Genomic DNA, 56501 nt, shown 5'->3' on the forward strand with positions numbered 1-56501 from the left:
CTGTGGGCGGTGCGTATGACGTCCGGTGCAGTCCTCGGCGGCAGGCTCTGGCTCGGCTGCCCGAGCTTGGACCGTGCCGGCTTCATATGCAGCGGGTCGTGCCCAGGGTCTCCAGCAATGCCAGCAGTGCCAGCACCTTGGGCGGCTGCGTTCGCGCCGAGGGCATCACCACGCTGACGGGCATGGGCGGCAGTACAGGTGCTCGCCGTCTGGCGTCAGGCTGACCTGTCTTGTGGTGCGGTGGAACAGCTTGACGCCCAGCGCAGACTCCAGACGGGCCACGCTCTTGGCCAGCGTGGATGGCGCACATCCCAGCTCACGGGCCGCCGCAGCAAAGCTGCCCAAGCGCGCGGTATGCGAGAACGCCATCAGTTGCTGCAGGCTGTTCATGTCTGGGATTAAGGAATTTCTTTCGGCAATGTTACGGTGCTTGCGGTGGTTCCGGAATCCCTGCGTTGGTGCCAGACTGGCGCCGTCCCTGGCCTTGGCCAACAACCGGAGACCGCCATGAGAATCCTGAGCGCTGCTTTTCCCGCCGCCCTGGTAATGGTTGCCGTGGGTGTCCCCATGGGCGTACAGGCAGGAGGGCCGACGGGCGATGCCTCCTCTTCCCAGACTTCGGTGGCGCGTGGCGCCTACCTGGTCAACACCATAGGCTGTGCGGACTGCCACACGCCGTTCAAGGCCGGCCCGAATGGCCCCGAGCCGGATTTCTCCCGCGGGCTTTCGGGCCATCCCCAGGGGCAGGTGCTTCGGGCGCCCGCAGCATCCAAAGGGCCGTGGATTTGGGGCGGCTCGGGTACGAATACGGCGTTCTGGGGGCCTTGGGGCGTGAGCTATGCAGCCAATCTCACGCCCGATGCCACGGGCCTGGGCCACTGGACCCCAGAGCAGTTTGTGCAGGCCATGCGCAACGGCAAGCATGCAGGCACGGGTCGGCCCATTGCACCGCCCATGCCCTGGCAGCATTTCGCTCAGCTGACGGATGCGGATCTGCAGGCCATGTTCGCCTATCTCAAATCCCAGCCACCGGTGCGCAATGCCGTGCCCGACTATCAGCCTCCGGCCGCTGCCGCCGGCAAGCCGTGATCCTGACCTGATCGCCGGCGCCGTTGATTGGCGCTGCTGGTGCCATGCCAAACGGCGGGTGAAGAATTTCTGCGTCATGCTTGACATTGACATGATGTTAATCTTTAAAGTGGCTTTAACCTGATGGAGAAAGCCATGAATGCATTGACGAAAAGCGCCATGTCCACTGCCCTGGTCGAACTGCCGGTGGAAGGCATGACCTGTGCCTCCTGCGTGGGCCGCGTGGAGCGTGCGCTCAAGAAAGTGCCAGGCGTGCGCAGTGCCGTGGTCAATCTGGCCACCGAGAAAGCCAGCCTGAGCCTGGACGACCCCTCGCAGGCGCAGACCGTGGTGCCCGCCGCCATTGCGGCAGTGGAGAAGGCCGGCTATGCCGTGCCGCAGCGCCAGTTCGATCTGCAGGTCGATGGCATGACCTGCGCTTCCTGCGTGGGCCGCGTGGAGCGGGCGCTCAAGAAAGTACCTGGCGTGCAATCCGCCAGCGTGAACCTGGCCACAGAGCGCGCCAGCGTACAGGTCAGCGACGGCACCGATGTGGGGACGCTGATCGCCGCCATTGCCAAGGCGGGCTACGAAGCCGCAGCTGTGCCTCAGGCCGGTGAAGGCGCTGCCGTGGAAGATGCCGCGGCCCAGCGCCAGGCTGCGGAGCGTGCGGCGCTGAAGAAATCGCTGCTCTTTGCCACCTTGTTCGCGCTGCCGGTGTTCCTGCTGGAAATGGGCGGCCATATGGTGCCAGCCTTCCACCACTGGATTGCGGGCAACATCGGCACGCAGAACAGCTGGTATCTCCAGTTCGCGCTGACGGCCATCGTGCTGTTTGGCCCGGGGCGCCGCTTCTTCGAGAAAGGCATCCCTGCGCTGCTGCGCGGCGCGCCCGACATGAACTCGCTGGTGGCAGTGGGCACCTCGGCCGCCTTTGCCTATTCGGTGGTGGCCACCTTTGTGCCTACGCTGCTGCCGGCAGGCACGGTGAATGTGTATTACGAGGCGGCCGCCGTCATCGTGGCGCTGATCCTGCTGGGCCGCTTCATGGAGGCGCGCGCCAAGGGCAATACCTCCGAGGCGATTCGCCGTCTGGTACAGCTGCAGGCCAAGACGGCACGCGTGCGAAAGGGCGGCGTGGTGCAGGAAATCGACATTGCCCAGGTACGCTCCGGCGATGTGATCGAGGTGCGCCCCGGCGAGCGCATTCCCGTCGATGGCGAAGTGCTGGAAGGCCAGAGCTTTGTCGATGAATCCATGATTAGCGGCGAGCCCGTACCGGTGGAAAAAACCGTGGGCGCAGAAGTCGTGGGCGGCACCGTCAACCAGAATGGCGCGCTGGCCTTCAAGGCCACCAAGGTGGGGGCGGACACGCTGCTGGCACAGATCATCCGCATGGTGGAGCAGGCCCAGGGCAGCAAGCTGCCGATACAGGCACTGGTGGACAAGATCACCATGTGGTTTGTGCCGGCGGTCATGGCCGCAGCGCTGATCACCTTTGCGGTCTGGCTGATCTGGGGCCCCGATCCTGCGCTGAGCTTTGCGCTGGTCAATGCCGTGGCCGTGCTCATCATTGCCTGCCCCTGCGCCATGGGCCTGGCCACGCCGACCTCCATCATGGTGGGCACGGGCCGCGCCGCGCAAATGGGCGTGCTGCTGCGCAAGGGTGAGGCTCTGCAGCAGCTCAAAGATGCCAAGGTGGTGGCCGTGGACAAGACCGGCACCTTGACCAAGGGCCGCCCCGAGCTGACGGACCTGGTGCTGGCCGAAGGTTTGCAGCGCAATGTGGTGCTGGCCCAGGTGGCTGCCGTGGAATACCGCAGCGAGCACCCGATTGCCCGCGCCATTGTCGATGCAGCCAAGGCCGAAGGCCTGCAGATTCCCGCCATCAGCGACTTTGAATCGGTCACCGGCTTTGGCGTGCGCGCCTTGGTCGATGGCAGCAGGGTCGAGATCGGTGCCGACCGTTTCATGCGCGAGCTGGGCCTGAGCGTGGAGGGCTTTGCCTCCGAGGTCCGGCGTTTGGGCAGCGAAGGCAAGACGCCGCTGTACGCTGCCATCGACGGCCGGCTGGCAGCCATGATTGCCGTGGCAGACCCGATCAAGCCCACGACCAAGCCTGCCATCGACGCGCTGCATGCACTGGGCCTGAAGGTGGCCATGATCACCGGCGACAACCGCCACACGGCCGAGGCCATTGCCAGGCAGCTGGGCATTGACGAGGTGGTGGCCGAGGTACTGCCCGGAGGCAAGGTGGAGACCGTGCAGCGCCTGAAAGCCGAGCATGGCACGCTGGCCTATGTGGGCGACGGTATCAACGATGCGCCGGCGCTGGCCGAGGCCGATGTGGGTATTGCGATTGGCACCGGCACCGATATTGCGATTGAGGCTGCGGACGTGGTGCTGATGTCGGGCGATCTTTCGGGCGTGCCCAATGCGATTGCGTTGTCCAAGGCCACGATGAAGAACATTGGCGAAAACCTGTTCTGGGCCTTTGCCTATAACGTGGCCTTGATTCCGGTGGCGGCGGGCCTGCTCTACCCGTTCAACGGCACGCTGCTTTCGCCGGTATTTGCGGCCGGGGCCATGGCGCTGTCCAGCGTGTTTGTGCTGTCCAACGCCTTGCGACTCAAGCGGTTCAAGGTCTGAGGGCTATTCAAAAAGAAGCTGCTCCCGCAATATCAGACTGAGTTTCAGAGAGGTTCTTCTCTGAAACTCAGGTAGACAGAGCGGGAGCAGCTCTTTTATTGGGAGTGCTTACTTGAGCTTGGGCACATCCACAAAATCATCCAGGCTCAGACCTTTTTCGGCCAGCAGCGCTTCAAGCACGGGCTTGAGACGGCCCAGGCTGGCTTCCACGGTTTCGCGCACGGTGTCCACCACTACCTGGGTGCTGCGCTCGATCTCGATATTGACCAGATCGCCGACCTGCTTGTTGCCGAACACCGTCATGCGCAGGGTTTCGGGAATCAGCCAGACCTCAAACCAGCCCTCTTTGCGATTCACCTCGGCCACCGTCAGGCTGGCGCCATTGACGGCGATATAGCCCTTGGCAAACACATAGGGGCGAAAGGCCTCGGGAATGCCGAAGCGGATCTTGTGATTGGTGTCGGTCTTGACGATTTCCAGCAGCGGCGCCGTGAAGTCCACATGGCCGGACAGCGGATGGCCGCCGATTTCGGCACCGTCCTTGGCGGCGCGTTCCACGTTCAGCGCATCGCCCACCTGGTATTGGCCCAGCGTGGTGATGTTGAGGCTTTGCTGCATCACATCGAAGCTGGCGCTGGTGGGCGAGAGGTTTTCGGTCACCGTCAGGCACACGCCGTCATGCGAGACGCTGGCGCCTATGGCCAGGTCCTGGCAAAAGCCTTCGGGAAACTCCATGGTGAAGGTGCGCAGACCGTCCTGGTCGCGCAGCGCGGCAATCTTTGCCACGGCCTGAATGATGCCGGTAAACACGGGGCAGACTCTCTTATCAGCAGGCGGGCGCAGGGCGCAGGCCTTGGGTCAAAACAGCTATTTTGCCTGCTTGCCCGGTAACCTGATCAACGTCTAGGCGAAGGCCGGCTGGCCTTCCCAGAACCCGCTGATCAGCGCCTCGGGCTTTTTCAGCGCACGCACCCAGGCGCAGTCGGGCCAGGCGTCCATTTGCACATTCATGCCGGCAAACACGCCATAGCCGGGGCCGGCGGTGATCTCCCCGTCGGCCTGCAGGGTTTCACCCGTGCGTATGCTGCAGGCAGCGCGGATATCGCCCAGCGCCTTGATGCCCCAGCCGGCCTCGATATGGTTGCCGCATTCGATGTGGCTGTTGCTGACAATGCCGTGGCCCACTTCCAGCAGGCCCTGCACCTCGATGGCGCCGCCTGCCTTCAGGCCCTTGCCGCAGTGCATATCGCCTTGTACCTGCACTTCCTGGCCGATATGGGCATTGCCTTTGAGCCTCACATGGCCGCCGCCGCGCAGCTCCCAGCTGCAGCGCAGGTCTTCGGCGCGCACCTCGCCCTCGACTTCCACACTCCAGGCCGCCCTGATGCTGCCGCCGGCCTGGAGCAGTTCACCGGCAAAGATGGCGCCGCCGCATTGAATCTCTTCGCCTGCTTCGAGCTTGCCCGCGCGTATGCCGCCGCCCGCCTCCAGGCTGCGACCCACCAGCAGCTGGCCGGGGACGCGCACATCGCCGTGCACGATCAGCGTGCCGGCATAGACGAAGTTGTCGGCCTCCAGGTGATCGAGCTCCAGCACGCTGTTGGTGGAGCCGAAGTTCTCCAGCAGCCAGCGTGCGTCTTCCACGCGGCCGGCGGCCACCTGGGTGTCCATGGCGGCCTGATAGTCGCCGCCGGCCAGGTTGTTGCGCACAAACCAGCGGTAGCCCATGGCGCAAGGGTTTTTGCCGCGCAAGAAATTTTGAGTGAGTTCCATGTCCATGGCTGACCTCCGGATCGTCCTTTGAGCAAGATGCGGTGCGCGTGGCGATACGGACGCCGAAGGCGTGGATGTACCTCTCCCATGCACCAGGGAAATGCTGTTTGGGAAGGCCGTGCGGAGGATGTGAGCTGTGTGCTTCAAGCCATCCGCACGGCGGCGGAAAGCATGGCCGTGACACCGCTCAGGCTCACGAATGCGGTGGGAATGCCATGGCGGAGGGTGTGCAGCGCACGCAGCACGCAGGCACGCGCGGGCAGCTCTGCGGCAAGGGCAGAGCGGCGCAAGCGGGCGGCGGTGGACAGGTGCAGGCAGGCCATGGTGTGGAGCATGAAGCAAGCGGCAATTATGCCGCGCAGCCCGGGCCGGTGCAGATGACCCCCTGCTTGTCCGTTATTTCATGGCGCTGTGCATGGCCTGGCACAGACGCTCCACGGCCTGCGCGATCTGCGGCACCTCGGGCGCGGCAAACGACATGCGCAGCGTGTGCAGGTCGGGGTCGGCCGGATAGAAGGCCTTGCCTGGCACATAGACCACGCCCTGGGCCACGGCGGCGTCGAAGAGCTTTTGCGGGTCGATGCGGCGGTCCAGCTCGGCCCAGACGAACATGCCGCCCGCAGGACGCGAGCAGCGTATGCGGCTGTCCGGTGCCGCGTTCAAGCCCTGGACCAGAGCCTGCATGCGGCGCTGGTACTCCTGGCGCGCGCGCTGCACGGTGGCCGGGTAGCGGCCGCTGTGCAGATAGCAGGCCGCGATCGACTGGGTCAGCGGCGAGGTGCACAGATCGGCCGTCTGCTTGGCCACCGTGCAGCGGCGCAGCAGGGCCGCGTCGGCCAGCATCCAGCCCACGCGCAGCGCGGGCGCCACGGTCTTGGACAGACTGGACAGATAGACGACCGGATTGCTGCCCGCCGCGGCCAGCCGCTCGCCCGTGGCGCGCACGGTGGCCGGCATGGCCTGGGGGGCGCCGCCGGGATCGTCGAAGCGCAGCTCGCCATAAGGGTCGTCCTCCACCACGCGAAAGCCGTACTCCAGGGCCAGGCTCACCAGGGCCTCGCGGCGCTCGGCCGCCAGCAGGGTGCCGCGCGGGTTGGAGAAGTTGGGCACGGTGTAGAGCAGCTTGGGGCGCTGCTGCGCGGGCAGGGCGGCCAGCAACTGGGCCAGGGCATCGGTCTGCAGGCCGTGCTCGTCCATGGGGATGGGCAGGATGCGCGCCTGTGCCAGGCGCAGGGCCTGCAGCGTGGCCGGGTAGGCCGGCACCTCGACCAGCACCGTGTTGCCGGGCTCGATCAGCACGCGCACCAGCAGATCGAAGGCCTGCTGCGAGCCTGTGGTTACCAGAATATCGGCGGCCGCGGCCTGCATGCCGCGCTCGCGCGCCTGCAGCGCCAGGGCCTCGCGCAGCTCGGCCAGGCCTTCGGTGGCGCCATACTGCAGCGCGGACTGGCCCTGGGCCATGGCCTGCTGGGCGGCCAGAGCCAGGCCCTCGGCATCGAACAGGCTGGGCGAGGGATAGCCGCCGGCCAGCGAGATCATGCCGGGGCGGGACAGATAGGGAAACAGCTCGCGTATGGGCGAGCCCGCGGGCTCGGCAAACGGCGCGGCAAACGGGGCCAGCGCCGGGCTCATGCGAGGGCTCCGGCCAGGGCCGTGCGCACCCGGGCCATGGACTGCTGCTGGGCCGCCTCGTAGAGAGCGATCTCGTCATGGACGCGTGCGCCCAGAGCGCTCTCGAAGACCTGCTGCGCCGCATGGGCCTGGTATTGCTTCTGTTCCTCACCACCCAGATTGGACTGGAAGATGCCGGCCGCGCTCACGGGCAGAAAGTCTTCATAGGTGATGGGCTCGGCCAGCACCAGGCCCTGGGCGATCAGTTCTTCCAGGCCCGCATCGGCGGCGCTCTGAGGCGAGCGGGCCTGGCCCTGCTCGGTCAGGCTGTAGCGGTAGAAGGCCAGGCCCTGATTGCGCAATTCCTCGTGCGTGTCGGGGAACTGCGCAAAGACCTGCTGCAGACGGTAATCATAGTCGGGCGCGGCGCTGCCCGCGTTGTCTATGCAGCGCACCAGGCCCAGCAGCTCGTCGTAGAGCGCGCGGCCCTTGCGCGTCAGCGCCACGCCGCGCTGCTCGATCTCGCCGAAGCGCGCGGTATGGGCGCCGGAACTGTCCGCGTTGGCGTCGGCATTGGTAAAGCGCACGGCCTCCTTGAGTGCCTTGAAGCTGGTCTGGCGCAGCAGGATGGGGCAGGCGCGCTGTGGCGGGCCTTCGACCACGTCCTTGGCATCCATGCCGCGCGTGGGCATATCGGCCTGGGCCATGTCTATGTCCAGCGTGCGTGGCGTCAGATGGTTGATGTGCGGGCCCTTGAAGCACACCACATCGGCCACCAGTCGGTGTGATTTTTGCAGGGCGTTGTAGGTGGCGGCATCCACGGTGGCGTCGCTGTGCCAGCGGAAGGTTTCCAGGGCCTGCTGCACAAAGGCGTCTGCATCGTTGCTGTCAAGGCCCCCGTCTTGCTCGGCCTGGGCAATGAGTTCCAGGGCGCGAGGCGTGAAGATGCGGCGGCGCTGGAGGATCTCGGCGGCCTGCGCACGCAGCGCCGTATCGGCGATCAGCTCCAGGCGCAGCAGCGAGGTGAAGACGCGAAACGGGTTGGCCAGCAGCGCCTCGTCGTGCACGGGGCGAAAGGCCGTGGAGTGCACGGGAACGCCGGCCACCGAAAGGTCGTAATAGCCCACGGGCTCCATGCCCATCACGGCAAACAGGCGGCGCAGCGTGGCCAGTTCCTCGGCCGTGCCCACGCGGATGGCGCCGTGGCGCTCCACATCCAGGCGCTCAAGCTCGCCGCTTTTGCTCATGCGCTGGCGCAGATCCGGGTCGGCCTGCAGCGCCAGTGCGTTGACATCGGCCACCAGGTCGATCAGCGTTCCGTACTGCGGCACCTCCTTGCGGTACATCTCGGACATGGCACGCGAGAAGCGCGTGCGGATCTCGTTGGAGGAGACAAATCGGGCAACGGAGGAAGAGGCGTGGGGCGTGGCACTCATGACGGAACAGAAGGGTCTTGGGTTCGTGGGATGGTCACGCCGCTGGCGTGGCCGCAGGAATATGCAGGATGTTGTGCGCCGTCATGACTTTGGTCAAACGATAATCCTGCCTTCAGGTCATACCCAAATGGAATGAACCTGCTGACAGCCCCATATTCACCGGTTCCCTCCATGCAGCTATCCCGTCGCTTTCTGCCCCCCATGTCCCTGCTGTGCGCGTTCGAGGCCTCGGCGCGGCATCAGAGCTTTACCGCAGCGGCCGCCGAGCTGCATCTGACGCAAAGCGCCGTCAGCCGCCAGATTCGCGCGCTGGAGGAGCGCCTGGGCACCGAGCTGTTCGTGCGCGAGCGCCAGACCGTGCGCCTGAGCGCTGCGGGCCAGGCCTATGCGCAGGAGATACGCGCTGCCCTGGCGCGCATCTCCAATGCCACGCTGGGCTTTCGCACCAATCCGCAGGGCGGCAGCCTGAACCTGGCCATCCTGCCGACCTTCGGCACGCGCTGGCTGGCGCCGCGGCTGCCGCAGTTCTTCAGCGCCCATCCGGGCATCACCATCAATCTGACAACGCGGCTGTCGCAGTTCGATTTCCAGCTTGAGGCCGTGGATGCGGCCATTCATTTCGGCTTGCCGAACTGGCCGGGCGCGGAGCTGGAGTTCCTCATGAGCGAGACCGTGGTGCCGGCCTGCAGCCCCGATGTGGCGGCCCGCCATGGGTTTGCCCGGCCCCAGGATCTGCTGCGCGCGCCCCTGCTGCATCTGGCTTCGCGCCCCGACGCCTGGCAGCGCTGGTTCGGCAGTCAGGGCTGCCAGGGCGGCGATATGCAGGGCATGCTGTTCGATCAGTTCGCCACGGCGGCGCAGGCGGCGATTGCCGGCGTGGGCGTGGCGCTGCTGCCCAAGTTTCTGATCCAGCGCGAGCTGCAGGCCGGCGATCTGGTCCAGGCCCTGCCGCAGCTGCCGGAGGTGGAAAGTGCCGAGCGCTACTACCTGGCCTGGCCTACCAGTCGCTCGACCTATCCGCCGCTGCAGGCCTTCCAGGGCTGGCTCAAGCAGGTAGCGCAGGAGTTTGCCTGCTCTGCGTCGATGTAATGAAAAAAGGAGCTGCAAGCGCAGCTCCTTCAATGAATTCAGCTATGAATATGTCTGAAGTGCTTGTTTAACAAGCGCAACAAGCTATCAATAAAGCATGACTCCAGGCGCGGTCTAGCGGTCGTCTCAGCTGTTGTAGGCTTCCAGCGGCTTGTCGTTGGGCTCCTGCAGCAGCTGCTTGAGCGTCTCGCTCATGGGCAGGTTCAGCGGCATCTCCTTGGGCGGGATGGGTTGCATAAACCATTTGTCGTAGATCTTGGCCACTTCGCCGGACTTCATCATGCGCACCAGCGCGTCGTCCACGGCCTTCTTGAACATGGGGTCGTCCCGGCGCATCAGCAGCGCGATGGGCTCGGAGCCCAGAGCCTCGCCCACGATCTTGTAGCCCTTGGGGTCCTTGGAGTTGGCGATCACGCCGGCCAGCAGATTGTCGTCGAGCACAAAGGCGTCGGCGCGGCCGGACTCCAGCATCAGAAAGCTCTCGAAGTGGTCCTTGCCCAGCTGGGTCGGCAGCTTCACATTGTTCTCGTGGCTGTATTTGCGCAGCAGCTGTACGGCGGTGGTGCCGGCCGAGGCTGCCACGGTCTTGCCGTCGAGCTGTTTGAACGAGGTCACTGGCGAGTCGGCGCGCACGGCCATGCGCACCTGGCTGACATAGGTGGTGACGGCAAAGGCGACCTGCTTCTGGCGGCTGAGGTTATTGGTCGTGGGGCCGCAGCCCAGATCCACCGTGCCGTTTTGCACCAGGGGCATGGTGTTCTGGGCGGTGATGGCCATGTATTCGATCTTGGCGCCGGGCGCGATCTGCGCCAGAACCTTCTCGCACAGCTCCACGTGGTAGCCGGTGAAGCGGTGGTTGGCACCTATGGCATAGGCCATGGGAGCGGAGCTTTCGCGCACGCCGATGACGACCTTGCCGGTCTTCTGGAGCTTGTCCAGCGTGCCGTTCTGAGCGGTTTGTGCCTGGGCGCCGAAGGCGGCCAGAAGGACGGTGCATGCCAGCGTTATGTTCGCGGTCATCAAGCGCATGGGGAAGTCTCCTCGGAAAGTGGGGTGGCAGAAGCTGGCGGAATGCACCTGCCGTCAAGTGCCTGCATCAACTATCGGGCAAATAGCAGCGGCCTCATAACGATGAAACGGAAGAAGGTCATGCGCTGCGCGTATGACCTGCGGCCCCATGCCCAGGGGGCGCAAAGCCGTAGCGGGACGGCAGCTTGTGCTTTTGGGTAACATCTGCGCCTATTGCACAGGCCCGCGCGCATATGTTCCCCTGCGTCCCGGCTTTGCTGCCAGGGCCGGGCCATGCCGCCGGGTCCGGCTCTTTTTCGGTTTGCGCAGCGCCGGCCCGCGAGGGCAGATGATCCTGGCATGCGCGAACCTGTTATGAGACAGATTCCATGACCGCCAATACTCCCCCCTCATTCCTCAGCCGCATCGCCATCGCGATCGGCAGCTTTTTCGCCATCCTCGGCAATGGCCGTCTGGCCGCCGACGTGAGCCGTGTGCGCGCCGGCGAGGCCTTTGCCGCCGATGTCGCCCCCAAGGAGGTGCGCGTCGAGGTTCCCGTCGAGAAGATCGTCGAAGTCCGCGTGGAAGTGCCCGTGGAAAAAATCGTCGAAAAGACCGTGGAGAAACGCGTCGAGGTACCGGTTGAAAAGCTGGTCGAGAAGACGGTTGAAGTGCAAAAGCTGGTGGCCACCGATACCGCCGCCCTGCAGCTGCTGGGCCTGATGCAGCGCGAGGCACGCTTTGTCGACTTCATCCAGGAGGATGTGGCGCCTTATACCGACGCCGAGATCGGCGCGGCCGCCCGTGTGGTGCACGAGGGCTGCCGCAAGGTGCTGCGCGAGCATTTCACCTTGGCTCCCGTGAGCGAGGAAGCCGAAGGCGCGCGTGTCACGCTGCAAGCCGGCTTCGATGCCACGGCCGTGCGCCTGAGTGGCAATGTGGTGGGCCAGGCACCGTTCACCGGAACGCTGTCCCACCGTGGCTGGTATGTCAGCGAGGTGAAGCTGCCTCAGCTGACGGATACCGAAGCCGCCAAGATCATCGCCCAGGCCGAGGTGGAGCTGTGAACATGAACAACTCCAACGCACAATTCAGCATCGGCATCGACCTGGGCACCACGCATTGCGCATTGTCCTATGTCGACAAGGCAGCCAGCGATGGCGACAAGGTCGTCCAAGGCGTGCTCAGCGTGCCCCAGCTCACGGCACCTGCCAGCGTCGAGGCCAAGCCCCTGCTGCCATCGTTTCTGTACCTGCCCCATGAAAGCGAGCTGAGCGAGGCCGAGCGCAGCCTGCCCGGCGCAGAGTCTGCTGACTTCATCGTCGGCGAGTTCGCCCGCACGCGCGGCGCGGCCACGCCCATCCGTCTGGTCAGCAGCGCCAAGAGCTGGCTTTGCCACCCCGGCGTGGACCGCCGCGCTGGCATTCTGCCTGCCGACGCACCGGCCGAAGTGGCGCGCATCTCGCCGCTGGCGGCATCCGTGCGCTACCTGTCGCACCTGCGCTGGGCCTGGGAGCAAGCCCACCCCGAGGCACCGTTTGCCCAGCAGGACATCACTGTCACCATCCCCGCATCGTTCGACCCCGCCGCGCGCGAGCTGACGGCCGAGGCCTGCCGCGCCGCCGGGTTTGCCAATCTCACCCTGCTGGAAGAGCCGCAAGCCGCGCTGTACAGCTGGATCCAGGCCAGCGGCGGCAGTTGGCGCAAGCAGGTCAAGCATGGCGACATCATCCTGGTGGTGGACGTAGGCGGCGGCACGACCGATCTGTCGCTGATCGCCGTGCGTGAGCGCGATGGCAATCTGGAGCTGCAGCGCATTGCCGTGGGCGAGCATATTTTGCTGGGCGGCGACAACATGGACCTGGCCCTGGCCTATGGCGTGGCCCGCAAGCTGGCCCAGGAAGGCAAGCAGCTTGACGCCTGGCAGACCCGCGCCCTGGCCCATGGTTGCCGCGCGGCCAAGGAGCAGTTGCTGGCCGACGAAAACCTGCAGGCCGTGCCCGTGGTCGTGCCCAGCCGTGGCAGCAAGCTCATCGGCGGCAGCATCCGCACCGAAGTCACGCGTGCCGAAGTGCTGGCCATGCTGGTCGAAGGCTTCTTCCCCAAGGTCGCCGTCAGCGACAAACCCCAGACCCGCGCCCGCGCTGCGCTGACCCAGCTGGGCCTGCCCTATGCGCAGGACGCTGCCGTCACCCGCCATCTGGCCGCCTTCCTGAGCCGCCAGGTGAATGCGCTGGAGCAGATCGAAGGCCTGGAAGGCAATCAGGAAGAAGGCTCCACCTTTTTGCACCTCACGGCCGTGCTGTTCAACGGCGGCGTGCTCAAGGCCACGCAGATCGAGCAGCGCATTCTGCAGGTCATCAACGGCTGGCTGGACGACGAGGCCTGCGAACCCGCCCGCCTGCTCGACGGCGCCAACCTCGATCTGGCGGTGGCGCGCGGCGCCGCCTACTTCGGCCATATCGCGGCATCGGGCCGCGGCATGCGCATCCGCGGCGGCACGGCCCAGTCGTACTACATCGGCGTGGAATCGAATATGCCGGCCATTCCCGGCATGGAGCCGCCGATCTCGGCCCTGTGCCTGGCGCCTTTCGGCATGGAAGAGGGCACGGAAGTGGCGCTGGATGCGCAGGAGTTCGGCCTGGTCGTGGGTGAGCCCGTGCGCCTGCGCTTCTTCGGCTCATCGGTGCGCCGCAGCGACGCCGTAGGCACCATGCTGGACTTCTGGGGCCCCGAAGAACTGCTGGAGCTGCAGGAAATCGAAGCCCATCTGCCCGCGGAGGGCCGCCAGCCCGGCGAGGTTGTCCCCGTCACCCTGCATGCGCGCGTGACCGATATCGGCACGCTGGAACTCAATGCCGTGCCCGTGGGCGGCAGCGAGCGCTGGAAGGTGGAGTTTGATGTGCGTGCACAGACGCAGGACATCGCTGCATAAGCCTGGTTGAGCCATGTTGCAAAAGCCCGCTGAACTCGAAACTCGGCGGGCTTTTTTGTTGAATATGGCTTTTGCCCTTGTGTGACATGCGCAGGCAGCTCATGTTTTGCATTGATGCATGACATGAAAGCATGCACGGGGCGATGCCAATGTCTGGCCCCGCCCGCAAAAGCAAAGCCCGAGTCGTCGTGATGCCCAGCAATGCTGGTGCCTGATTGTGATGTTCATGCCTAGTCGGCCCCGCCCCGCCGCCAGGTTCGGGCATCCGGGTCTTGTTACGATTGGCGACACCGTTTTTCGCGTCCTCGTCTCAGTCCATGCATCCATCCCGTCCCATCCTCGCCGTTGGCATTGACCTGGGCACCAGCCACACGGTGGTCGCAAGTGTTCCGCTGGACGGAGCTGCGGACGATATTGCGTTGCTCGACATTCCCCAGCGCAGCACGGCGGGCGAGGTGCTCTCCCAGCCCCTGTTGCCCTCGGTGCGCTATCAGGCCGCGCCCGGTGAGCTGGGCGAAGCCTGGCAGCAGCCCTGGCCGCCGCAAGAGGCGAGTACCGATGCCCCGGCCGTTATAGGCCGCTGGGCGCGTGACCTGGGTGCTGCCGTGCCCCACCGCTTGGTAGCCAGTGCCAAAAGCTGGTTGTCGCATAACGGCGTGGACCGCACGGCGCCCATACTGCCCTGGGGCGCAGGTGACGATGTGGCCAAGATCTCGCCACTGGCGGCCTCGGCCTCCTATCTGGCCCATGTCAGAGCGGCCTGGGACCGGGCTCATCCTGCAGCCCCGCTGCATCAGCAAACCGTGGTGCTGACGGTGCCAGCCTCGTTTGACGAAGGCGCACGCGCGCTGACGCTGGAGGCTGCGCAGCTGGCCGGGCTGTCCGGCGTGCAGTTGCTGGAAGAGCCCAAGGCGGCTTTTCACGACTGGCTGCTGCTACAGGGCGATGCGCTGGCCAAGCAGCTGGAAGACAGCCGGCTGGTGCTGGTCGTCGATGTGGGCGGCGGTACGACCGATTTGACGCTGATACGCGTTGAGGCAGCGCCCGGTGGCGGCCTGCCCGCGCTGACCCGTACGGCCGTGGGCGATCATCTGATGCTGGGCGGCGACAACATGGACCTGGCGCTGGCCCATCAGCTGGAGGGGGCGTTTGCCGGCGAGGGTCAGAAGCTGCCCACCGCGCGTTTTGCCCAACTGGTGCAGCGCTGCCGTATCGCCAAGGAGCAACTGCTGGCGCAGAACGCGCCCGATCAGCTAAGCATTACCTTGCTGGGCGGCGGCAGCAAGCTGCTGGCCAGGACGCAATCGGCCATCTTGACCCGGGCGCAGGTGCAGCAATCGGTGGTTGAAGGCTTTTTGCCGCAGGTGCAACTCAGCGATACGCCGGGCAAGCGCCAGGGCGCGCTGCGCGGCTTTGGCCTGCCGTATCCGGCCGATGCGGCCATTAGCCGCCATCTGGCGCAGTTTCTAGCCCGGCATGCCGGGGGCGAATTGCCCGATACGGTGCTGCTCAATGGCGGTGTCTTTCATGCCCATGCCATCGTCCAGCGGCTGACGGACTTGCTCACGCAGTGGCGCGGCAGTGCTGTGCGTGTGCTGCACAACCCGCACCCCGACTGGGCCGTAGCGCGCGGCGCGGCCGCCTATGGGCTGGCTCAGTACCAACATCAGCAGCAGGCAGCGCAGGCGCAGCAGGAATCACAGTCAAATCCGTCTCAAACGCAGTCTCAGATTGCGCAAGCAGCTATCAAAAGCGAGGTTTCACGTATTGTGCCCCGCATCGGCGGTGGCTCGGCCCGCAGCTACTGGCTGCTTTTGCCCGGCAAGAAAGAGGAGGCGCCTCAGGGCATCTGCCTGCTGCCGCATGGCACCGAAGAGGGCGTGCGCATCGTGCTCTCGGGCCGGCGCTTTGCGCTCAAGCTGGGCCAGGCCGTGCGCTTCAACCTGCTGGCCAGCAGTCAGAGCCAGGCCCAGGGGCAGGCCGGGCAGATCGCCGCATTGAGTGGTGAAGGCTGGGTGGAGTTGCCCCCCCTGTCTGCCGTGCTGCCCGCACCTGAAGGCAGGGCCCAGCCGCAGGTCGAGGTGCAGTTGCAAGCCTGCATGACCGAGGTCGGGACGCTGGAAGTGCGCTGCGTGGCGGTGCAGGACGCCAGCCAGTCCTGGTTGCTGCCTTTTGCCGTGCGCGGCGCAGTGGCTGCAGAAGCCATGGCCGGCAGCACAGATGTACCAGGCGCCGAAAGCCCGAATCAGCTGAAAGTCAGCGTTCCCAGGCTGACCGAGGCCGTGGCCCAGATCGACCGCATTTTTGGCACGCAGGCGCAGGAAGTGACGGCCAAAGAGGTGCGTCAGCTGCGCCAGTCGCTGGAAAAGCTGCTGGGCCCGCGCGAGACCTGGGATGCGGGCCTGCTGCGAGCCCTGTTTGACGCCCTGCTGACCCGCGCCAAGCGCCGCCGCCGCACGGCCGACCATGAGCGTGTCTGGCTCAATCTTGCGGGCTGGTGCTTGCGTCCCGGTGCGGGTGCGGAGCTGGACGGCTGGCGCATTGCCCAGGTCTGGGCCTTGTATGCGCAGGGTCTGGGCTATCCCAAAGAGGCGTCCAACTGGACCGAATGGTGGGTGTTCTGGCGCCGCGTGGCGGCCGGCCTCAATGAAGCGCAGCAGATGGAGTTGCTAGAAGACGTGGCTGGCCATATGCAAAAAGCCGTGCAGAAAAACAGCAAGAGCAGCCACGGAAGCTACGACGATATGTTGCGCCTGTTTGCCGCCATGGAGGCCGTGCCCTGGCAGTACCGCCAGGAAATGGGCCGGTGGATGCTGCAGCGCCTCAAGCGCGAGGGCGAAACCGTGCAGACCTGGTGGGCCATAGGGCGTCTGGCCGCGCGCCAGTCGCTGGCGGCCAATGCGCATCTGGTCATGCCGCCCGAGGCTGCGCAGGAGTTCTTGAACGCCACGCTAGACCAGGATTGGCGCAAGAACGAAACCGCCATGTTTGCGGCCGTGCAGATGGCCTGCATGACGGGTGATCGTGCGCGTGACCTGCCCGATGAGGCGCGAGCACAGGTGCTGGAGAAGATGCGCAGCAGCGGTGCGCCTGAACGCTGGATAGCCATGGTCGAGCAGGTGGTGCAGATGCAGGCCGAGGACCAGAAGCGCAGCCTGGGCGACAGCCTGCCGCCGGGGTTGGTGTTGCTGTGAGCCTGATGCCGCGTTGCAAGCTGATTATTAAAATAAATAATTAAAAAATTATCGCAAAACGATAATTTTGATAAAGTCACGCCATCTTGAATATGAAAAAGGATGGGTCGTGAAAACAAGAGACTCGCTGGCGCGCGGCAGTCAGTACATTGCGGCGGCGGCTTTGGTGTTGGTGGTGGCCATGCTGGCGCTGAATACCGCCAGCTGGTTTTTCCCCGCACTGGGCCGGGTGGACGGCGGTGCGGGGCTGAGCTTCTCGCTGACCCAGCGCATGACCGGTATGGCGGGCGTCGACGTGGCGGCCATGCCCTGGTGGCAATTGCTGGGGGCGGCGCTGATTTCCAGCATTCCGCTGCTGGCCATGGCCTATGGCTTGCTGCAGCTGCGTGCGCTGTTTCAGCAGTACGCAAGCGGCAACTACTTTGCGCATTCGGCCTATGGGCATATGGAGCGCATGGGCCGTGCCATCGTGCTTTGGGTGGTGCTGGACTTTGCCTGTGAGCCGGTGCTGAGCGCATGGGTCACCATGCTGGCACCCGCGGGCCAGCGCATGCTCACGTTGAGCCTGGAGCCGCAGGTGTTCATCGCCCTGTTTCTGGCGGCCTGCGTGATCGCGATTGCCCGCATTCTGCAGCGCGCCTGTGACCTGCATGCCGAAAACCAGCAGTTTGTGTGACGGCAGGCCATGGCGATTGAAATTGCACTCGATGTGATGCTGGCCAAGCGCAAGGTCAAGTCCAAGGACCTTGCTGCGGCCATAGGCATCACGGAACAGAACCTCTCCTTGCTCAAACAAGGCAAGGTCAAAGGCATGCGGCTGGCTACGCTGGATGCGATCTGCCGCCATCTGGATTGCACGCCCGGCGATCTGCTGATCTATGTGCCTGGTAGCGCAGGGGCCGAAGTCGGGGAAGAGGATGCGCTGTAATTGGCCATATGCGCCGTGATGCCATGGCATCGGCCCGGGGGCCGCGTGGATAGACTGCTTCACCCATCTCTTTGTTAAGGAGTGCGTGCATGATCAGTCTGGAGTTTTTGCTGACCTCGCTGGTGGTGGTGCTGATTCCCGGCACCGGTGTGGTCTATACCGTGTCCACGGGACTGGTGCAGGGCCGTAAGGCCAGCCTCTATGCGGCTCTGGGTTGCACCCTGGGCATTGTTCCGCACCTGCTGGCCACAGTGCTGGGGTTGGCGGCGTTGATGCACACCAGCGCCCTGGCATTCCAGTTGCTCAAGTACGCGGGCGTGGCCTATCTGTTTTATGTGGCCTGGGCCACCTGGCGTGACAAGTCCGCATTCGCCGTGGACGGCAGTGTGGCCAGAACCCCGGCACGCAGCCTGGTCATCAAGGCGGTGCTGATGAATGTGCTCAACCCCAAGCTGACCATTTTCTTTCTGGCGTTCTTGCCGCAGTTTGTGCCCCATGAGGCCAGCCGGCCGCTGCTGCAATTGTTGCTGCTCAGCGCCGTGTTCATGGCCATGACGTTTGCGGTGTTCGTGATTTATGGCTGGCTTGCCCACGCGTTTCGCCGCCTGGTCATCGAGTCGGCGGCCGTGCAGCAGTGGCTGCGCTATGGCTTTGCCTCGGCCTTTACCGGTCTGGGCATCAAGTTGGCGTTGACCGAAAAATAGCGCACGGCAGCAGTCCGGGTGGAGGCGGAAGCGGGGCGCAGGCATTCGTAGAATGCCCTGCAACTATTGCGTGGAGATTCACCGGTGAAGTCTGTTTCCAGAAGAAATATGGTGTCGTTTGCTGCCCTGGCCTTGATGGGCGGCATGGTATGTGCACAAAGCTCCTGGCCTACCAAGCCCATCACTTTTGTGGTGCCTCAAGCACCTGGCGGGGCCAATGATGTGATCGCACGTGCCGTGGCGCAAGGCCTGGAAAACTCCCTGGGCCAGCCCGTGGTGGTGGAAAACCGGCCCGGTGCCAACGGCAACCTGGGCACGGGCCAGGTGGCGCACGCGGCGGCCGACGGCCATACCTTTCTGGTGACGGCGCAAAGCGCCTACACCATCAATCCGGCGCTGTACTCCAGGGTTCCGTTCGACCCCATCAAGGATTTCACGCCCGTGATGCAGCTGGCGGTGGCGCCGTATCTGCTGGTGGTGAACCCGAACTTCCCGGCCAAGAATCTGAACGAGCTGGTGGCCTATGCCAAGGCCAATCCGGGCAAGGTGGAATATGCCTCGGCCGGCAATGGAACGCTCAACCATCTGCTGGGAGAGATGCTGAAAAAGCAAAAAGGTGTGGAGCTGCTGCATGTGCCGTACAAGGGAGCTTCGGCGGCCGCCACCGATGTGGTGGCTGGCCAGTTGCCCATGACCTTCGGCAGCTTTCCGGGCGTGATGCCCTTTGTCGCCAGCGGCAAGTTGCGCGTGCTGGGTGTGGCTTCCGACAGGCCCACGACGCTGGCCCCCGAGATTGCACCGCTGGGCAAGGATCTGGCCGTGACCAGCTGGTACGGCCTGTTCGCTCCGGCAGGCACGCCAAAGCCCATTGTGGACAGGCTGTACCAGTCCATTCGTGCCGTGCTGGCCAGGCCCGAGATGGGCGAGCGCTTCAAGACTCTGGGTGCCGAGCGTGTGGAGTCCGACCCGCAAAGCTTCAAGGCCATGCTGCCGGGCGAGCTGGCCCGCTGGAAGCAGGTGGTCAAGGATTCGGGCGCCCACATCGATTGATGCCTGGTATCCGGCTACCATCGCGGCTTTGATGGGCCGGAAGGTTTTTGGCCCCTTGTCCTGATGCTGCCTGTTTCCTCATTCCATCGTTCCCGCTGGCTGCTGACAATGCTGGCCTTGCTGGTCATTGCCCTGGGCCTGGCCTCGCGCCGCAGTTTTTCGCCGTTTCCGACCATGCTGGGCAACTACCCCGGCGATGCGCTCTGGGCCTGGGTGGTATTGCTGTGCGTGGTCTGGCTGCGACCGGCCATTGCACGGGTGCGGCTGGTGACGTGGTCGTTGGTGATCGCCTTTGCCATCGAATTCCTGCAGCTGTATCAGGCGCCGTGGATGCAGGCGCTGCGCGCCAACAAGCTGGCCTATCTGGTGCTGGGCAATGGCTTTGATCCGCTGGATTTGCTGGCCTATGTCCTGGGCATAGGCGTGGGGGCGGTGGCGGACTGGAGCTGGCAGCGGTGGCTTCAGAGGTAGGCAGCATGTTTCCCATGCGTTTTTGACTGCGGAGCTTTGCATGATGTTTGATCTGGCCAGCGTGCCTGCGTTTCCCGCATGGCAGACGGGTGAGCCGCGTGATGACGGGCTGATGATCTATGCGCCCGAGGATCTGGCAGAACGCAACCAAACCTATGAGGTGGCGCAGTACCTGCCAGGTCATCTGATGATTGGCGATGACAGCGGCGGCCGGGGCATTCTGGTGGACGGTAACGGTGCGCTCTGGATCTGCGGCCTGGGTGCGCTGTTCGTCGATTGCCGTGAGCCGTTGTCACCGCATCTTGCGCAATGGGTAATGCAGGGCTGCGCTTTGCCTGAGTGGGAGGACGAGAGCGATGAATAGCACGGTGTACTTTGAGCCCGAGTTTGTACAGTCCCTGCATGCCATGGCCTGGTTTTCGCGTTGTGGGCAAAGCCTGCCTGCGGATCTTGCTGCAAGCCTGCCGTTTGAGGTCGCACCGGCTGCCACGCTGAAAAAAGCCATGCGCCAATGGGGCTCCGCGCAATGGGAAGACGCCACGCTGGAGGCGCGCAATGAACTGACGGGCTTTCTGGCCGTGCATGCACGCGATGCCTATCAGCAGTGGAACACCATCACACAGCTGGCGAAGGTGGAAGTGGCGCAGCCGCTGGCGGAAGAATTCTGGCGGCCCTATGCGCAGCAGCAGGGGCTGGATGTGGATTTTCTGCATTGCGTGCAGTGGGACATATTGGCGCTGTGCATGGAGCATGCCTACCGTCAGCAGCGCGGCCTGCCGCAGTTCTTTCATGCACTGCTCAAGGTCTATGCGTCAGGCCACATGCCCTGTGGCTGGGAAGGCGGCAAATATCCCAAGGGCAGGCTGCTGGTCTGGTGACGTCGAGGCACATCGGGATACAACAGTCGATATGAAGCCTATTAAGCTGCCCCGGTCTCAGGCAACGATGGAAATGGCCCATGTCCCAAACTAAGAAAGCTCTGGTCCCGGCAACTCTGCTGCTGGGCTGCACGCTGATGGCGCAGGCGCAAAGCCTGGTTTTACCCAGCACTGCAGAGGCCACTGCGGCGATTGTCGAGATGTTCTCGGGCTCGGATCTTCCACGGCCTTCCAAGGTGCAACTCGGAACCTGCATCGCAGCAGTCGAGGCCAGCCATCCGGGGCAGCTTGCATGTACCGTGGCTGTGACCTTGGGGGCTGCCACCAATGAGACCCAGATTGATTTCTTCAAGCAGGGCAAGCGGTGGCAGGCCCAGCCCAGCGTATCGCAGGACAAGCTGCCGTTTCCCGATCCCAAGCTCCATTGATCTTAGGCTGTCGCTCCCCGGGGGGAGGCCCATTCAAGCTGACGGCCGAGGGTTAGCCCTGCTTTCCAGGCGTCTCATGCATGTCATGGCAAGTTAGCATGGATGGCTAGAATTTTTCTGCCTGAAACTGCTCAGGCATTCCCCTGAATGTTCTCCACACCCGGCCCGGAAAGTCTGCAGGGAGATGACGGCCGACATAGATGAGTCATGCGATGAGCACTGCATACCCGGATACCCAGCTTTTGATCGACGGTCAGTGGCAGGACGCTGCCAGCGGCAAGAAAATTGATGTCCGCAATCCGGCCACGGGCGAGGTGATCGGCCATGTCGCCCACGCCGATATTCCTGACCTGGACCGCGCGCTGGCTGCGGCCGACAAAGGCTTTCAGGTCTGGCGCAAGATGTCGGCCCATGACCGTGGCGCCATCATGCGCAAGGCCGCCAGCCTGCTCAAGGAGCGTGCCGACGAGATTGCAGCGTTGCTGACGCAGGAGCAGGGCAAGCCGCTGGCCGAGGCCAAGGTTGAGATCGTTGCCGGCGCCGGCATCATCGAATGGTTTGCCGACGAGGCCCTGCGTGTCTATGGCCGCATCGTGCCTTCGCGTCGCCCCGAGCAGCAACAGCTGGTGATCAAGGACCCTGTGGGCCCGGTCGCCGCCTTCACGCCCTGGAACTTCCCCGTCAACCAGATCGTGCGCAAGATTGGCGCGGCTCTGGCTTCGGGCTGCTCCTTCCTGGTCAAGGCGCCCGAGGAAACCCCGGCCTCGCCCGCAGCCCTGCTCAAGTGCTTTGTCGATGCCGGCATTCCTGCCGGTGTTGTGGGCCTGGTCTATGGCAACCCCGCACAGATTTCCGAATATCTGATTGCTCACCCCGTAATCCGCAAGGTGACCTTCACGGGCTCCACGGCCGTGGGCAAGCAGCTAGCAGCGCTGGCCGGCCAGCACATGAAGCGCTCAACCATGGAGCTCGGTGGCCATGCTCCGGTGATCGTGGCCGAGGATGCCGATGTGCAACTGGCCGTCAAGGCCGCGGGCGCGGCCAAGTTCCGCAACGCCGGCCAGGTCTGCATCTCGCCCACGCGCTTTCTGGTGCACAACAGCGTGCGTGAAGAGTTCACCAGCGCCATGGTCGCCCATGCCGAGGCGCTGAACGTGGGCAACGGCCTGGAGAAGGGCGTGCAGATGGGACCGCTGGCCAATCCGCGCCGCGTGACCGCGCTGACCCAGCTGATCCAGAACGCTGAGCAAAGCGGCGCCAGGCTGCTGGCCGGCGGCAAGGCCTTTGGCGATGCCGGCAACTTCTTTGCACCCACGGTGCTGGCCGACGTGCCTTTGACGGCCGATATCTTCAATCAGGAGCCTTTCGGCCCCGTGGCCGCGATTCGCGGCTTCGACAGGATCGAGGATGCCATTCAAGAGGCCAACCGCCTCTCCTATGGTCTGGCGGCCTATGCGTTCACGCGTTCGCTCAAGACCGCCCACCAACTGGCCCAGGACGTGGAGGCGGGCATGCTGTGGGTGAACCAGCCGGCTCTGCCTTCGGCCGAGCTGCCCTTCGGCGGCATCAAGGATTCGGGCTACGGCTCCGAGGGCGGCCCCGAGGCACTGGAGGCCTATCTGATTTCCAAGGCGGTGGCGATCACCTGCGTCTGAGCCTGGAAAGCGCTTGGCGGAAAAGGCCACCCTTGCGGTGGCCTTTTCCATTGGAGGGTGTATGTCGTTTGGCTTATGAGAGGCCTTTGGTAGTCGTTATTCAAAAAATGAATAGCGATGGCTAGAATCGACGGTTTTTTACATTCGACAACAATTCCAAGCCAACGCCATGCCACAGCATTCCACGGTTTTCCAGGTCCATCCCCCCAGTTTTGTTCTTCGTCGCAGTTGGTTGTGGGGCGCCCTGGCCATCGTGCCCATGGGGGCAGCCTGGGCCCAGGTGGCACCGGAGGCCGCAGCCGAAACGCCCAGCCAGACCTTCATGCTGGGCACGGTGGAGGTCAGCACCCGGCGCGATGCCGAAGAACTCGGAGCCGGCGACATGCAGCGCGTCGGCAGCGCCGAGATGGAGCGGACCAACGCCAATACCGTGGCCGATGCGGTGCGCAATCTCCCCGGCGTGAGCCTGTCGCGCAACAGTCGCAACGAGGAAATGATCAATCTGCGCGGCTTCGACTCGCGCCAGGTGCCTATTTTTGTGGATGGCGTGCCGCTGTATGTGCCCTATGACGGCTATGTGGATCTGGGCCGCTTCACCACCTTCGATCTGGCCGAGATCAACGTGGCCAAGGCCGGCGCTTCGCTGCTGTACGGCCCGAATACGCTGGGTGGTGCCGTCAATCTGGTCACGCGCAAGCCGGTCAAGTCCTTCGAGGGCGACGTGCGTCTGGGCCTGGGTAGCGGCAGTGAGCGCAAGGCTGCGTTCAATCTGGGTGGCAATCAGGGCAGCTGGTACTACCAACTGGGCGCCTCCTACCTGGATGCCGACACTTTCCCTTTGCCCAAGGGCTTCAGGGATTACAAGAAGCAGCCCACCGATACCGGCAGCAACCGCGAGAACGCGGATCGCACAGACAAGCGTCTGTCCTTCAAGCTGGGACTCACGCCCAATGCCACGGACGAATACGCTTTTGGTTATGTGCGCCAGGAAGGCGAGAAGGGCAATCCCGTCTACACCGGCCAGTCCACGCAAAAGAACGCCGTGCGCTACTGGCGCTGGCCCTACTGGGACAAGGACAGCCTGTACTTTCTGAGCACCACCCGCCTCAATGGCAGCAATGTGCTCAAGACCCGCCTGTACCACGATACCTACAAAAACGGTCTCGACATGTACAAGGATGCCAGCTACACGGCCCACGATCCGACCAGCAGCTACAAGGATGTGAGCAAGGGCGCCAGCCTGGAGTGGGTCAACTACGCCTTCTCCGGCCACGAGCTGCATGCGGCCTTCCATTACAAGCAGGACGAGCACACCGATGCGGCCTCGGGAAAGGACCCGCAGAAGCACTACCGCGATGTGACCACCTCACTGGTGCTCGAGGACCACATCACCCTGGCCGAGCGCTGGCGCCTGACGCTGGGCCTGAGCCATGACCAGCGCGACGCCAAGCAGGTCTACCAGTGGCCCACCGGCTCCACCAACGCCACCAATGGGCTGGCGCGCCTGAGCTATGCGCTCACGGCCCAGGGCGACGAGGTCTATCTGATCGCTTCGCACAAGAGCCGCTTTCCGACCATCAAGGACCGCTATTCGGCGCGCATGGGTACGGCCCTGGCCAAACCCGACCTCAAGCCCGAGGTGGCCAACCATCTGGAGCTGGGCCTGAGCGGCACGCCCTGGCAGGGCGGCAAGGGCCAGGCGGCCGTGTTCTACAGCCGGGTGCAGAACCAGATCCAGACCATGGTCGTGGACTCCACGGCCTGCGGTGGCAAGACCTGCAATCAGGCGCAGAACGTCGGGCGCACGCGCAATATCGGTCTTGAACTGTCGCTGGCGCAGCAGCTCTCGGCCCAGTGGGCCCTGCATGCGGGCTACACCTATCTGAGCCGCACCAATCTCAGCGACCGCAGCATCACGCTGACGGACACGCCGCGTCAGCGCCTGACGGCGGCCCTGCAATGGAATCCGCAGGCCCAGTGGCAGCTGCGCGCCGAGCTGGAAGCCGAGCAGGGCCGCAAGGTGCCGCTGTCGGCCAGCGGCCAGGCACAGGTCTACCAGATGGCCGGCTATGGTGTGGCCAATCTGCGCGCCCGCTATCTGCCGCGCCCGGACACCACGCTGGACTTCGGCGTGGCCAATCTCGGCGACAAGTGGTACCAGTTGGCCGACGGCCTGCCCATGCCGGGCCGAAGCTGGTACGTGAACCTTGGCTACCGGTTCTGATGGCCATGGAACACCTGCTTCAGACAACGCTGGCGCGCCGTGACTGGCTGCGAGGCCTGGCCGCACTGGGTCTTGCCGGCGGTCCGGCCCTGGCGGCCGGACCAAAAACCGCTTCGGGCACCGGCGTACAGGTGGCGGCCGTGGGCGGACTGGTGCTGTGCGGCGTGTGGCCGCGCGTGGCAGAGCAGACCAGTCAGGCCCTGGCCATGCCGGTCACCACCGTGGCGGCCGCACCCAAGGAGGGCGTGGTGCCAGCTTTTACGCGCGGCGAGGCGCAGATGCTGCTGATCCACGCCAGCGACGAAGCCATGGCTCTGGAGGCCAGCGGCATGGCTTCCGCCGCGCGTGTCTGGGGCTGGAACGAGCATGTGATTGCCGGACCCTCCCAGGATCCGGCCGGTGTGCGCACGGCCGGCGATGGCACGCAGGCGCTGCGGCGCATTGCCGAAACCGGCTCGCCCTTTATCGCGTTGCGCGACCCTGGCAGCTATACCGTGGTGCAGCGCCTGTGGCGGCGCGGCGGCATACGCCCCGATGCGCGCTGGCTGCGCGCCGACACAGGCCCGCGCCCGCAGGCGGTGCTGGAGCTGGCGGCCCGGGAGCAGGCCTATGCCGTGGTCGGGCATATCCCGCTGGCTTTCGGCAAGATGGGCGCTCCCGGGATCGAGCTGCTGCTGCATGGCGATCCGCTGATGCGCCGCCCCTATGTGCTGCTCACGCCCGGCCCGCGCCATCCGGCGTCGGCTGCGCAGCGCAGGGCGGTCAATCAGCTGGCCGACTATCTGCTGTCGGACGCCGGGCAACAGATACTCAAGCATGCCAACGGCAGCGACGGCCCCTGGGTGTTTGCGCGCGACAGCGTGCCCGCAGGTATGAGCACCGGCGTCGATGGATAGACCTGATCGAAAGACTTGCATGAGCACCAACCATGGTCTGCCGCCGCTGGCGGCACTGATCCACCCCGATGACCGGCACGATATCGAAGCCTTGATGGAGAGCGTGGCCCGGCGGCTGCAGCAATCGGGCCGGCGCGTGGGCGGGCTGGTGCATCGCCAGAGCCTGTACGCCAATGGCAACAAGTGCATGCGCCTCGTGGACCTGCGCAGCGGCCGGCAATTCGAGATGACCGAGGACCTGGGCGCCAGCTCAAAGGCCTGCAGCCTGAACCCGCAGGCCCTGGCCCAGGCCAGCGTGGTGCTGCGCCAGGCGCTGGCCGACGGCGTGGAGTTGGCCATGGTCAACTGCTTTGGCCAGCTCGAAGCCGCGGGCGGTGGCTTTGTCCAGGAGATCGCCGGTTTTGTCGAGGCCGGCATTCCCGTGATCACGGCCGTGGCAGCCCGGCATGAGGCTGGCTGGCTGGCTTTTACCGGCGGGGACTTTGTCCGTTTGCCGGTGGACGAGGAGGCATTGCTGCAGTGGTGTGGGCAGCAGCTGGAGCGCACGGACGCGCGAGGCTTGCCATGTTGACGCGCCGCCAATGGCTGCAAGGCTCGGCTGCGGCACTGGCCGCCGGACTTGGCCAGGGACCTGGATGGGCGCAGGACAACCGCTCCGTCATCGCCGCCCGCTTTGGCGCGCTGCCCGCACGGCCGGGCCGTGTGTTCGCCGCAGGTCCGCCGGCCGGCGCGTTGCTGGCCGTGCTGGCGCCGCAGCAGTTGCTGGGCTGGCCCATGCAAATGAGTGATGCGGCGCGCACCTACCTGGGGCCTCAGTTGCAGGCTTTGCCCTATCTGGGCCGCTTGTCGGGGCGTGGCAGCACGCTGCCGCTAGAGAAGCTGCTGGCGCTACAGCCCGATCTGGTGCTGGATTCCGGGACCTCCGATGCCACCCATGTCTCGGCCGCCGAACGTCTGGCGCGCCAGATGGGCCTGGCCTGCGTGCTGGTGCAGGGCAGCCTGCCCGAACATGCGCGCCAGCTGCGCGAGGTCGGCGCTCTGCTGGGCGTTGCCGAGCGCGGCGAGATCCTGGCCCGCCATGCCGACGAAGCCGCCAGGCTGGTGCGCGGCGTGACCGCGGGCCTGGGTCAAGAGGCGCGCCCGCGCGTCTATCTGGGGCGCGGCGCCAACGGCCTGGAAACCGGGCTGGCGGGCTCCATCAACGTCGAGGTGATCGACTATGCGGGCGGCCGCAATGTGGCGGCCCAGGCCGGTACGGGTGGACTCACGCGTGTCTCCATGGAGCAGATCCTGGCCTGGGACCCCGAAGTCATACTGACCCAGGAGGCCGGTTTTGCCGAGCGCGTGCGCCAGGACCCCTTGTGGCGCGGCGTCAGCGCCGTGCGCAGCGGCCGTGTGCACTGCGCGCCCGTGCTGCCGTTTGGCTGGCTGGACGGCCCGCCTGGCGTGAACCGGCTGATCGGCGTGCGCTGGCTGCTCGAGAAGCTGCATCCGGGCCGGCTGGCGCAGCAGGGCGCCAAGCCCCTGGAGCAGGCGGTGCGCGAGTTCCATGCGCTGTTCTATGGCGCCCAGCTGTCACCGTCCCAGTTGCGTGCGCTGCTGGACGCTGCGCGCTGAGGGTATGAATTTTTCATGAAGTTATTCCGCTCCAATCTAGGCAGGGTAAGCGCTGGAAGCTCTGTTTCAAGGAGCGCTGCCACGGCCTGGGGCTGGTGGTTGGCCCTGGCCTTGCTGGCGCTGGTGCTGCTGTGGGCGCTGGGCTCGGGCCAGTTTGCGCTGGCACCGGCACAGCTGGCCGAAGCGCTGTGGGCGCGGGCCACGGGGGCGGCGTCGCCGCTGCCGCCAGCGGCCGAAACCGTACTCTGGAATATCCGGCTGCCGCGCATCGCGGCCGGCGTGGCGGTCGGCGCGATGCTGGCTGCAGCCGGTGCGGCCTACCAGGGCATGTTCCGCAACCCGCTGGTTTCGCCCGACATCCTGGGCGTTTCGGCCGGCGCGGGCCTGGGCGCCGTCATCGCCATCTATCTGGGCCTGGCTATGTTCGCCGTGCAATGGCTGGCTTTTGGCGGCGGGCTGGTCGCCGTGGCCATCGTGGTGGCCATCAGCGCCTGCGTGCGCAGGCACGATCCGGTACTGGTGCTGGTATTGGCCGGCATTGCGCTGGGCGCCTTGCTGGGCGCAGGCATTGCCTTGATCAAGACCCTGGCCGATCCGAACACCCAACTACCCACCATCACCTTCTGGCTCATGGGCGGACTGTCGGCCGTGACGCTGCAGGATGTGGCCGGCACGGCGCCGGTGATGCTGATGGCCCTGGTTCCGTTGCTGCTGCTGCGCTGGCGCATCAATTTACTGGCCCTGCCCGACGAGGAGGCGCGCGCCCTGGGCGTGCCGGTCGGGCGGCTGCGCCTGGTGCTGGTGGTCTGCGCCACGCTGGGCACGGCGGTGTCGCTGGCCGGCATCATAGGCTGGGTCGGGCTGGTGGTGCCGCATGTGGCGCGCCTGCTGGTCGGCCCCGATTTCGTACGGCTGCTGCCGGCCTCGGCGCTGCTGGGTGCGGGCTTTGTGGTGGCGGCCGATACCCTGGCCCGGACCATGGCGCGCATCGAGCTGCCGCTGGGCATTCTGACGGCCCTGGTCGGTGCGCCTTTCTTTCTGTATCTGCTGGCCCGCACGGGCCGTCGCGAAGGAGAGGCCTGATGTCGGTGCTGGAGTTGCTTGGACTGCGTACCGGCCATGGCAGGCGCATGGTCAGCGAGGCGGTGGACCTGTGCATTGCCGCTGGCGAGGTGCTGTGCCTGCTCGGCCCCAACGGCTGCGGCAAGACCACGCTGTTTCGCACCGTGCTGGGCCTGCTGCCGCCGCTGGCGGGTCAGGTGCTGGTGCAGGGCCAGCTGGTGCAGCATTGGCCGCGAGCCGAATTTGCGCGCCGCGTCGGTTATGTACCCCAGGCCCAGGCCGGGGTGTTTGCCTTCGAGGCGCTGGACATGGTGCTCATGGGCCGTGCCGCGCGCCTGCCTTTGCTGGCCAGGCCATCACGCGCAGACAGGGTCCTGGCCCTGGCCTGCATGCAGCGGCTGCAGATCGCCCATCTGGCCGCACGCCGCTATACGGAGCTGAGCGGTGGCGAGAGGCAACTGGTGCTGATCGCGCGCGCTTTGGCGCAGGAGCCCGCGCTGCTGGTCATGGACGAACCCACGGCAAGCCTGGACTTCGGCAACCAGATTCGAGTGTTGGAGCAGATCGCCGTGCTGAGTGCCCAGGGCATGGCCGTGCTGCTGTCCACCCATCAGCCCGAGCATGCCTTGCGCGTGGCAACACGCATTGCCTTGCTGGGGCGCGGGCGGCTGCTGGACGTGGGCGAGCCGCGCGCCGTAGCCACGCCCTCGGCGTTGGCCGGGCTTTATGGTGTGGGCGAGGCGGCGATTGCCGCCCATCTTTCGAGCGGTCTTTCAGCAGCTGCCTGATGACTCAGGCCTGTGCATGGGGTACTGTGTGATGCTTCATGGACAGCGCGGCCTGTACGGCCAGAACGGCCACGAAGTTGAGCAGCAACGCGAACAGCCCGGTGTAGACCGCGAAGCTGTGGCCGCCCAGCACAAAGCTGTGCACCGGCTTGATACCGTCGCCAAACGCCAGGGCGGTTCCCGTCAGCATGCCCAAGGCCCAGCCCGTGAACAGTGCCGGGGCGCGCAGCCCCTTGAAGTAAAGGCCGCAGACCACGGCGGGAAACGTCTGCATGATCCACACGCCGCCGAGCAGTTGCAGGTACAGCGCAAACTGCGTGGGCACGAACAGGATGAACACCAGGGCACCGAGCTTGACGACCAGCGAAGCCAGCTTGGCGACCTTGGCCTGGCCCTCGGGCGTGACCTCGGGGTTCACATAGGCCTTCCAGAAGTTGCGCGTGAACAGATTGGCCGCGCCAATCGACATCACGGCCGCAGGCACCAGGGCGCCGATGGCGATGGCCGCGAACGCGAAGCCGCTGAACCACTCGGGGAACAGCGTGGCGAACAGTGCTGGCACTACATCGTTGGGCGTCTTGATGCTCAGGTGTGCGGCATAGGCCATATAGCCCAGCAGGGCGATCAGGCCCAGCAGCAGCGTATAGGCGGGCAGGAACACCGCATTCTTGCGGATGGTGTTGGCGCTCTTGGCCGCGAAGATGCCGGTCAGCGTGTGCGGGTACATGAAGGCCGCCAGTGCCGAGCCCAGGGCCAGCGTGGCATAGGGCAGCATCTGGGCGGGTTGCAGCAGCAGGCCCGTGCTGCCGCCCTTGGCCGCGAAGGCGCTGTCCGCGGCCTGGAACACGGCCGCGTAGCCGCCGAGCTTGGCCGGCACCAGCACCACGGCGGCGAGCACCACGATGTAAATCATCAAGTCCTTGACGAAGGCGATCAGCGCCGGCGCGCGCAGCCCGGCCGAGTAGGTGTAGAGCGCCAGGATCACGAAGGCCAGAGCCAGCGGCAGCTCTCCCTGCAGCCCCAGGGCCTGGATCACGACCTGCATGCCGACCAGTTGCAGCGCGATATAGGGCATGGTGGCGATCACGCCCGTCAGGGCCACGGCCAGCTCCAGCGTGCGCGAGCCGTAGTGGCCGTAGACCACGTCGGCCGCGGTCACATGGCCGGCATCGCGGGCCGCCTGCCAGAGCCGCGGCATGATCGCGAAGACGATGGGGTAGACCACGATGGTGTAGGGCAGGGCGAAGAAGCCGTAGGCTCCGACCGCGTAGACCAGGGCCGGCACCGCGATCACGGTATAGGCCGTGTAGAAGTCGCCGCCCACGAGAAACCAGGTGATCCAGCCGCCGAAGCGCCTGCCGCCCAGGCCCCATTCGTCCAGATGCTGGGCCGGTGCCGCCGCCCCGCGCTGCCAGCGTGAAGCGACAAAGCCCAGCACCGTGACCAGCGCAAAGAAGAAGGCGAAGACCGCGAGCGCGGTCCAGTGGATGGTGGTGCCGCTCATGATGAGCTCTCCCCGTCGGACGCACCGAAGTAATGGCGGTAGACCAGCCATGTCAGCAGCGCGCTGACGAAGACCCAGGCCAGTTGATACCAGTAGAAGAACGGGAAGCCGAACAGCGTGGGCTGTGCATGGTTGTACAGCGACACGTACAGCAGGCCGATGAACGGCGCAAGGAGCAGCACCCACATGGCGGTTGCCTTTCCACGGATGGACGTTCAATCACTGTACGCTTGTGGAAGGCGCTGTGCATCCTCCGTGGCAGCGTCAGGGGTATCGCGGCTGCATCGAGGAAGCCGGAAAGAAAAAAGCCGCTGTTACAGCGGCTTTTTTGGGGCCCATCAATCAGGCAATGCCAGCCGTGCTGGCAAAAAACCTCTGGTGCCCGATGATGTCCTGGGCAGCAAGCTGCAGCTGCAGGGCCTGTTCGGGCTGGCGCTGTTGTATGCGCCGGGCCAGGCCTTGCAGCAGCGGCGCAGCCTTGGCGGGGGAGCTGGGTAACTGCTGCAGTCTTTGTAGCGCACTGCGCACGCTGCGCAAGGTGCTTTCGGATAAAAGTACATCACCTTCCAGCGTATGCAGAATCAACACGGCCTTGCCTACGCGCAGCGCGGCCAGGCCGCAGTCGGCGGCTTCCTGCACGGCGGGGGCGCTGACTTTTTCGGAGGCGCGCACCAGGCGCAACAGGCGGTGGTAGAGGCGGGCGCGCCATACGCGCACGTCGCGGGCATGTGCGGGGGCCGAGGCCATGTCCTGCAGCTCGTGAACCATCATGGCGCGCAGGCCGTTGAGCCTGCCTTGCGCGGTGACGGGAAGGATGAAGCGATAGGCTGCCCAGCCGGCCAGCGGGCCGGTGACGATGGCAAAGGCCATGGACAGCGAGTGGCCCACATCCAGCTGATAGGGGAAATGCGGCGACAGCGCGAGCAGAATGACCATATTGCAGTCAAAGCCGTACAGCGTGGTGCGGCGGTGGCTGAGCAGCAGGGCGCCAAGAAAGATGAAGGGCAGCATCATCAGCACCATCTGCAATTGGCTGTTGGCAAACGGCCAGGCAAACCATTGGCAGACCAGCGCCACGCCCGCGCCCATGGCCTGGCCCAGAATCACAAAGCGCATGGTGAAGGCAGGGTTCTCGAACGAGGAGAACACGGTGATCATCACCGACAGGCCCAAGAGCATATAGGCGCCGCCATGCCAGCCGGTGACCACCCAGATCAGGCCGACCAGAAAAATGGAGCTGAAGGCCCGCAGCATGGCCCGGCGCGCGCCCACCCAGTCGCTGTGCAGGACCACGGGCAACTGGCGTGCGCGATGGTGGGCCGGCAGAGTCAGGTCGCTGGCAGCTACAAAGTGTGCCTGCAGGGCCAGGCCGATATTGCCCAGGATCTCCTCGGCATGGCCCCAGCCGGCGGCGGCGCTGCGGGCCGTGGCGATGGCGTCGATGGCGGCCAGCGGTGCAGGCTGGGTTTCGAGCAGCATGGCGGCCTGCTCCAGCGCGGCCGTCATGGCCTGGGCTTGGTCGGGCGAGAACTGGGGAGTGATGGTCTTGCCCGTGCTGTCGCGCAGCCAGAGCAGGGCCGAGATCTGGGTATTGATCAGGCGGCGCAGCGCCCGCACGGCGCGGCGCGAACGCTGTGAGCCTGCGGCATGCGGGTCCAGCCCTTCCTCGATGGCGGCCATGACGGCCAGGCGTTCGGCCAGATCCCTGGGGCTGAGGGTGCTATGCCCGCTGGCCGTGGCCTGGGCGGCTTCGGCAATATCGCGCAGCAGGCGGGCGCAGAGGCGGCGTACCCGGCCGTCGCCGGGGATTTCCGCACCCACGGGCGTGAGCAGCCAGCCCACGATCAGGGCCGCGACCACACCGGTCAGTGCGGTGAACAGGCGGTCCCAGCCCAGCTCATAGACATGGGCGGGGTTGCCGTTGTCCAGCAGGGCCACCATGGCTGCCGAGTAGCCGGAAAGCATGGTGCCGTAGGAGGCGAAGCTGCGCTGCAGATTGCCCAGGCCAGCGCAGACGCCCATCCACACGGCCAGGCCCGTGACCAGCCAGAGCAGATCGCCGTTGGCAATCAGCACCAGCACTACGCCGGCGGCCGTGCCGATGATGGTGCCGGTGATACGGAAAAAGCTTTTCTCCAGCAACTGGCCACGCAGCGGCTGGGAGGCGGCCCAGACCGTCATGCCCGCCCATTGCGGGTGCTCCAGCCCCAGGGCCCAGGCGGCGAATACGGCAATACAGGCTGCAAAGGCCGTGCGCAGATGCTGGCGCAGGCGGGCGCTGTCAAAGCCCCATCGCGTGGCGCCCTCCAGCAGGCGGTCATAGGCAGCCACGCTCATGCGCGTTCCTCGGCTTCGGTGTGAGCTTGTGTGCAGCGCTGGCTCTGCATTTGCTCGATGCGGGCGCGAATCTTGTTGACGCCGTCCAGCATGGCCTCGACCTCGGAGTCCTCAAGGTCCTGCAGCAGGCTGAGCTCGGCCTCCAGCATGGTGGCGCGTACATGGTCCACGGCACTATGGCCTTCGGCCGTGAGAAAGATGCGTTTGCTGCGGCGGTCGGCCGCGTCGGCGCGGCGCTCCACCCAGCTCTTGCCTTCGAGAATGTCCAGCAGGCGCACCAGGCTGGAGCTGTCCAGGCCCACGCGCTCGGCCAGCTCCTTTTGCGTCACGCCATCGCCCCAGGCGCGCAGGTGCAGAAGCGGCGTCCAGGTGGCATCGGTCAGGCCGCTGGCAGCCAGTTGTTCTTCAACAAAACGCCGCCATTGGCGCGTGAGGGTGACCATGAGAAAGCCCAGGCGGTCGCGGGAGGGAGCATCGGCAAAAGACATGGGCTGAATTTTGCTGCGTCATCAATTAATTTGCAATTCAAACTAATTGAGTCCGCATTGATATATAGGGTATTCCCTTGAATTTTGTGGAAGCAATAAAAAAGGAGAGCGCTTTGCGCTCTCCTTTAAAGGGTCTCCGCCCTATCAATATTTGAGTTGTACTCCGGTCAGGCGCAAGCTGCTATCAAAACAGGGTGGGAATCCACAGATTCAAAGCCAGGCCGGCGACCAGCAGCCAGATGAACAGGGCCAGTGCCAGAATCAGCGGTTTGGTGCCGGCAGCACGCACGGCGCGGATATGGGTGGTCAGACCCAGGGCAGCCATGGCCAGGGCCAGCAGCGCGTTGTCGAGTTGAATGCCGACGCTGACCACTTCCTTGGGCAGCACGCCCAGGGAGTTGATACCGGCCATCAGCACAAAGCCCAAGGCAAACCAGGGAATGGTGATCTTGTTGCCGGGCTGGCCGTTGTTCACACCCACGCTACGTTCGCTGCGCGACAGCCACATGGACAGCACCAGCAGAAACGGTGCCAGCATCATCACGCGCACCATCTTGGCGATCACGGCCGTGTCTGCGGCCTGGCTGCCTATGGCTTCGCCGGCGGCCACGACCTGGGCCACTTCGTGCACGGTGGAGCCGACGAAAACACCATACTGCTGCATGCTGGTGTCTATCCAGCCGTACTCGGCATTCCAGTGGAACAGCGCCGGGTAGAGAAAGGTGCCTATGGTGCCGAACACCACCACGGTGGCCACGGCCACAGCCACGTCTTCGGCGCGGCCCTTGGCCACGGGCTCGGTGGCCAGCACGGCGGCAGCGCCGCAGATGGAGGCGCCGGCCCCCACCAGCAAGGTGGTGCGCTTGTCCATGCCCAGCAGCTTCTGGCCTATCCATTGCGCCAGCAGAAAGGTGCTGGACAGCACCAGTGCGTCGATCACCACACCGGCCATGCCGACCTGGCCAATATCCTGAAACGTCAGGCGCAGGCCGTAGAGCACGATGCCGGTACGCAGCAGGCGGGCCTTGGTGAAGGCGATGCCGCTGCCGCACTGGCTGGCGATGGCCGGGTAGACGGTATTGCCGATGACCAGGCCGATGATGATGGCCAGCGTCAGCGCGCTCAGACCATTGTTCCTGACGGCGGGGAACTGGGCCAGCCAGGTGGCGGCAGCGGCAATGGCGCCAGCCAGCAGCAGGCCGGGAACCATGGCTGTTGTCCGGTGCATCCAACCCTGGGGCGGGCTGGCATGGGAAATAGTGCTTGTATTCATGAAACCTCCGGCTGCCTGATGCACACGGCGCGTGGCTGGCAGTGACGGGTTTCACTTTAGATTTTCTGGTTATATCTGTATAACGAATAGTTTTTGTAAGATCAATCGATAAAACAGGTAGATTGGGTGCTTGCGTTCCTGCTATTCGACTAAGCTCCTGATTTGCTTGGTAAGGCAAGCAAGTTGATCGCCCAGACAGTTCGGTGCCTTCGCTGCAAGCGGCGATTGGCCCCAGGCATTTTCCGAACACGAGTCCACCATGCTGCACCTCACCTTGCGTCAATTGGAGATTTTTTGCGCTGTAGCCCAGGCAGGGACTACGGTAGCTGCTGCAGAAGAGGTAGCACTTTCGCAATCTGCGACCAGTGCTGCGCTGCAGCAGCTGGAGTCCGGCCTGGGCGTGCCGCTGTTCGAGCGCGTGGGCAAGCGCCTGGTGCTCAACGATGCGGGCCGGGCCTTGCTGCCTCAGGCGCTGGCCGTGCTGGAGCAGACCCGGGGCATAGAGCAGGCGTTTTCGGCCAAGGCAGCCAATATGCCGGTGCGCCTGCGCGTGGCGGCCAGCACCACCATCGGCACCTACGCCCTGCCGCAGGTGCTGGCCAGGCTGGCACGCTCGCACCCGCTGGTGCGTGTGGATCTGCAGATTGCCAATACCCAGGAGGTGGGCGAAGCCGTGCAGGCGCTGGAGGTGGATCTGGGCCTGATCGAAGGCAGCAGCCATTGGCAGGGGCTGGAGGTCGAGCCCTGGCTCAGCGACGAGCTGGTCATTGTGGCCTCGCCCGGCGATTTGCTGGCCCAGCAGGCGCGCAGCAAGCCGCTGGGTGTGGCGGCGCTGCGCAAGGCCGCCTGGCTGCTGCGCGAGGCCGGCTCGGGCACGCGCGAAATGGTCGAGCATGCGCTGCTGCCGCATCTGCATCAACTGCCGGCTGCGGCCACGCTGGGCAGCTCGGAGGCGATTGCGCGCTGCGTGGAGCAGGGCCTGGGCATCAGCTGTCTGTCGCGCGTGCTGGTGGAGGCACAGTTGCAGGCCCGGACACTGGAGATCCTGCCCACCACCCTGCCGCGCATGTGGCGCAATTTCTCGCTGGTGCAGCGTGAGGGCAAGAGGCGCTCTCCAGCGCTGGAGGCTTTTGTCGCCGCCTGCCATGCCAGCGTACCGCAGGAATCTCCATGAAAACCGCCTTTTGGCATGCAACACATGCGCTGGCAGCTATGGTTTTTGCTGGTGCAGCAATTTCTTGCGTTGGGGCTTTTTGCCCCTATATTGCATAGACAAGCCCGCCACAAGTCGTGCAGCGCCGGGCCAGACAAGCAGGGAGAATCACCATGAAGACCATTGACGAAATGCTGCACCTGGACTTGCTGACCCATGAGCAGCATCTGCAGATCAGCCACTGGATTGACGCAGCCGATTCCCCCGAAGCGATCTTGCAAATGCCGGCGCTGCTATGGCAGGCCGTGGAGCGCGCCAGCCAGACCATGGGCGTGAACGAAGATCTGCAGCGCCCGCCGGCGCTGGATGCAGGCGGGCTGGCCTTCGGCTAACCGCTAGCCTAGCGGCCACGCAGGCTCAGCGCGAGCTCTTGTTCAGCATGTGAATTTGCTGACGTTCCTGTTCGCGCTGCTGCGCATTCATGGCTGACCATCTCTGCTGAAAACCGGTCAGCGCCTTGGTATAGATGCTGTCGTATTCGGCGACGCTGAAACCCAGCTGCCCGGGCATGTTCTTGCGGTGCCGGGCACGGGTTTGCTGTAGCTCTTTCTCGCTGACCAGACCGCATTTCAGGGTCTGCTCGCTCATGGTGGCCCCCGTCTCTATCAGGCTGAGCTTGATGTCGTGCTCCGAGGTATTGCCGGGAAGGGCGCGCTCAGAGGGCAGGGCATGGACCACCGGGCCGCTGAGAGCCATGGCCAGCAGATCCAGGGTGATGCCAGTCTTCATTTCTTGAGCGGGATGGGCGTGCCGTGGGGCACGGCCACGGCCGTCACGCTGTTCTGGGGCGAGCCTTCGATGACGCGGTCGGAATAGGTCATATAGACCAGGGCATTGCGCTTGGCGTCCACCATGCGCACCACGCGCAGGCGCTTGAACAGCAGCGAGGTGCGCTCGGTAAACACTTCTTCCTGCTGCTTGAGCGGCTCGGTAATCTGTATGCCTGCCGTGGCCTGGCAGACGATGGAGGCTTCGGAGCGGTCCTCGGCCAGACCCAGGCCGCCCTTGATGCCGCCGGTCTTGGCGCGCGAGACGTAGCAGGTCACGCCCTGTACCTTGGGGTCGTCATAGGCATCGACCACGATTTTGTGATCGGGGCCAATCCATTTGAAGACGGTATCCACGGCGCCGATCTGTTCGGCATGGCTCATGCCCACAAAGGCCATGGTTCCAACGGTGGCTGCAGCGGCAACAAGAACGGCGGAAAGAATTTTCATGGGGGTGCGCATGGGTGAGAGCAGAGTTGAAAGAAATTAAGGGTTAACCCTTGTTTGCTGACAGGGAATTGTGCCTGATCGCCGCCGAAAAAGCGGTGCTCTGGGGACAATACAGCTCTGCCGCGGCGCTTGCTCGTCTGCATGGCAATACAGATTCCCGGGGTGCTTCGTCAGCACCAGCCAAATCTCCCGGGTGCGCCGACCTGCTCGGAACGCACCAATCCTCTTGCTTTCTTTGGTATGCCGCAGCCGTTCTGGCCGTGGCTGGTTTTCCATGTCATCTCCAAAATCCGCGCCCGGTCTGGGCGCTTCTTCGTTGTTGCTGATGGCTCTGGCCTGCGGTTTGTGCGCGGGCGGTAATTATTTCAATCAGCCGCTGCTGCATTCCATTGCTCAGCACTTCGAGGTCGCCGAATCGGCGGCGGCCGCCAGTGTGACGCTGGCCCAGGTGGCCTATGCCTGCGGCTTGCTGCTGCTGGCGCCCCTGGGCGACAAGCTGCAGCGGCGCGGTCTGGCCGTCACGCTGATGCTGCTGGCGGCCTTGGGCCAGGCTCTGTGCGGGCTGGCGGGCAATCTGAATCTGTTTTTGCTGGGCACGCTGATGGCGGGCCTGTTTTCGGTGGCAGCACAGGTGCTGGTGCCCATGGCCGCAGCGCTGGCGCAACCGGGCCAGAGTGGCCGCGCCGTGGGCTGGGTGATGAGCGGGCTGCTGCTGGGTATTCTGCTGGCGCGCAGCGTGGCCGGTGTGGTGTCAGACACCTGGGGCTGGCAAGCCGTGTACCAGGGCGCTGCTCTGGTGATGACCGTGGTGGCTTTGTGGCTGTGGAAGGCGCTGCCTGCATCGCGTAACCCCAGCCCCGCCAGTTATCCCCAGGTGCTGGGCAGCATGTGGCAACTGCTGCGCAGCCAGCCGGGTCTGCGTCAGCGCACTCTGGTCAGCGCGCTGGCGTTTGCCTCCTGCAGCGTGCTTTTTTCCACCATGGCGCTGCAGCTGTCTGCCGGGCCACTGGGGCTGGATGACGGGCAGATCGGCTTGATCGGTCTGGCCGGAGCCGCGGGTGCACTGGTCGCCACGCAGGCCGGGCGACTGGTGGACAAGGGCCTGGGCCGCGTGAGCTGCGCCATCGGCGCGCTGGCCCTGCTGCTGTCCTGGCCCATGTTGTGGTGGGGTGGTGCGCACCTGGGCTGGTTTGTGTTGGGCATGGTGGTGATTGATCTTGGCCTGCAATGCCTGAACATCACCAACCAGGCCACGGTGTCCCAACTGCTGCCCGCGGCGCGCGGGCGCATGCATGCCGTCTATATGACGGGCTACTTCACGGGCGCGGCCGCAGGCTCGGCGCTGGGCACGCTGGCCTGGCGCATCAACGGCTGGCAGGGGGCCTGCGCGCTGGGCGTGGTGCTGGCCGTCATGGCAGGTCTTGGCACTTTCAGCATGCGCAAGACCCACCGTTTGCAAGCCGCTTAAAGATCCCAGCGCAGCGAGGCCGTATAGGTGCGCTGCGGGTAGGGATGGAAGTTCCAGTACTGGTAGTTGTTGAGATTGTCTATGCCAAAGGCTGCCGATAGCTGCTTGTCGATCTGGTAGCGGGCGCGCAGGTCGACGGTGAAGTATTTGCTGGCCCCCATATAGGTGCTGGCATTGACATCGCTGTTGTCCAGATTCGAGTACTGGCGGCCGCTGTAGCGCGCAGCCACCGTCAGTGCCCAGCGGTCCGTGGGCTGATAGGTGGCCCAGGCCGTGGCGCGCCAGCGCGGCACGCGGGGCTGCCACTTGCCCACGCTGGCGGGGTTGGCGGCATTGGCCACGATCTGGGAGTCGGCCCAGGTCAGGCTGCCGCCCAGGTCCAGTCCGCGAAGCCCTATGGATCGTCCGACGGACTGCGCCGAGTAAGACAGCTCCAGCCCCGTGGTGCGCACCTTGTCCACGTTCTGCACGGCCGAGGTGGTGCTGCCCGGAATCAGCTGACTGTAGAGCGCGTCGCGCGTGCTCTCATGAAACAGCGTGGCGCGCAGCAGGCCATTGCCAAGGTCCTGCTCTGCAGAGAGTTCACTGGTCCAGGAGCGCTCGGGTTTCAGATTCGGGTTGTTGATAAAGGACAGCGCACCGCCCGAGGTCGCGCCATACAGCTCGCCCACAGTGGGAAAGCGCACCGAGCGGCCCAGCGATGCCTTGAGCGTGGTGTTGCGGGCCAGCTGGTACGCCAGTGCCGCCTTGGGCGAGAAATGCGATTCGCTACGCTTGTCATAGCCGAGCTGGCTGCTGGCCGTGGCGGTGTGGCCGTCGCTGGCCGTCCAGTCTTCCCAGCGCAGGCCCAGCACGGACTTCCACCTGGAGGAAATCTTCCAGCTGTCCTGCGCCCAGAGGTAGCGCGTCTCGCTGCGGCCGCCGACCTGGCTGACCAGGGCTTGCGGATTCGCGGGGCCGGATTGCCAGTCGCCCAGCACGCCGTATTTGCGAATGTCTAGCTTGTAGGCATCGCGGCCCGCGCCAAAGTCCACAATATGCGCGCCCTGCAGGCCGTCGGGCCGCCAGGTGCCCTTGGCGGCGACGGTGTTCCAGCCCGTGCCGTTCTGATCCTGCAAGGTGCCGGCACCGCCTTGGGCTGCAGCAGGCAGGGCGATGGTGGGTACGCGTTGCTGGTCCTTGCCGTAGTCGTAGAGGCTGGCGCTGAGTTCCCAGTCAAAAGTCTCGCGTGCGTGGCTTTTGAGAGAGACGCCATGCATGGTGTGGGTCTGGCTGTCCCGGCTCAGGCCAAAGGCCGTGGGCGACACCATATAGCTCTTGCCATCGATATTGATGGGGCCGCTGTAGACGGTCTGGCCGTCGGGGCCTTTGAGATAGCTCTCGGCCCGGCCTTTGGCGCTGTTCTGCCACCAGCCCAGCGTGTAACTGGCGCGCAGCGTGGGCGTGATGTCATAGGCCAGCTTGATCTTGGCGTGATCCTGCTGCGTGTGGTACTGGGTGCCTGCACCCAGGATGTACCAGGGTTGGTTGGTGGTGTTCAGTCCTGCGATGGCGCCTGTCACTGGCGTGCCCGCGCTGCCTGCCGAGCCGGCCGATTGCAGCACAAAGGGAAAGGTCAACGGCTGGCTGTGGCTGTCCGTATGGTTGAGGTTGATCCAGAACGACCAGGGACCGCTTCTGCTGCCGATGGAGGCGCTGCTGTTCCAGCTGCTGTAGTGGCCGCTGCTGCCCAGCACATTGCTGCTGGGTTGGGACGAGTAGCCGGCTGCCACATGGGCTTCGAGCTTGTCGGGCATGCGCGTCACATAGTCCACCACGGCACCGGCGGAGTTGCCCGGGTAGGCCGCCGAGAACGGGCCGTACATCACATCGACGCGCTCGATTTCCTCGGGTGTGACAAGGCCCCAGCGCGGCGCGTAGTTGGTGCCGTTGGCAATGCCATTGCCCAGATAGTTGGACAGCAGAATACCGTCGGCATAGACGACCGAGCGTGCGCTGTTGCCCGTGCCCGAAGCCCGCGTGGAGAGGATGGCGTGGTTGTAGTCGCCGATATAGCGCTTGCGCACCAACAGGCTGGGCATGTATTTGAGCGCGTCCTCGCTGTCGGTGGCATTGATGCGGGTCTCTATCTCCTCGCGCGTGATGCCTTCTATCGTGGTCGGAATCTGCGTGGGCAGCGAGCTGGGCTGGCCGCCGGTAACGGTGACCATGCCCAGCTCTCTGCTGCGCTCGGGTGCTTCGGAAATGTCCTGCGCGCTTTGCGCCAGGCATGGCCATGCGATGCCACCCGCCATGAGTGGCAATAAAAACTTCTTCATGCAATGTCCCCGGAGCGCTTTGGCTCCTATGAATCTGATAGCGGCCTGCGCAGATCAGGTCTGCGCCAGAGCCGGAAATGGTTCAGATTCCAGCAGGGGGTGGCCCGCGCGCGGGCAGAGGGTCGGCGGTAATCGACGCGATGCGAGCCCGCTCCACGGGCTGAAGCGCATGCCAAAGAGGTGATGCCGCTGGGGGCGGCAACTGCAGCGCGGGCGGCGGTGGCGCTGCATGGGGCAGACACATGGGGCAATCAAGATGTCCTGCACCCAGAACGATGTGATCGCTGCTGCCGTCCTCACCGATGACGATCAGCTTCACGGCGCCGGTGCTGGTACAGATCAGCTCAAAGCCATGCGGCTGAACCAGCGGCGACGCCACGGCGGCGCCCATGGACAGTGCAAACCATGCCAGCACGCACCGGCCCAGCAGGCAGGTGGCAATGCGGCGAAACGATTGCAAAGTCATGGCTGGCATCATAAAGATTCACCGTCATGCCTGAAACATGCTGCAAACGCTTGCTGCATCTGCGCAACATGCTCTGCTTTCCATAACAAAACCCGGCCTGGGCCGGGTTGAGTTCAAGGGAGCAGAGCCAGTAAAACTGGCGCACCCCAAGCGAGAGACAGCCAGCAAGCGCCGCCGCGCAGCAAAGGCTGTCGTCCCCCTCGTGAGGGGGAAGGCGCAAAGCGCCTCAGGGGGTTACTGCTGCTCTACATGTTTTCTCAGGTGTTCCAACGCCTCTTCCACCTGATCCACCAGCACCAGGCACAGATCGCCGGGTTGCAGGCGGGCAAGGGCATGATCGATGGCGAGGAATTCGCCGTGGATTTCGGTGCTGTAGCTGGTGCGGGCAGCGCCTTCCAGGCCCTTGCGCAGCAGACCCAGCACTTCGCCGTCTTCGCGGCCGCGCTGGCAGGCATCCTGGTAGAGGATCACGTCGTCGAACACCTTGCCCAGGATCTGGGTCTGCTCGACGATGTCCTGGTCGCGGCGGTCGCCGGCGCCGGAAATCACCACGCTGCGCTTCTTGGCAGGCATGGCTTCTACGGCCTGCACCAGCGCGCGCATGGCGTCGGGGTTGTGGCCGTAGTCGGCAATGATGGTCGCGCCCTTGTAATCCATCACGTTGAAACGTGCCGGGGCGTTGTCGCTGTCGTTGAGGAAGCCGGCCAGGCCGCGGCGAATGGTCTGCCAGGGCAGGCCGGACGCCCAGGCCGCACCGATGGAGGCCATGATGTTCTCCACCTGGAAGGTGATGGTGCCGCCCCGGGTCAGCGGAATCTCGCGCAGCGGGATCGATTCGCGCCACGAACCTTCTGCCGCCACGATGGAGTCTCCGTCCACATAGACCACGCGGCTGCCCTGGGCGCGGTGCGTGGCCATGACGGGGTGGTGGCGGTCGGCGGCAAAGAAGATGACCTTGCCGGGGCAGACATGGGCCATGGCGGCGACCAGAGGGTCGGCCGCGTTGAGCACCGCATAGCCGGTGGGAGCCACGTTCTGCACGATGACGCGCTTGAGAACGCTGACATCTTCCTTGGTGGTGATGAAGTTCAGACCCAGGTGGTCGCCTTCGCCCACATTGGTGACCACGGCGACCTGGCAGCGGTCAAAGCCCAGGCCTTCGCGCAGAATGCCGCCGCGTGCGCATTCGAGCACGGCTGCGTCGGTCTCGGGGTGGGCCAGGGCGTTGCGGGCGCTCTTGGGGCCCGAGCAGTCGCCGCTGTCGATCTGGCGGCCGTTGACCCACACGCCATCGGTATTGGTCATGGCGGTACGCCAGCCATGCGAGGTGAACAGATGGGCGATCACGCGCGTGGTCGTGGTCTTGCCATTGGTGCCGGTGACGGCGACCAGCGGAATGCGGCCATCGTCGCCAGGGGCAAACAGTTCGTCCACCATGGGCACGCCCACATTGCGAGGACGGCCGAAGGAGGGCGCCAGATGCATGCGCAGGCCGGGGGCGGCGTTCACTTCCACAATGCCGCCGCTTTGCTCTTCCAGGGGCTTGAGCATGGTTTCGCACACCACGTCCACGCCGCAGATATGCAGTCCGATAGTCTGTGCGGCTTCAATCGCGCGTGCCGCGATTTCGGGATGTACGTCATCGGTCACATCGGTGGCGCTGCCGCCGGTGGACAGATTGGCGTTGTTGCGCAGCACCACGCGCTGGCCCTGGGCGGGCACGGAGTCGGGGCTCAATCCTTCGGAGGCAATGCGCGCGATGGCGATGTCGTCGAGACGGATCTTGGTCAGTGCCGTACCGTGGCCCGAGCCGCGGCGCGGATCCTGGTTGACGATGTTCACCAGCTCGCGGATGGTGTGGGTGCCGTCACCCAGCACTTGCGGGGGCTCGCGGCGGGCGGCAGCAACCAGCTGGCCGCCGACGACCAGCATGCGGAAGTCATGGCCGGGCAGAAAGCGCTCGACCAGAATCTCGTCGCCAAATTCGCTGGCCACCTTGTAGGCGGCTTCCAGGCCTTCGCGGGTCGTGATGTTGACCACCACGCCCTTGCCCTGGTTGCCGTCCTGGGGCTTGACCACCACGGGCAGGCCTACCTCCTGGGCTACGGCCCAGGCGTCTTCCACGTCGGTCACGGGGCGGCCCATGGGCACGGGCACGCCGGCGGCATGCAGCAGGCGCTTGGTCAGGTCCTTGTCCTGGGCAATCGATTCGGCCACGGCGCTGGTGGAGTCCAGCTCGGCGGCCTGGAAGCGGCGCGCACGCGAGCCCCAGCCCAGTTGCACCAGCGAACCGCTGGTCAGGCGGCGAAACGGTATGCCACGGGCCACGGCGGCGTCAACGATGGCGCCGGTCGAGGGGCCGATGCGGTCGTCCTCGTCGAGTTCGCGCAGCTCGGCAATCGTGGCCTCGGCATCGAAGGGCGTGCCGTTCAGCGCGGCCTGGATCAAGGCTTCGGCGCGCTCCATGGCCAGCTTGCCCACGGCCTCTTCGGTGTACTCGACCACCACCTGGAAGGTACCGTGCTCCACGGTCTCATGGGTGCGGCTGAAGGTGACGGGGCAGCCTGCCTGGGCCTGCAGCGACAGGGCGGCGACTTCCAGCACATGGGCCAGTGACAGGCGCTGGTCTGCGCCATGGGGCTGCAGGGGGCCGATGGTGGGGAAACGCGCGCGCAGCCTGTCTTCGAAGCCGGGCATGGCGGTGTACAGCAGCTCGCTGTCGTCACAGTGCACGATGGCCTCAATGGCGGTGCTGCGGGTCCAGAGGTTGGGGCCACGCAGGGCTCTGGTGCGGGTGATCTGCATAGTTTTCTTTCAGCTGAATTTCAAGCTTTTTCTTGGTCTAGAGCTTATCTGGCAAGCGCTAGCAGCTATATCTATTGAAGCGTTCTAGGGCGCAATCAAGCCTGGTACTCAAAGGTTTTGATGCCGGCGCCGATCAGATCGGGCGTGATGTCCAGCGCCCAGGCCGTGGCAATCGCGGCCAGCAGCGCAGGGGTATCAGGCTTTTTACCGCCGGGCAGCGACAAGGCATCGAGTGTGCCCAGCACGCGCTCCTGCGTGCCGGTGGCCAGCACCACGTTGTTGCCCTTGACGAAGACGGCGCGGCCACCTTCATGCTGGGCTTCGGTGTTGGCGCGGTGGGTGGCCACGGCCTCATTGGCGGCATCCATCGAGTAGAGGATCACTTCGCCGTCGCAGAGCTCGGCCAGGTCGGCCACTTCGGGCAGGTCGGCGTTCAGCACGCCGGCACCCTCGTCCAGCACCACATCGATCTGGGTGCGCATCACGCGGCGCATCTGGCCTGGCTCCAGCACATCGTGGTCGGCCAGCTGTTCGTAACCGTCCATATCGGTGACCACGCCCACCAGGCAGCGGTCATAGGCTAGGCCTTCTTCCAGAATGGAGCGGGCCGTGGTCTGAATCACGGCGGCCTGGGCCAGACGGTTGGTCAGCAGGCGATGGGCGCCTGCCCAGTTGCCGGTATTGGTCTTTTGCGTCTGGCGGTTGGCGATGAACATGCCTTCGCTGCTGGCCACGCCCGTGAGCTTGCCCGACAGCTGCAGCAGCCAGCCCACGAGGCGGGCGATAAAGGCGTTGTTGCGCGTGCCGACAATGCCTGCGATGGGGATTCGGCCAGCGCCGGAACCGTCTTCACGTGGGAAAAGGTGGTCGGCAATCGCCATGCCCACGGGGCGCGGTGCGCCGCTGGTGGGCTTGAGGTGCATCAGCAGGCCGGGGCCGGCATTGACTTCCAGGATCGCGCCCTGGCCCTGCATGGGCTGGGAAACGTCCTTGAGGATCATGTCCATGCCGGCGATATCGAGGCCCACGATTTTTGCAGCCAGCACGGCGTAGTAGGCCACGTCGGGGTGCACGTCGTCCAGGCAGTCGATGGCCATATTGCCGTTGCGCTGCAGCAGCACGGCCTGACCCTGGGGGATCACGCTGTCGGGAGTCACATGCTGGCGGTTGAGTTCGAGCTTGACGGCGCCGGCTTCGAGGTTGATCCAGTCCAGCGGATATTCCTGCTCGGGGCCGCGGCGGGGGTCCTGGTTCAGCACCTCGACCAGCTCGCGCAGCGTGGCCTTGCCGTTGCCGTAGACGGAAACGGTCTCGCCCTTGGTTGCGGCAACGACCTTGCCGCCCACCACCAGCAGGCGGTGCTCCACGCCGTCGATGAATTTTTCGACGATCACGTCTGAGCCTTCGGGCTCGGCCAACGCAAACGCGGCCTTGATGTCGGCTTCCTGGGACAGTTCCAGCGTCACGCCACGGGCGTGGTTGCCGTCCGAGGGCTTGACGGTCACGGGAAAGCCGATGTCCTGAGCCACTTCCCAGGCCTCTTCGGGGCTGTGCACGATCTGCCCCTCGGGCACGGGCACGCCGCAGGCGGCCAGCAGGCGCTTGGTGAAGTCTTTGTCCTGGGCAATCCCTTCGGCAATCGCGCTGGTCTGGTCGGACTCGGCCGTCCAGATGCGGCGCTGTGCGGCGCCATAGCCCAGTTGCACCAGGTTGCCGTCGTTCAGGCGGATATGGGGGATGCGGCGCTCGGTTGCGGCATCGACGATGCAGCCGGTCGAGGGGCCCAGGTAGCGGTCGTTGATCGCTGTCTTGATGGCGTGAACGGCAGGCTTGAGATCGAACTTCTCGTCATTGATGGCTGCCATCAGCAGCTTGTGACCCTGCTCCAGCGCCACGCGGGCCACGGCCTCTTCGGGGCAGCGGAACACCATGCGGTAGACGCCGCGCTTGGAAATTTCACGCGTCTGGCCGAATTCGGCAGGCATGCCGGCCAGGTTCAGCAATTCGATGATCACATGCTCCAGCACATGGCCCATCCAGGTGCCGCCTTCCAGGCGCTGAATGAAGCCACCGCGTTCGCCCACGCCGCAGGTGTGCTCGATCAGGTCGGGCAGCCAGGCGGTCAGACGTTCGTTGAGGCCGGGAATCTTGTTGGACGGAAAGTCTTCCAGCTCTCCCAGATCCAGCCAGACTTCCAGTACCGGGCGGTAGGTCCAGACACTGGGGCCACGCAGGAAAGTAGTGCGCAAGAGTTGGATGTCGTTGAGTTTCGCCATGTCAGTCAGCGGATAGATGGGGGGAGAACAGGATTTTTTAGAATCCTGCCCAAGATGGATTGGCATTGTGCGCTCAGAATTTGCATTCCGGAGCGTGTCAGCCTAAACGCAGGTTCGCGCGTTAACCAGGATGTATCGAGCGTCACGCACAGCCACATTCACCATGTCGATGCGGTTGCCCGCATGACTCTTGGAGCCGTCATCGGCGGAGAAAAATAACTCAACATGCAACATCACCATACTGTGGACGCCTCGGCAGTCTTTGCCGGCCCCCTGGGGGACGAATTACGAGCCAAGCTCGCTTCACATGAAAACGTATTAGCCATCGTCCCGGTTGACCTGAGCGCGCAATTACAGTTTGGCAACGGCTTGCTGGCCCTGACGCAGGACCGTTTGCTGACCTGCGATCCACAGACCCAGCAGTGGGCCGAGTGGCCGCTGGCCGTGGATCAGAGCCTGAAGCTGCAGGACCATGGCGGTGTCGGCAATCTGGAGCTGCACAACCATGACGCCCGTCTGGTGCAATGGTTTGTAACGCTCAAGCATCAGACCTCGATGCTGCAGCTGATGCAGCAGTTCGACCGCCAGCGCGAGCGCATTGCTAAGCAGGAAGCCTATAGCGCGCTCAACGACGAGGATGCGGCCCACTGCCCGGTCTGCCATACGGTACTGCCTCCCGATACCGAGGAATGCCCGGCTTGCGCACGCCAGCAGGCCCCGCAGACATCGACCTGGGTGCTGTTGCGCCTGTGGCGCTTTGCCAAGCCCTACCAAGGCCAGCTGCTGCTGGGATTTCTGCTGACCCTGGCCACGACGGCGGCCCAGCTGGTGGCGCCGTATCTGACCATCCCGTTGATGGACAAGATCCTGATTCCGTTCCAGAACGGCGAGAAGATCGACTCCAGCCTCGTGACTTTCTATCTGGGCATGCTGCTTTTGTCAGCCCTGCTGGCCTGGGCCCTGGGCTGGGCCCGCACCTTTGTGCTGGCCAAGGTGTCCGAGCGCATAGGCTCGAATCTGCGCACCACCACCTATAACCATTTGCTGAACCTGTCGGTGGATTATTACGGCAGCAAGCGCACCGGCGATCTGATGGCGCGTATCGGTGCTGAAACCGATCGTATCAATCTCTTTCTGTCGCTAAATGCTCTTGATTTTGCGACCGATGTGCTGATGATCGTGATGACCTCGGCCATCCTGTTCTCCATCAACCCCTGGCTGGCCCTGGTGACGCTGGTGCCGCTGCCCTTCATCGCCTGGATGATCCACACCGTGCGCGACCGTCTGCGCACGGGCTTCGAGAAGATTGACCGCGTCTGGTCCGAGGTGACCAATGTGTTGGCCGACACCATCCCCGGTATCCGCGTTGTGAAGGCCTTTGCCCAGGAAAAGCGCGAAGCCGACCGCTTTGCCGATGCCAATCTGGTCAATCTGCAGGCCAACGACAAGGTCAACAAGACCTGGTCTCTGTTCACGCCCACGGTCACGTTGCTGACAGAAGTCGGCATTCTGATCGTCTGGGGCTTCGGCATCTATCTGGTGGCCGGCGGCTCCATCACCGTCGGTGTGTTGACGGCCTTCATCGCCTATATCGGCCGCTTCTATACGCGTCTGGATTCCATGAGCCGCATCGTCTCGGTCACGCAAAAGGCGGCGGCCGGTGCCAAGCGCATCTTCGACATCCTTGATCATGTCAGCAATGTGCCCGAGCCCAGCAACCCCGTGAAGCTGCCCGGCAAGGCGCAGGGCGCCATCACCATGGAAGACGTGGGCTTTCGCTACGGCAGCCGCGCCGTCATCAAGCATCTGGATCTGCAAATCAAGCCCGGCGAGATGATAGGCCTGGTCGGCCACAGCGGCTCGGGCAAGAGCACCCTGGTCAACCTGATCTGCCGCTTCTACGACGTGTCCGAAGGCTCCATCCAGCTCGACGGCGTGGACGTGCGCCGCATGTCCGTCTCCGACTACCGCAGCAATATCGGCCTGGTGCTGCAGGAGCCCTTCCTGTTCTTCGGCACGATTGCCGAGAACATCGCCTATGGCAAGCCCGGTGCCACCCGCGAGGAAATCGTGGCCGCTGCGCGCGCTGCCCATGCCCACGAGTTCATCCTGCGCCTGCCACACGGCTATGACTCGCTGGTCGGCGAGCGCGGCCAGGGTCTGTCGGGTGGCGAGCGTCAGCGCATCTCGATTGCGCGCGCGCTGCTGATCGACCCGCGCATCCTGATCCTCGACGAGGCGACTTCGGCCGTGGACACCGAAACCGAAAAGGAAATCCAGCGCGCTCTGGACAATCTGGTGCAGGGCCGCACCACGATTGCGATTGCCCACCGCCTGTCCACGCTGCGCAAGGCCGACCGTCTGGTTGTCATGGATCGCGGCGAGATTGTCGAAGTTGGCCCCCACGACGAGCTGATGGCGCTCAAGGGCCACTACTTCCGCCTCTACGACGCTCAGGCCCGCCGTGCCGAAGAAGATGCCCAGGCCGCGGGTCTGAAGCTGCAGACCAAGGAACCCCAATGATCGAAGCTCCTCAATCCAACCTGGCCGGCATGCAGCTGGTGCGCAACGCCCATGGTCGTCTGGTGCTGACGCTGGCAGGCGGCACCGTGTTCGAAGCCGTGGTGCCGGTGCGCGCCTTTCCCATTGCCGCCCCCACCGAAGGCCTGTCGCTGATCGGCGCCGATGGCAAAGAGGCTTTGTGGGTGGCCCGCATGGACGATCTGCAGCCAGAACACCGTCAACTGATAGAGCAGGACCTTGCCGTGCGCGAATTCGTGCCCACGATCGAGCGCATCCTCAAGGTCTCCAGCTTCTCAACCCCCAGTACCTGGGATCTGCAAACCGATCGCGGCATGACGCAGATGGTGCTCAAGGCCGAGGAAGACATCCGCAAGCTGGCCGGCCGCACCAAGCTGCAGATTACCGGCCAGGACGGAGTGCAGTACCGCATTCCCGACAGCAACAGGCTGGACAGACACTCGCGCAAGCTGCTGGAGCGCTTTCTCTGAGCTGAAGCGGAACTTCCCAAAGACCAAGACCTCGCGGGCAACCGGCGAGGTCTTTTTTTTTTGAGGTCTGCACTGAAACTGACATGAAATCGCCGGCAATCGCTTGTCCAATCTACGTTGCCTGCTATCAAACAAGAGCTGTAAAAAATGCTAAAGATTTCTCAAGCCAGGCCGATAACAGGGCGAGATAGCTGTTTTCCCGCCTGAACCTTTTCAACTGCCGAGGGCCAAGCCATGCAAATTCCACCTCTAGATCGTACACAGACGCCCTGGCGTACCCAGGGGGCCGATTTGTATTCCACAGGCGCTTCCGGCGCGGCGCCGGTGCGGCCCGTGAATGCAGTCAATGCTGCCGAATCCGTGGACAAGGTCGGTGAAGGACGCACCGTGCGCGAGCCTGAAAAGCCGTCCGCGCCCGACACGGAAAACCGCGACTGGACGCTGGCTGAAGAGATCAAGCAAAAGGAAGAGGTGGAGGAGCCGCCCAAGGAGCCGATTTCCAAGCAGCTGATCGAATTCATCCAGTCCATGTGGCGTGCCAGCGCCCAGGCCGTGGATCAGGCACAGGAAACCAGCAAGAGCGAGGATCTGCTGCAGAACAAGCGCACGGCCCGCAGCGAGCCCTTGACCTATGCCGAGCCGCGTATCAAACGCTCTGGCAATGCCAAGTGATTGCTCTGCTCTGATTTTGAGAGCTGCAAGCGCTTGATATTCAAGCGCTTGAATGCATTATTCGGCTTATTTGCTTTCAGGCTCGGCGCCTGCAGCTTCTGATTGGCTAGCGGCTGGTTCTGGCGCAGCAGCCGGAGATGGTGCTGCGGCTGGCGTTTTTGCTGCCGCTTTGGTCTTGTCCAGGCCGCGCTCGGCGCGGTATTTGACGGCAAAGGCGCGCACTTCCTCGTAGCTCACAAAGCCGTCCTTGTTGGTGTCGGTTTCGTCGAAGGCGGCGGCCAGCTTGGGGATGATGGCGACTTCGCTGCGGCTGAGCTTGCCGTCGTGGTTGAAGTCCAGCATCTTGAACTGGCGCTGGGCCTTGAGCTCGCCCTTGGAGAGCTGGGCTTCGGGTTTTTCGGTGGCTGTCTCATCGGCGCGTGCCGTGGGCAGCAGCATGAAGGCACTGGTCAGCAGCACCCCCATGGCAGCCTTCATGACGGAAGCGCTGCGCTGGGGCAGAGAGTGTTTTTTGGCTTGACGCATGATCTTGACAATGGAGGTCATGGCCGTATTTTCAAGCGCTCATGCCGCCAGCGGTCAGGCTTTTGCAATCCCTTTCAGGGCTTTGCCGCAGCTTTACGAAGCACGATTTCCGCCAATCAGGTTCAGGCAAGAGCTTTGCCTCAAGGTGGTGGCTCCTGCTGCATCCTGGTTGATGTATGGCCTAGGGATGTTTCAGCGCCTTCTCGTGGGCGATGCCGCTGCGCACATGGCCGGACGGCACATGGCTGGCCGCGTTGCGCACATGGCCGGTCTGGTCGTCAAAGAAGAAGTCAGGCTCGAACTCGCGCAGAAAGGCTCCCTTGGCCAGGCCACCGAGGAACATGGCCTCGTCCACATCGATTTTCCAGTCCATCAGCGTGTTCAGCGCACGCTCATGGGCCGGGGCGCTGCGTGCCGTGACCAGGGCCGTGCGTATGCGCATGCCGGGCACCTGCATCTGCTGCAGTCGGTGCAGCGCCGCCAGCAGCGGCTTGAACGGCCCTTCGGGCAGGGGCTGGGCAGCTTTTTCCAGCTCGTGCTTTTGAAAGGCTTCCAGTCCCTGGGACTGGTACACACGCTCGGCCTCGTCGGAAAACAGCACGGCATCCCCGTCGAAGGCAATGCGTACCTCCTGCGGGTGCGTGCCGCTGGCGCGCATGGAGTCGGTGAACACATGGGCTGCCGGGTAGCCCAGTTGCAGCGCCTGCGTCACATCGTCGGCATTGGCCGACAGAAACAGCTGAGCGCCCAGCGGGCGCAAATAGCCGAAGGGATCGCGCCCCTGGGTGAACACGCCGCGCTGGATGCTGTCCAGGCCATGGGCCTTGGCCGAGCGGAACACCCGCATGCCGCTGACCGGGTCGTTGCGCGACAGCAGCACCACTTCCACGCGCTGCGGAGCCTCGGCATTGAAGGCCAGCAGCTTCTGCACCAGTGAAAACGCCACTCCGGGTGCAGCGGGTGTGTCCAGCCGCTCGCGCTGCAGGCGCAGATAGGTGTCGGGGTCGCTGCGCTCGAACACCGTGTTTTCCTCTTCGAAGTCAAAGAGTGCGCGGGAAGAGATGGCGACGACCAGCTTGTCGTTCAGAGTCACAGCCATGGCGGTTGAGCTTGGGTTGGGGGGTGGATGTCCAGCCATCATACGCAGGCCTTGAGGCAAGCGTGAAAACAGCCTCAAACCATTGCCCTGCTTGCGCGGGCAGCTATGACTGTAAAAGCGGACAGCGGAGTGACAAAGCGCTGCCCCGCTGCCATATACGCTTTTTATTGTTTCAGTTTCTGAAATGGTGCGTTGTGATTCCAAGGGTTTTTACCAGGATCAAAGATGCCTAAAGTTCAGGTCATGGGTTCGCTGCAACCGGTCAATTTCAGCATCAGTCAACGAACTTCTGAACAACAAGGTCTGGAGAAAATCATGAAAAACACCATTCGTTTTGCCGCTGTTGCCGCTCTGGCTGTGTCCGCTTTTGCCGCTCAGGCTGCTGGCCTGGACTTCACCGGCGACCACTATCCAGTTCAAGAGCAAGCGCAAAGCCAGCTGACTCGTGCCGAGGTGTCGAATCAGGTCAAGCAGGCTGTGGCCAACCACACCATGCCTTTGCAAGGTGATCAATATGTGGTGCCTGCTGCACAAAAAGGCAGCTCCCTGAGCCGTGAACAGGTGCGCCAGGAGGCCGCTGCTGCAGAAGCCGCCGGCCTGCTGAACTTCGGCGCCTGAGCCCTCAGGGATAGAGGCTTGCCAGCCTCTTGAGTGAAGTGAGATATCAAGCCCGGGTCATGCCCGGGCTTTTTTGCGTTTGCAGCGGCTGGGCGCCTTATTTGACGAACTGGTTGAGCTGGATGATGGGCATGAGCACGGCCAGCACGATGAGCATGACGATCAGGCCCATGGCCACGATCAGCAGCGGCTCCAGAATCGTGGCCATGTGCATGGCGCGGCGCTGCACCTCGGTGGACAACTGGGTGGCGGCGCGCTGCAGCATCAGCGGCAACTGGCCGGTCTGCTCGCCCAGGCGTGCAAACATGGCAACCAGGCCCGGAAAGCGCTTTTTCTGCGCCAGAGCCGAAGCCAGCGGCGCGCCTTCGCGCACCAGCACCAGCGCATCCATGGCATCGGCGCGCATGGCGCGGTTGTTCAGGGTTTCGGCAGCAGCCTGCAAGGCCTTGAGTATGGGCACGCCCGCCCCGGCCAGCATGGCCAGCGTGCCGGCAAAGCGGGCCGCGTTATAGCTGCGCGAGAGACGGCCCACCAGCGGCAGGTGCAGCCACTGGGCGTCGAAGCGCTCGCGAAAGGACTCGTTCTTCAGTGCCATGCGAAAGCCCGTGCCGCCCACGACCAGCAGGCCCAGCATGAGCCAGCCATAGCTGCGCACAAAGTCGCTGACGGCCAGCATGATGACGGTGAGTATGGGCAGCGAGCGCTTGGTGCCCGCAAACACGCTGGCCACCTGCGGCACCACGTAGCTGACCAGAAAGATGACGATGACAATGGCTACCAGCGTCACGATGGCCGGGTAGAGCGAGGCACCCACCAGCTTGGACTGCAGGGCCTGGCGTGCTTCCAGATCGTTGGCCAGATTGTCCAGTACTGGCCCCAGGCTGCCGCTGGACTCGCCGGCACCGATCACGGCGCAGAAGATGTCGGAGAATTCGCGCGGGTGCTGCTCCAGCGCGCGGGCAAAGCTGGAGCCCGCATTCACCTCGGCGCGCAGCGCGGCCAGCAACTGATGCTGGCGTGCATCCTCGGCCTCTTCTGCCAGGGCGGCCAGGGCACGCTCGATGGGCAGGCCCGAGTTGACCAGCCCCGAGAGCTGGCGCGTCCACACCGCAAGACTGGTGGAGTTGAAGACCGGGCGCGTGAACCAGTCGGAAACCCCGCCGCCGCGCTTGCCCTGGCCCGCAGAGACGGGCTCTACCTGCAGCGGCACCAGCGCCTGGCTGCGCAACTGACTGCGGGCAGCGCGGGCGTTGTCGGCTTCCAGGGTGCCCTTGCGGGTCTGGCCCTGGGCGTCCAGGGCTTCAAAGATAAAAGCGGGCATGCGCGAATCGGGTGCTGTGTAACGGGTTAGCGACGATGGTAGCGAGTATTGATGACGACTTGCGCAAAGCGCGCTCAGGCAGGACCTGGACGCGATGGCAATGCACTTGCTACCTTTTGTCGGCCTTGGTCCTGTGGAGCTTGTCGGATTGCGGTGAATTCAGTGCAGCTTGCGCCAGCGCATGACGCCGCTCAGCGCGGGCGGCACAATGCACCGCAGGTCTTTTCCCATCCACAGATTGCGAGGTCGAGATGCTCAAGGACAAGGTTGCATTGGTCACGGGAGCGGCATCGGGCATAGGCCGTGCGGTGGCCCTGGTCTGGGCGCGTGAGGGCGCCCGGGTCGTGGTTTCGGACATCAACGAAGAGCAGGGCCGGGAAACCGCCGAGCTGGTGCGCGAGCTGGGCGCCGAAGCCCTGTTTGTACGCGCCGATGCGGGCAATGCGCGCGACCACGAAGAGCTGGTGGCACAGACGCTGCGCAATTTCGGGCACCTCGATGCGGCCTGCAACAATGCAGGCATTGGCGGAGCGAGCGGGCCCACGGCCGACTATGCGCTCGATGCCTGGGATGCGGTGCTGCGCATCAATCTTTCGGGGGTGTTCTACGGCTGCAAATACCAGATTGCGGCCATGCAGCAGAACGGCGGCGGCTCCATCATCAATATGGCTTCCATCCTGGGCGCCGTGGGCTTTGCCAATTCGGTGGCGTACACATCGGCCAAACATGGTGTGCTGGGCCTGACAAAGGCAGCGGCGCTGGAATACGCAGCCAAAGGCATTCGGGTCAATGCCGTGGGCCCTGCATTTATCCACACCCCCATGATCAGCGGGCTGGAGCAGGATGCCGCCACCCATGCGGCGCTGGTGGCGGCCCATCCCATGGGGCGGCTGGGCCAGCCCGAGGAGATCGCCGAGCTGGTGGCCTGGCTGGCCAGCGACCGAGCCTCGTTTGTGACGGGCGCTTATTACCCGGTCGACGGCGGTTACTTGGCGCGCTGAATACCGTGCCATCGCAAGGCAGATGGCGCGGCAGCGGGTTCAACTCAGGCTAACGTTCAGCGGCTCGGAGAACCCCTTCCCGTCCGCCAGGTCGGTGACGGACAGAATCAGCGTATGGCTACCCGCCGCCAGCGGCTCGGGGCGCAAGGCGCTGTCGAGCTGCATGGTGACGGGCGGGCCGAAGGTGATGGCCAGGCCGCCATCGGGCTCTTGCACGGGTGCTTGCTGGACCACGTCGTACAGCATGTGGATGGGCTCAACGATGTCGCCTTCGTATAGGTCACGGTCCACGCGGTCGGGCGGGGCATCGGTGTCGGCGAAGTCGATGTCGCGTGCGCCGATGATGTCACCCTCCAGCGCTCCAGTGGCCGGGTTGGGCTCGCAGCGCAGCATGAGCAGCACAATGCGAGCGGCGCTCTCGTCTTGGCGGCTTTGCAGGCGCACGGGCGCGCCGAGCAGCACGGCATCGAGCTCGCCGTTGGCGTTGACCAGATGGCTCAGGGTGAAGAGCAGCAGGGGCTGGCCACCCAGTTGGAGCCATGTCTGCAGGTCGTAGTACACCTGGCCGTTGCCTTGGCCGATGTCGCTGTGGATGGCGGAGATGAGGGGCGTGGTGCCGGTGACCTTGACTACGTTCGCGTTGACGGGCTGCACCTGCATTAGGTCGGCCAGTTGCACGCCGTATTGCGAGACGACTTCGCCCATCAGGATGCTGCTGCTGCGCATTTGCAGTGGCGTGACGTGGATGGCCGAGGGTGCTTGCTGCGCCTGCTGGGTGTGGCGTTCGATCAGCTCCAGATACCCTGCTGGCATGGCGAAGGGTTGGTACATGCTACGGTGTTCGGCGCTGGGCGGGCGCATGGGGAAGAAGATGCTCAGGCCGTGGGCGCTTTGCGCCTGGGGGCCGGTAGCGTTGAAGACAATGGCGTCTTGCAAAGCCTGGTCCAGCGCGGCCTGGGTCGTGGCGGCAATGCCGTCGGCGGCGAGCAGGGCGGCGAACTGGCGCAGATCTATCAGGTCGAGCTCGTCCTTGATGTCCGGCCTGGCGCCAAAGGCCATGGTGCGCAGGCGTGTCATGGCGACTTGCTTCCAGCGTTCGATGGTTGTTTTGCCTGGGGTGGCAGTGGTGGTAGCGAAGGTCTTGGTCTGTGGGCGGTGCGGCTGGAACTGGGGTGCCCAGAACGTGGTGTTGCTGACCAGGGCCAGCGAGGCGACATCGGCCTTGGCCAGTGGAGCTCCACTGTCGTAGTAAGCGTGCACGGCCCGGGCCCATTGGTCGAGCCGCTCCAGCAGGGCGGGAATGCGCGCCATATCGATGATGCTGAAGGTGGAGGCGTCCAGCAGTGTGGGTGCGACGCTGCCGGGCGGCAGGGCGCGCAGCTGCTTGTCGCGGAAAGCGGTGGCCACCACCTGGCCGAACTCGGG

At 64.6% G+C, this 56501-nt stretch carries 51 protein-coding genes (1 of these 51 only partly in view); 29 read left to right on the forward strand and 22 right to left on the reverse strand.

The features are described from left to right. Positions 1-165: 165 nt before the first annotated feature. Positions 166-390 carry a LysR family transcriptional regulator gene (locus tag QMY55_RS03095; protein WP_283487243.1) on the reverse strand — a complete coding sequence of 75 codons (225 nt, stop codon included), beginning with the start codon at positions 388-390 and terminating at the stop codon, positions 166-168. A 117-nt stretch (positions 391-507) separates the two neighbouring features. Between QMY55_RS03095 and QMY55_RS03100 the strand changes: the two genes are divergently transcribed. Beyond that, a complete protein-coding gene (locus QMY55_RS03100) occupies positions 508-1089 on the forward strand; it encodes a c-type cytochrome (RefSeq protein WP_283487244.1) in 582 nt (193 codons plus the stop codon). A gap of 135 nt (positions 1090-1224) precedes the next feature. After that, on the forward strand, positions 1225-3717 hold the full coding sequence (locus tag QMY55_RS03105; RefSeq protein ID WP_283487245.1) for a heavy metal translocating P-type ATPase: 2493 nt from the start codon (positions 1225-1227) through the stop codon (positions 3715-3717). A gap of 108 nt (positions 3718-3825) precedes the next feature. On the opposite strand, the gene QMY55_RS03110 is transcribed toward QMY55_RS03105, so the two are convergent. From QMY55_RS03110 to hglS, 5 genes are all read right to left on the reverse strand, one after another. Continuing rightward, complete coding sequence (locus tag QMY55_RS03110; protein WP_283487246.1) at positions 3826-4527, reverse strand: riboflavin synthase subunit alpha; 702 nt, start codon at positions 4525-4527, stop codon at positions 3826-3828. 93 nt (positions 4528-4620) lie between these two features. Continuing rightward, positions 4621-5496, reverse strand: a complete 876-nt coding sequence (locus QMY55_RS03115; protein WP_328517803.1) for a hypothetical protein — start codon at positions 5494-5496, stop codon at positions 4621-4623. A 137-nt stretch (positions 5497-5633) separates the two neighbouring features. Further along, positions 5634-5825, reverse strand: a complete 192-nt coding sequence (locus QMY55_RS03120) for a hypothetical protein (protein WP_283487248.1) — start codon at positions 5823-5825, stop codon at positions 5634-5636. A gap of 61 nt (positions 5826-5886) precedes the next feature. Further along, positions 5887-7122 carry an aminotransferase-like domain-containing protein gene (locus tag QMY55_RS03125; RefSeq protein ID WP_283487249.1) on the reverse strand — a complete coding sequence of 412 codons (1236 nt, stop codon included), beginning with the start codon at positions 7120-7122 and terminating at the stop codon, positions 5887-5889. Continuing rightward, the gene (hglS, locus tag QMY55_RS03130) at positions 7119-8537 is read right to left on the reverse strand and encodes a 2-oxoadipate dioxygenase/decarboxylase HglS (RefSeq protein ID WP_283487250.1); all 1419 of its coding nucleotides are present in this window, start codon (positions 8535-8537) and stop codon (positions 7119-7121) included. Before hglS ends, QMY55_RS03125 begins: the two co-directional genes overlap by 4 nt. A gap of 171 nt (positions 8538-8708) precedes the next feature. Between hglS and QMY55_RS03135 the strand changes: the two genes are divergently transcribed. Beyond that, positions 8709-9626: a LysR family transcriptional regulator gene (locus QMY55_RS03135; protein WP_283487251.1), complete on the forward strand. Its 918-nt coding sequence runs from the start codon at positions 8709-8711 to the stop codon at positions 9624-9626. A gap of 126 nt (positions 9627-9752) precedes the next feature. On the opposite strand, the gene QMY55_RS03140 is transcribed toward QMY55_RS03135, so the two are convergent. After that, the gene (locus tag QMY55_RS03140; protein WP_283487252.1) at positions 9753-10655 is read right to left on the reverse strand and encodes a transporter substrate-binding domain-containing protein; all 903 of its coding nucleotides are present in this window, start codon (positions 10653-10655) and stop codon (positions 9753-9755) included. A gap of 368 nt (positions 10656-11023) precedes the next feature. Here QMY55_RS03140 and QMY55_RS03145 point away from each other — a divergent pair, with 368 nt between their 5' ends. From QMY55_RS03145 to QMY55_RS03230, 18 genes are all read left to right on the forward strand, one after another. Further along, positions 11024-11701, forward strand: a complete 678-nt coding sequence (locus QMY55_RS03145) for a DUF2760 domain-containing protein (protein ID WP_283487253.1) — start codon at positions 11024-11026, stop codon at positions 11699-11701. 2 nt (positions 11702-11703) lie between these two features. Beyond that, complete coding sequence (locus QMY55_RS03150) at positions 11704-13569, forward strand: Hsp70 family protein (RefSeq protein WP_283487254.1); 1866 nt, start codon at positions 11704-11706, stop codon at positions 13567-13569. Positions 13570-13886: 317 nt separating this feature from the next. Beyond that, on the forward strand, positions 13887-16763 hold the full coding sequence (locus tag QMY55_RS03155; protein ID WP_283487255.1) for an Hsp70 family protein: 2877 nt from the start codon (positions 13887-13889) through the stop codon (positions 16761-16763). Between the two features lie 109 nt (positions 16764-16872). Then, a complete protein-coding gene (locus QMY55_RS03160; protein WP_283487256.1) occupies positions 16873-17439 on the forward strand; it encodes a DUF2975 domain-containing protein in 567 nt (188 codons plus the stop codon). A gap of 9 nt (positions 17440-17448) precedes the next feature. Continuing rightward, positions 17449-17691 (forward strand): helix-turn-helix domain-containing protein, encoded by a 243-nt coding sequence (locus tag QMY55_RS03165; protein WP_283487257.1) that lies wholly within the window; start codon positions 17449-17451, stop codon positions 17689-17691. Positions 17692-17780: 89 nt separating this feature from the next. Continuing rightward, entirely contained in the window at positions 17781-18395 is a 615-nt protein-coding gene (locus QMY55_RS03170) for a LysE family translocator (protein WP_283487259.1), read from the forward strand. A 108-nt stretch (positions 18396-18503) separates the two neighbouring features. Then, positions 18504-19445 carry a Bug family tripartite tricarboxylate transporter substrate binding protein gene (locus QMY55_RS03175; protein ID WP_283487260.1) on the forward strand — a complete coding sequence of 314 codons (942 nt, stop codon included), beginning with the start codon at positions 18504-18506 and terminating at the stop codon, positions 19443-19445. A 108-nt stretch (positions 19446-19553) separates the two neighbouring features. Next, positions 19554-19916: a ribosomal maturation YjgA family protein gene (locus QMY55_RS03180; protein WP_283487261.1), complete on the forward strand. Its 363-nt coding sequence runs from the start codon at positions 19554-19556 to the stop codon at positions 19914-19916. Between the two features lie 40 nt (positions 19917-19956). Beyond that, complete coding sequence (locus QMY55_RS03185) at positions 19957-20280, forward strand: hypothetical protein (protein ID WP_283487262.1); 324 nt, start codon at positions 19957-19959, stop codon at positions 20278-20280. Next, on the forward strand, positions 20273-20794 hold the full coding sequence (locus QMY55_RS03190; RefSeq protein ID WP_283487263.1) for a hypothetical protein: 522 nt from the start codon (positions 20273-20275) through the stop codon (positions 20792-20794). Before QMY55_RS03185 ends, QMY55_RS03190 begins: the two co-directional genes overlap by 8 nt. An 80-nt stretch (positions 20795-20874) precedes the next feature. After that, complete coding sequence (locus tag QMY55_RS03195; protein WP_283487264.1) at positions 20875-21222, forward strand: hypothetical protein; 348 nt, start codon at positions 20875-20877, stop codon at positions 21220-21222. Positions 21223-21434: 212 nt separating this feature from the next. Further along, positions 21435-22877 carry an NAD-dependent succinate-semialdehyde dehydrogenase gene (locus QMY55_RS03200; RefSeq protein WP_283487265.1) on the forward strand — a complete coding sequence of 481 codons (1443 nt, stop codon included), beginning with the start codon at positions 21435-21437 and terminating at the stop codon, positions 22875-22877. A 169-nt stretch (positions 22878-23046) separates the two neighbouring features. Further along, complete coding sequence (locus QMY55_RS03205; protein WP_283487266.1) at positions 23047-25101, forward strand: TonB-dependent receptor plug domain-containing protein; 2055 nt, start codon at positions 23047-23049, stop codon at positions 25099-25101. A 5-nt stretch (positions 25102-25106) separates the two neighbouring features. Continuing rightward, the gene (locus QMY55_RS03210; protein WP_283487267.1) at positions 25107-25997 is read left to right on the forward strand and encodes a substrate-binding domain-containing protein; all 891 of its coding nucleotides are present in this window, start codon (positions 25107-25109) and stop codon (positions 25995-25997) included. A gap of 19 nt (positions 25998-26016) precedes the next feature. Next, on the forward strand, positions 26017-26568 hold the full coding sequence (locus tag QMY55_RS03215) for a DUF2478 domain-containing protein (protein WP_283487268.1): 552 nt from the start codon (positions 26017-26019) through the stop codon (positions 26566-26568). After that, positions 26562-27614, forward strand: coding sequence for an iron ABC transporter substrate-binding protein (locus QMY55_RS03220; protein ID WP_283487269.1), 1053 nt, complete (start codon positions 26562-26564; stop codon positions 27612-27614). Before QMY55_RS03215 ends, QMY55_RS03220 begins: the two co-directional genes overlap by 7 nt. A gap of 15 nt (positions 27615-27629) precedes the next feature. Next, the gene (locus tag QMY55_RS03225; RefSeq protein ID WP_283487270.1) at positions 27630-28697 is read left to right on the forward strand and encodes a FecCD family ABC transporter permease; all 1068 of its coding nucleotides are present in this window, start codon (positions 27630-27632) and stop codon (positions 28695-28697) included. Next, entirely contained in the window at positions 28697-29464 is a 768-nt protein-coding gene (locus QMY55_RS03230) for an ABC transporter ATP-binding protein (RefSeq protein ID WP_283487271.1), read from the forward strand. The genes QMY55_RS03225 and QMY55_RS03230 overlap by 1 nt, the downstream gene beginning before the upstream one ends. Positions 29465-29468: 4 nt before the next feature. On the opposite strand, the gene mctP is transcribed toward QMY55_RS03230, so the two are convergent. The 5 genes from mctP to QMY55_RS03255 all read right to left on the reverse strand — a co-directional run bounded on the left by mctP (position 29469) and on the right by QMY55_RS03255 (position 35066). After that, positions 29469-30968 (reverse strand): monocarboxylate uptake permease MctP, encoded by a 1500-nt coding sequence (gene mctP / locus QMY55_RS03235; RefSeq protein ID WP_283487272.1) that lies wholly within the window; start codon positions 30966-30968, stop codon positions 29469-29471. Continuing rightward, a complete protein-coding gene (locus tag QMY55_RS03240; protein ID WP_283487273.1) occupies positions 30965-31156 on the reverse strand; it encodes a DUF3311 domain-containing protein in 192 nt (63 codons plus the stop codon). The genes mctP and QMY55_RS03240 overlap by 4 nt, the downstream gene beginning before the upstream one ends. Positions 31157-31310: 154 nt before the next feature. Beyond that, positions 31311-33305: an FUSC family protein gene (locus QMY55_RS03245; protein WP_283487274.1), complete on the reverse strand. Its 1995-nt coding sequence runs from the start codon at positions 33303-33305 to the stop codon at positions 31311-31313. After that, positions 33302-33793: a MarR family winged helix-turn-helix transcriptional regulator gene (locus tag QMY55_RS03250; RefSeq protein WP_283487275.1), complete on the reverse strand. Its 492-nt coding sequence runs from the start codon at positions 33791-33793 to the stop codon at positions 33302-33304. The genes QMY55_RS03245 and QMY55_RS03250 overlap by 4 nt, the downstream gene beginning before the upstream one ends. 184 nt (positions 33794-33977) lie before the next feature. Further along, positions 33978-35066, reverse strand: coding sequence for a YeiH family protein (locus QMY55_RS03255; protein ID WP_283487276.1), 1089 nt, complete (start codon positions 35064-35066; stop codon positions 33978-33980). A 259-nt stretch (positions 35067-35325) separates the two neighbouring features. On the opposite strand from QMY55_RS03255, the gene QMY55_RS03260 reads away from it, so the two are divergent. Next, positions 35326-36240 carry a LysR family transcriptional regulator gene (locus tag QMY55_RS03260; protein WP_283487277.1) on the forward strand — a complete coding sequence of 305 codons (915 nt, stop codon included), beginning with the start codon at positions 35326-35328 and terminating at the stop codon, positions 36238-36240. 152 nt (positions 36241-36392) lie between these two features. Continuing rightward, a complete protein-coding gene (locus QMY55_RS03265; RefSeq protein ID WP_283487278.1) occupies positions 36393-36611 on the forward strand; it encodes a hypothetical protein in 219 nt (72 codons plus the stop codon). A 25-nt stretch (positions 36612-36636) separates the two neighbouring features. On the opposite strand, the gene QMY55_RS03270 is transcribed toward QMY55_RS03265, so the two are convergent. Then, complete coding sequence (locus QMY55_RS03270; protein WP_283487279.1) at positions 36637-37008, reverse strand: hypothetical protein; 372 nt, start codon at positions 37006-37008, stop codon at positions 36637-36639. Then, the gene (locus QMY55_RS03275) at positions 37005-37508 is read right to left on the reverse strand and encodes a CreA family protein (RefSeq protein WP_283487280.1); all 504 of its coding nucleotides are present in this window, start codon (positions 37506-37508) and stop codon (positions 37005-37007) included. The genes QMY55_RS03270 and QMY55_RS03275 overlap by 4 nt, the downstream gene beginning before the upstream one ends. A 262-nt stretch (positions 37509-37770) precedes the next feature. On the opposite strand from QMY55_RS03275, the gene QMY55_RS03280 reads away from it, so the two are divergent. Beyond that, positions 37771-38964 (forward strand): MFS transporter, encoded by a 1194-nt coding sequence (locus tag QMY55_RS03280; RefSeq protein WP_283487281.1) that lies wholly within the window; start codon positions 37771-37773, stop codon positions 38962-38964. Here the strand turns inward: QMY55_RS03280 and QMY55_RS03285 are convergent. The 4 genes from QMY55_RS03285 to QMY55_RS03300 form a co-directional block, all read right to left on the reverse strand. Continuing rightward, entirely contained in the window at positions 38961-41282 is a 2322-nt protein-coding gene (locus QMY55_RS03285; protein ID WP_283487282.1) for a TonB-dependent receptor, read from the reverse strand. The two genes, QMY55_RS03280 and QMY55_RS03285, sit on opposite strands and share 4 nt — an antisense overlap. 82 nt (positions 41283-41364) lie before the next feature. Then, entirely contained in the window at positions 41365-41748 is a 384-nt protein-coding gene (locus QMY55_RS03290) for a DUF2946 family protein (protein ID WP_283487283.1), read from the reverse strand. 234 nt (positions 41749-41982) lie between these two features. After that, positions 41983-44553 carry a cyanophycin synthetase gene (cphA, locus tag QMY55_RS03295; protein ID WP_283487284.1) on the reverse strand — a complete coding sequence of 857 codons (2571 nt, stop codon included), beginning with the start codon at positions 44551-44553 and terminating at the stop codon, positions 41983-41985. A gap of 95 nt (positions 44554-44648) precedes the next feature. Further along, positions 44649-46829: a cyanophycin synthetase gene (locus QMY55_RS03300; protein WP_283487285.1), complete on the reverse strand. Its 2181-nt coding sequence runs from the start codon at positions 46827-46829 to the stop codon at positions 44649-44651. 225 nt (positions 46830-47054) lie between these two features. On the opposite strand from QMY55_RS03300, the gene QMY55_RS03305 reads away from it, so the two are divergent. The 3 genes from QMY55_RS03305 to QMY55_RS03315 all read left to right on the forward strand — a co-directional run bounded on the left by QMY55_RS03305 (position 47055) and on the right by QMY55_RS03315 (position 50512). Beyond that, positions 47055-49352 carry a cyanophycin metabolism-associated ABC transporter gene (locus QMY55_RS03305; RefSeq protein WP_283487286.1) on the forward strand — a complete coding sequence of 766 codons (2298 nt, stop codon included), beginning with the start codon at positions 47055-47057 and terminating at the stop codon, positions 49350-49352. Continuing rightward, complete coding sequence (locus tag QMY55_RS03310; RefSeq protein WP_283487287.1) at positions 49349-49840, forward strand: cyanophycin metabolism-associated DUF1854 family protein; 492 nt, start codon at positions 49349-49351, stop codon at positions 49838-49840. Before QMY55_RS03305 ends, QMY55_RS03310 begins: the two co-directional genes overlap by 4 nt. 234 nt (positions 49841-50074) lie before the next feature. Beyond that, positions 50075-50512 carry a hypothetical protein gene (locus tag QMY55_RS03315; RefSeq protein ID WP_283487288.1) on the forward strand — a complete coding sequence of 146 codons (438 nt, stop codon included), beginning with the start codon at positions 50075-50077 and terminating at the stop codon, positions 50510-50512. 66 nt (positions 50513-50578) lie between these two features. Here the strand turns inward: QMY55_RS03315 and QMY55_RS03320 are convergent, their stop codons facing one another. Together QMY55_RS03320 and QMY55_RS03325 are read right to left on the reverse strand one after the other, a co-directional pair. Next, on the reverse strand, positions 50579-51058 hold the full coding sequence (locus QMY55_RS03320; RefSeq protein ID WP_407650606.1) for an EF-hand domain-containing protein: 480 nt from the start codon (positions 51056-51058) through the stop codon (positions 50579-50581). Positions 51059-51218: 160 nt separating this feature from the next. Next, positions 51219-52136: a 5'-nucleotidase gene (locus QMY55_RS03325; RefSeq protein WP_283487289.1), complete on the reverse strand. Its 918-nt coding sequence runs from the start codon at positions 52134-52136 to the stop codon at positions 51219-51221. A 315-nt stretch (positions 52137-52451) separates the two neighbouring features. Here QMY55_RS03325 and QMY55_RS03330 point away from each other — a divergent pair, with 315 nt between their 5' ends. Then, entirely contained in the window at positions 52452-52754 is a 303-nt protein-coding gene (locus tag QMY55_RS03330; protein WP_283487290.1) for a DUF4148 domain-containing protein, read from the forward strand. A gap of 97 nt (positions 52755-52851) precedes the next feature. On the opposite strand, the gene gspF is transcribed toward QMY55_RS03330, so the two are convergent. Beyond that, a complete protein-coding gene (gspF, locus tag QMY55_RS03335) occupies positions 52852-54075 on the reverse strand; it encodes a type II secretion system inner membrane protein GspF (RefSeq protein ID WP_283487291.1) in 1224 nt (407 codons plus the stop codon). Positions 54076-54326: 251 nt separating this feature from the next. Between gspF and QMY55_RS03340 the strand changes: the two genes are divergently transcribed. Further along, positions 54327-55076 (forward strand): SDR family NAD(P)-dependent oxidoreductase, encoded by a 750-nt coding sequence (locus QMY55_RS03340; RefSeq protein WP_283487292.1) that lies wholly within the window; start codon positions 54327-54329, stop codon positions 55074-55076. A 39-nt stretch (positions 55077-55115) separates the two neighbouring features. Here QMY55_RS03340 and QMY55_RS03345 read toward each other — a convergent pair whose 3' ends face one another. Continuing rightward, positions 55116-56501, reverse strand: partial view of a clostripain-related cysteine peptidase gene (locus QMY55_RS03345; protein WP_283487293.1) — the 3' portion only. Its footprint extends 726 nt past the window's final position; the window shows 1386 of its 2112 coding nt (coding positions 727-2112); its start codon lies beyond the right edge, outside the window; the stop codon is at positions 55116-55118.

Source organism: Comamonas resistens, assembly GCF_030064165.1.
Taxonomy (GTDB): domain Bacteria; phylum Pseudomonadota; class Gammaproteobacteria; order Burkholderiales; family Burkholderiaceae_C; genus Comamonas; species Comamonas resistens.

Coding starts and splice junctions, on each gene's coding strand:
- QMY55_RS03185 (WP_283487262.1), top strand. CDS start 19,957: ATGATGTTTGATCTGGCCAGCGTGCCTGCGTTTCCCGCATGGCAGACG.
- QMY55_RS03300 (WP_283487285.1), bottom strand. CDS start 46,829: ATGGCGAAACTCAACGACATCCAACTCTTGCGCACTACTTTCCTGCGT.
- QMY55_RS03165 (WP_283487257.1), top strand. CDS start 17,449: ATGGCGATTGAAATTGCACTCGATGTGATGCTGGCCAAGCGCAAGGTC.
- QMY55_RS03105 (WP_283487245.1), top strand. CDS start 1,225: ATGAATGCATTGACGAAAAGCGCCATGTCCACTGCCCTGGTCGAACTG.
- QMY55_RS03140 (WP_283487252.1), bottom strand. CDS start 10,655: ATGCGCTTGATGACCGCGAACATAACGCTGGCATGCACCGTCCTTCTG.
- QMY55_RS03320 (WP_407650606.1), bottom strand. CDS start 51,058: ATGACCTCCATTGTCAAGATCATGCGTCAAGCCAAAAAACACTCTCTG.
- QMY55_RS03220 (WP_283487269.1), top strand. CDS start 26,562: ATGTTGACGCGCCGCCAATGGCTGCAAGGCTCGGCTGCGGCACTGGCC.
- QMY55_RS03265 (WP_283487278.1), top strand. CDS start 36,393: ATGAAGACCATTGACGAAATGCTGCACCTGGACTTGCTGACCCATGAG.
- QMY55_RS03260 (WP_283487277.1), top strand. CDS start 35,326: ATGCTGCACCTCACCTTGCGTCAATTGGAGATTTTTTGCGCTGTAGCC.
- QMY55_RS03200 (WP_283487265.1), top strand. CDS start 21,435: ATGAGCACTGCATACCCGGATACCCAGCTTTTGATCGACGGTCAGTGG.
- QMY55_RS03175 (WP_283487260.1), top strand. CDS start 18,504: ATGGTGTCGTTTGCTGCCCTGGCCTTGATGGGCGGCATGGTATGTGCA.
- QMY55_RS03155 (WP_283487255.1), top strand. CDS start 13,887: ATGCATCCATCCCGTCCCATCCTCGCCGTTGGCATTGACCTGGGCACC.
- cphA (WP_283487284.1), bottom strand. CDS start 44,553: ATGCAGATCACCCGCACCAGAGCCCTGCGTGGCCCCAACCTCTGGACC.
- QMY55_RS03290 (WP_283487283.1), bottom strand. CDS start 41,748: ATGACTTTGCAATCGTTTCGCCGCATTGCCACCTGCCTGCTGGGCCGG.
- QMY55_RS03340 (WP_283487292.1), top strand. CDS start 54,327: ATGCTCAAGGACAAGGTTGCATTGGTCACGGGAGCGGCATCGGGCATA.
- QMY55_RS03180 (WP_283487261.1), top strand. CDS start 19,554: ATGCTGGCCTTGCTGGTCATTGCCCTGGGCCTGGCCTCGCGCCGCAGT.
- QMY55_RS03285 (WP_283487282.1), bottom strand. CDS start 41,282: ATGAAGAAGTTTTTATTGCCACTCATGGCGGGTGGCATCGCATGGCCA.
- QMY55_RS03195 (WP_283487264.1), top strand. CDS start 20,875: ATGTCCCAAACTAAGAAAGCTCTGGTCCCGGCAACTCTGCTGCTGGGC.
- QMY55_RS03135 (WP_283487251.1), top strand. CDS start 8,709: ATGCAGCTATCCCGTCGCTTTCTGCCCCCCATGTCCCTGCTGTGCGCG.
- QMY55_RS03190 (WP_283487263.1), top strand. CDS start 20,273: ATGAATAGCACGGTGTACTTTGAGCCCGAGTTTGTACAGTCCCTGCAT.
- QMY55_RS03275 (WP_283487280.1), bottom strand. CDS start 37,508: ATGCGCACCCCCATGAAAATTCTTTCCGCCGTTCTTGTTGCCGCTGCA.
- gspF (WP_283487291.1), bottom strand. CDS start 54,075: ATGCCCGCTTTTATCTTTGAAGCCCTGGACGCCCAGGGCCAGACCCGC.
- QMY55_RS03145 (WP_283487253.1), top strand. CDS start 11,024: ATGACCGCCAATACTCCCCCCTCATTCCTCAGCCGCATCGCCATCGCG.
- QMY55_RS03305 (WP_283487286.1), top strand. CDS start 47,055: ATGCAACATCACCATACTGTGGACGCCTCGGCAGTCTTTGCCGGCCCC.
- QMY55_RS03255 (WP_283487276.1), bottom strand. CDS start 35,066: ATGAATACAAGCACTATTTCCCATGCCAGCCCGCCCCAGGGTTGGATG.
- QMY55_RS03115 (WP_328517803.1), bottom strand. CDS start 5,496: ATGGACATGGAACTCACTCAAAATTTCTTGCGCGGCAAAAACCCTTGC.
- QMY55_RS03250 (WP_283487275.1), bottom strand. CDS start 33,793: ATGTCTTTTGCCGATGCTCCCTCCCGCGACCGCCTGGGCTTTCTCATG.
- QMY55_RS03150 (WP_283487254.1), top strand. CDS start 11,704: ATGAACAACTCCAACGCACAATTCAGCATCGGCATCGACCTGGGCACC.
- QMY55_RS03245 (WP_283487274.1), bottom strand. CDS start 33,305: ATGAGCGTGGCTGCCTATGACCGCCTGCTGGAGGGCGCCACGCGATGG.
- QMY55_RS03280 (WP_283487281.1), top strand. CDS start 37,771: ATGTCATCTCCAAAATCCGCGCCCGGTCTGGGCGCTTCTTCGTTGTTG.
- QMY55_RS03230 (WP_283487271.1), top strand. CDS start 28,697: ATGTCGGTGCTGGAGTTGCTTGGACTGCGTACCGGCCATGGCAGGCGC.
- QMY55_RS03215 (WP_283487268.1), top strand. CDS start 26,017: ATGAGCACCAACCATGGTCTGCCGCCGCTGGCGGCACTGATCCACCCC.
- QMY55_RS03225 (WP_283487270.1), top strand. CDS start 27,630: ATGAAGTTATTCCGCTCCAATCTAGGCAGGGTAAGCGCTGGAAGCTCT.
- QMY55_RS03120 (WP_283487248.1), bottom strand. CDS start 5,825: ATGCTCCACACCATGGCCTGCCTGCACCTGTCCACCGCCGCCCGCTTG.
- QMY55_RS03270 (WP_283487279.1), bottom strand. CDS start 37,008: ATGAAGACTGGCATCACCCTGGATCTGCTGGCCATGGCTCTCAGCGGC.
- QMY55_RS03205 (WP_283487266.1), top strand. CDS start 23,047: ATGCCACAGCATTCCACGGTTTTCCAGGTCCATCCCCCCAGTTTTGTT.
- mctP (WP_283487272.1), bottom strand. CDS start 30,968: ATGAGCGGCACCACCATCCACTGGACCGCGCTCGCGGTCTTCGCCTTC.
- QMY55_RS03315 (WP_283487288.1), top strand. CDS start 50,075: ATGCAAATTCCACCTCTAGATCGTACACAGACGCCCTGGCGTACCCAG.
- hglS (WP_283487250.1), bottom strand. CDS start 8,537: ATGAGTGCCACGCCCCACGCCTCTTCCTCCGTTGCCCGATTTGTCTCC.
- QMY55_RS03310 (WP_283487287.1), top strand. CDS start 49,349: ATGATCGAAGCTCCTCAATCCAACCTGGCCGGCATGCAGCTGGTGCGC.
- QMY55_RS03240 (WP_283487273.1), bottom strand. CDS start 31,156: ATGTGGGTGCTGCTCCTTGCGCCGTTCATCGGCCTGCTGTACGTGTCG.
- QMY55_RS03330 (WP_283487290.1), top strand. CDS start 52,452: ATGAAAAACACCATTCGTTTTGCCGCTGTTGCCGCTCTGGCTGTGTCC.
- QMY55_RS03100 (WP_283487244.1), top strand. CDS start 508: ATGAGAATCCTGAGCGCTGCTTTTCCCGCCGCCCTGGTAATGGTTGCC.
- QMY55_RS03095 (WP_283487243.1), bottom strand. CDS start 390: ATGAACAGCCTGCAGCAACTGATGGCGTTCTCGCATACCGCGCGCTTG.
- QMY55_RS03170 (WP_283487259.1), top strand. CDS start 17,781: ATGATCAGTCTGGAGTTTTTGCTGACCTCGCTGGTGGTGGTGCTGATT.
- QMY55_RS03325 (WP_283487289.1), bottom strand. CDS start 52,136: ATGGCTGTGACTCTGAACGACAAGCTGGTCGTCGCCATCTCTTCCCGC.
- QMY55_RS03125 (WP_283487249.1), bottom strand. CDS start 7,122: ATGAGCCCGGCGCTGGCCCCGTTTGCCGCGCCGTTTGCCGAGCCCGCG.
- QMY55_RS03210 (WP_283487267.1), top strand. CDS start 25,107: ATGGAACACCTGCTTCAGACAACGCTGGCGCGCCGTGACTGGCTGCGA.